Below are 57,671 nucleotides of genomic sequence, written 5' to 3'. Positions count from 1 at the left end.
GGGAATCGCGGAACAAAAAAGCGAGTAAAATTATCAGTAAAGAACAAAGCCGATCGCCAATAGCGTCAAAACATTAATCAAACTAAAAACCCAAAAAGCCCAAACCACCAACCGCAGCGAACTCCCATACCAAACTACCAATTAGCAACAGCCATGAATATAAACTTTTCTCGTTACGACACCTTAACCACCTTGCTAGCAGGAACCACCGCAGCCTTAACCATAGTCATCAGCCAACCGGCGATCGCCAAAACACCCCAAGAAGTCGCCAGCATCGCCGGGCCGCTGACAGTACAAATCAATAGTTCCCTAGGAGACGGTTCCGGGGTAATTATTGCCAAAAACGGCAAAACTTACACAGTTTTAACAGTCAATCACGTCGTAGAAAAAGCAGACGTGAAATACACCGTTCGCACGTCGGCTGGCAAAAACTATCAAGTAAGCAACGTCACCCGCTTGCAAACAGCCCCAACAGATCCGGATTTAGCAGTAGTCAAATTTGAAAGTCCCGAAGAATATCCAGTGGCGACGCTAGCCGATTCTGACAAAGCCGTCATCGGCACTCAAATCTTCGTTTACGGCTATCCCGCTACGGGGGGACTCTTTGGGGCCGAACGAGAACCAGAAATGTCTCCCGGACTCGTTACCAGCCGCCCGCGCGATCGCCGGGAAGGTTACACTTTGCGGTATCAAGCCGTCACTTGGAGTGGGATGAGTGGCGGGCCAGTTTTCGACTCCGAAGCCCGAGTCATCGGTTTGCACGGACAAGGGGAATTCGGTTTCGCCCAAATCAGTAACGGCGAAGTCGCCCCGATTAAAACAGGATTTAATGCAGCAGTTCCCATTAATACATTTATCGCCAAACTGGTGGCGGCGGGAATTAACAAATCCGAGTTGAAAGTAGACAATACTCCCACAACTATCGGCCCGGTATCCACCGCCAATCCGCAAGACGCCCAAGCCTATTATTTTCGAGGGCTTTCCCGCTTAGATGAAGGAGATGCTTGGGAGGCGATCGCCGATTTCAACAAAGCACTCACTTTCAATCCTAAATACAGCCCAGAATTGCATTTTAATATCGGCAATGCCCGCACTTTCATTACTGCCGGCTTGCCACAACCCGACCCCACCCGCGGTGGAACCGCTATTCAAGCATACACGCAGGCGATCGCAGCCAATCCCGGTTTTGCCGACGCCTACTACAACCGAGCTTTAGCTTACCTGACAGAAGACAAAGCCAAAGCAATTGCCGACTTTCAAAAAGCAGCGGAACTTTACAAGCAAGGCGGCAGAACAACTGCATATCAAGACGCCCTCAAGCGCATCCAACAATTGCAGTAGAATGATAAGTTAAGAATTAAGAATTAAAAATGAATTATCCCATTTTTAATTCTTAATCGAATTCATACAAACAGCAGGTAAATAATCATGACTGCTATTACATTAAATCTCAATTCCATTATCCAACTAACTTCCGAACAGTTTTATCAACTGTGTGAAGAACACCCAGAATTGAAACTAGAACGCAACGCCAACGGAGAATTAATCGTCATGCCACCAACCGGAGGAGAAACAGGGAAACGCAATTTAACAGCAGGCGCTCAACTCTGGATCTGGAACGATCGAACCGAACTCGGTGAAGCCTTTGATTCCTCCACAGGATTTACTCTGCCCAAGGGCGCCGATCGCTCTCCTGATGCGTCTTGGGTAGAAAAATCGCGTTGGCAAGCTTTGACACCGGAACAAAAAGACAAATTTATCCCCTTATGTCCTGATTTTGTCATCGAGTTTCTTTCTCCGAGTGACAGCTTGAAAAAGACTCAGGAAAAAATGCAAGAATATATGGATAATGGCTGCCGCTTGGGTTGGCTGATTAACCGCAAAAAACGAGAAGTAGAAATTTATCCCCCCGGCCAAGAAGTGGAAGTTTTACAATCTCCTCTCGCCCTTTCTGGGGAAGATGTTTTGCCGGGATTTGTTTTAAATTTGCAAAAAATTTGGAATTAGTAAGATTAAACTATAACTTCGCCTATCTTCGGTTCGTAGTGAGGACTTTAGTCCTCATCAAGGAAGGACTGAAGTCCGAACGATCGAACCAATTTGATATAAGTGTAAATATCTATAAAATTAAGGCTAGCGAATTATGGTTCAAACAATTCAAGCTAAAAATGTCACATTAGAAGAATTAAAAACCATTTTTAACCTGCAACTTGTCACCGACGACCAATTTTTCCCTGAATGGCAAGACGAGTTGCCCGAAATCACCGACTTTCAGAAACGACAGCTAGATCAGATTAAAGCGGGTTACTTCAACTTGCTTGAGTATCCGCCGATGCTGGAAAAAACCATCAGTTTGTCGATCGTCTCTCCGCTGTTATTTGCTGGCGAATTTTACCTGCACCCATTTTACATTAAACCGGAAAAGTCCGTCGAAATTTCCGAAGAAGATGAAGGCGTGATTATTAAAGGCAGCATCGACACTTTAGTTTTAAAAGACCAATTGTGGCTGATGGTAATCGAGTCTAAACGAGTTTCTTTTTCCATCGAAGCGGGGCTGGCACAAATCTTAGCTTATATGCTAGCAAACCCCAATCGCGATCGCCCGAGTTACGGCACGATCGCTACAGGCAGCAGTTTCATCTTTGTCAAATTAGTCAACGGAGAATCACCGCGATATGCCACATCTAAAGGATATCTCACTCGCAACCCTGGCAACGAACTTTATGATGTACTCCGCATCCTCAAACGCTTGAGTCAGATAGCAGCTAACAATTAGTCATCAGTCATACCAGATCGTATCCCGTCGATTAGCATAACAAAAAAGGTTCGTAGTACGGACTTCAGTCCGCTCTTTTCTCAGAAGTAAAGCCCAAACATTGCACCTTTTGATTGCGCGTAATTTAGAGAACTTAATCTCACCCGATCAGGCTCCTGTGCCAAGCATTGCAGGTAAATCGATTTCTTTGACGCAAGTTGCACGCGATAAGGACAACACGCAGTCGATAATACAAAGTAGGTCAGCGAGTGGAATTGCACGATCGCCCAGCAGTCCTTCCGCTTCCAGATCCGCAAGTACCTCCGGCGTTCCCACATTACCCGGATTAATGACAGTGACACCTATTTGTTGCGATCGCAATTCCTCCCGCAGCGCGTGAACCACTCCTCGCAATCCGAACTTGGATGCCGAGTTTGCAACCTCGCGGGCAGGGAAATTATCGCGCCCAGACAAAGCGCCCACAAACACAATTTTCGGATTGTGCGATCGTCTGAGTGCAGGTAAAAGCCCCTTAACGAGTCGAATTGGTGCCATCAAGTTCACAGCAATGACTCGTGCAATGTCTTCATCCGAACAGTTTTCAAAGGAATATTTGCGAGTAAAAGCGTTAGTTTCCCAAGTACCTCCCGTGTACAGCAAGGCATCGAGTACATCGCTGCCAATTGCCTGCACAGTTGTCTCCACACCAGTCAAATCTGACAAGTCAGCACTTATCCATTCTCCGTTGGGTGAAGGCGTGCGGGATACGGCTAGCAAACGGCGGGACTGCGACGCGAGGTGTTCGGCAACCGCCAGCCCAATTCCGCGACTTGCTCCTGCGACAAGAATAGTGTTGAACATTTTCCAAATTCCTAGCACATAGTTCTATCGGGTATACTAACGAATCAAGGGATTTTTGTTTTGTGCGATCGCAAATATCGTTTTCTCGATTCTACTCAATCTCGTCTCTGGGCGTTTAGCACTTTGAATCCAAGATAGAATATTTTTTTTAGTTGTTTTGTTGAATCCTGCAAAGTTTCTGTTTGCAGTATCGTCTGTTTCTAAAGCTTCTTTTAAGTCTGCTGGAATCACTAATGCTTCAATCAAATCTAAACTTGTCCATGAGCCATCTTGTTTAGCTGCTATAATTTTTTCTAACCCAGCTTCGGTCATCTTCCCTTCAGCAATTAATTCTTCGATATATTGCTTGTTCAATTTTGACCAGACACTTTTTGGTTTTCGAGGCGTGAAGATTTGTCGGTAACTTTCTGCATCCAATGATTTGACTTTGCTGTCAATCCAGCCAAAGCAAAGTGCTTCTTTGACTGCTTCGCTATACTGCACGCTAGGTTTGCCACTTTTGACTTTGTAATAAACCAGCCAAACTCCGATCGCATTTCCAGAGTTTTGCTGCAACCACTGCCGCCAGCAGGCTCGATCGCTAGCGTAAACTATATCGAGTTGGTCTTCAAATTTCGGCATAACAGGAAAGAGATTTAACCAAAACTATCTTACCAAGGCGAACCAATCATTGTAAAAGCGGCCCAATAATACGGATGCGACAAATTACGATCGCCCCTAGCCGTCAATTCCGCAGGCAAAGGCAGAGGTTGATTGTTGCCCGATCGCACCAAATAACCATCCTGCAACCGCACTTCCCCGCGCAACATCGTCAACTGCGCTTGCCGCAAAGCCTCAGCCTTAATCGGTGCCGTCCGCAACTGCTGGTAAAACTCGGTCATCAACCCCAAAGTTCCAGCATCTGACACATACCACAAACTCGCCAAAGCCGATTTTACCCCCGCGTGTACCGCCAATCCCGCAAAACCCAACTCAGCCTGTTCGTCTCCCACCGCCGTAGTACACGCACTCAAAACCAACAACTCCACCTGCGGGTTAGATAACTTCAACTCTTCCAACTGATTTAACCGCAACTTAGTATCCCAAAACTGAATGTAAGAATTTTGGGCACCACCAGGCTGAAAATCGCCGTGAGTAGCTAAGTGAATAATTTTGTATTGGGATTGATTGCGTTTTTCCTTCAAATTTGCCAGCGTAAAACGTTCGTTGAGAAAAGACGCACCATGCCAAATCTTGCCCACAATTGTTGATATTTCCAACGGCACCGCAGGTAAAGGATTTTGATCGTATTTTTCGGGAAATTTCGACGCACCCATCGCCAAAACTTCCGAACCCTTAACATCGGCATAGCGAGTATCAGTCAAACTCAAACTGGGAATCAGCCCCAAACTATACTTTTCTACCAAAAACTGTTTGCCGTCAAACAGAGCAGCTAAAGGTAAAGTTCGCAAACCGGCATCCATCGAAAACGCCAACGTGTCAATCTTGTTAGCATCCAATTCCGCTTGCAGCGGTGCAATTAACCACTGGTAAAGTTCCTTGGCAGGTTCCTTGTAATCAGAACCTGTCAATGTCTTGGGAGTTCTGATAGCATTAGTGAATTCCTTAGCAACTTGCAGCACTGTTTCGCGACTTGCAGGCACGCTTTTAAACACATTTTTGCCGTCTGGCAATAACAACACAAGTTCTAAATTCTTGTCTTTCACCCAGACGTAAACGATCGCCGGTTTAACTCCCGTCAAGCGATTGACGCTGCTGAGAGTATCTCGGATACTTTGCTGCGTGATTGACTTTCGATCGAGATTTCCACCAAAGTAACGTTCAAATTCCCGGCCCTGATCTCTATCCCTTTGCTGCACTGCGTCGATCGGACTTATTTGCGCGATCGAAGTCGATCGAGAAATCTCAGGCAGCCTCAAACTCGCGATACTGTCTGGATTGCCACTTCCAGGTTTTTGTGCAGTTGCTGCACTGCCGTTTTCTGTCGCACTAGACGCACCCACATTGTCTTTTAACACCGACTGCGACAGCAAAACAGAGCCGGCAGCAGTCTCGTTCGACCGTTCGTCAACAGGCACAGTAGCAGACCCTGAGGATACATTTGCTGTACCGCTCTTGGCCGGAGACGCTGCGGGAGTCTGAGTGACAATTTGTGGAGAATTGCCTGTATTTTTTAGTCCCACAGTGGTAGTTGGTGCTGGACTCGGCAGGCTCAACAGGGGCGCGGTAGCAGTAGTTGAGGAGGTAGCGTTCGACTTCGAGTTTCCTGTCCCAACAGTCGTGGTTGTGCAGTTTCCCGACGGGCAAGTGCTTTGCAACAGCGTCAGCGAACCCGATCGCACCTGTCCGTCTGTAGAAATGCTAACGCTGGTGCGATCGCTCGTCGTTTCGCTTCCAGCAGCCCGAAACAATCCCCCAGCCTGGATTGCCACATCGCCGCCCGTATTTCCATTAGCTTTGATGGAAACAACTTCAACATCTTTCTGCCCGGTAATCTTGCTCGAACCGGCACTTCCCGACTGCGAACTAGAATTGATCACCCCTGTCACGATCCGGCCCGGCGCCACGATCGAGATATCTCCACCGCTTTTGGCACCGAAAGCATTGACATTGCCAGCTTCTACCGAGCCCGCGCTGCGGATGTTGATATTGCCCGCCGTCCCATTTGCCGATCGAGTGGAAACCATACCAGCAGTCACATTACCTTGGCTGCTAGTGATGTTAATCCCCGCATTCGAGGTAACGTCTCCCACTGCCACACTACCGCCCATCAGAGCGATGGTGGCGTTATCTGTTCCCGCGATCGCACCCGTTCCCACGATCGCACCCGTTCCCAAGGGCGATCGAATCGTTGTCGGATCTTGAAATGTCACCGCCGGCGTTGAATTGGGCGTTGTGGTTGCCGGAGCAATCGCGATCGAGCCGCTGCCGTCAGCACGCCCGATCGCGATTGAAGCAAACCCGTTTCGCAGCGAGTTCAATTCCGCAGCAGTCAAGTTCAAAGCCTCAGTCTCAGCAGCACCAGCGATCGTCATATTTTGAGTTGGATCGACTGGTTGCAGCACCAGATTGCCGTTGCTGGCGATCGAATTGTTGCCGCCCGTCAAGTCAATTTCGTTGCCTGTCAGAGTAATATTTCCACCTGTTTCCGAGCCGCCAGCTTCGATCGCGCCAACAGTGACTCCGCCGCGGCCAGTCAGCGTCACATTCCCCGCGCGATCGCCCCTAGTGTCGATCGCGCCAGCAGTCACCGTACCCTCGGCGGTAACGCTCACATCTCCCCCCGACGTGCGCGGCACTTTGGCAGAATTGACAGAAGTGTTGATGCTGGGGGGACTTCCTGTGCGTAGCGCAGCCGTAGTCACATTGCCGGTTGTGCTATTGATGCGAATTTCCTGATTGTTGGTAGTGATATTTCCGATGCGGATATTGCCCTCAGCTTTCAGAGTAATTGAGGCATTGTCTGCCCCTGTCAGGGAACTTGTGCTCGTAATTGTTCCCAAACCCGCCGGCGATTGAATAATTAGCGGATCGTAAAATGTGAAATTATTAGCAATCAGAATCGAACCGCTACCGTTGCTGCGGCCGATCGTAATTCCAGCAAACCCATTTTGCAAATTTTCGAGTTCGTTTGCTGTCAGATTCAAATAAGTATTAGTCCCGACATCTCCAGAACCAGCGATCGCAATATTTTGACCGGAATTCCAAGGTTGGAGTACCAAAAATCCCGTCCCGCTGACCGAATTTTTGTCCCCTTTCAAATTAATTTCATTACCAGTTAAAGTAATGTTTCCCGAACCACCGGCGATCGAACTAACTCCCAGAATATTCCGAGCCGTCAAAGTTACATTTGCCGACGATTTAGAACCGCTAGCATCAAGTTTTTGGGCTGTGACGTTCAGGCCTTCGATCAAAATATTGCCGCTGTTGCCGCCGCTGGAATTCGATGCCGAAACATTGGCTGCAACGGTTGTTCCGGGACTTATCAAACTAATATTTCCGCCGTTGCTGGACAAATTACCCGCAGTAATTTGACTTCCCTCCAGGGAAAGCGCGCCTCCGCGAGTGCTAATTGTATCTCCAGCATTCATTGAAAAAACACCCGCACCGTTGCGATCGGCATCTGCTCTCAATGTTACCGATCCAGTAGTTGCGGCAAAGCTCAACTTATTATCCGCCAAATCAGCAATTTTAATATCATTCAGGGCTTCCAGAACCACATTGGTTGTCCCCGAGATACTTTCCAAAGCTCTTCTTGAAATAGTCAGCGAAGAATCGTCCTGGTTTTGCTGCCCTGGTGAACGCGTTTGTGTTGCCAAAATATTACTGTTAGCAATAACTGCCGCATCCCCCGCAGCTTCTGAGGAATCTGTAATTAAAATATTTTCTGGATCGAACAGCAAAGTCCCCAAACCGTTTGTCCCGGAAGTATCGACAGTGCCGTTAAACATCAATCTTTGCTTTCCCGAAATTTCCACAAACCCGCCAACACCGCTGCTAGAAGTTGCAGAAACGCCCGTTGCGCTGATGCGGCCCAAAAATGCTGTTGTGTTGTCCGCCCAGACAAAAACTCTGCCGCCGTTACCCGATTTAGTGGCGTTGGCTGCGATCGAACTTTTGCCATCCACGTAAGTCATTCTGGCATTCGGCACAGTTCCCTCGCCTCGGTAATCTCCCCCGATCCGCACCGTACCGCCGCCGTCGGGCCCCGAAGCCTCAATCTTCGCTCCCAACACCCCTACCTTGTCGCCCAACACGTTGACAGTACCTCCCGCGCCCCCCCTGGCAGACACGTCCGCAACACCCGATACCAAAGCAGTTCCAGCCCCTGCCGGTACTGTTTGCCCGCCCGTAAGTACGACTTCACCGCGATCGTTCGTAGTTATACCAGTAGCGCTAGCCGCGCCGGAACCCGAGAGTAACTTTGGCAAACTCAGAGGAGAAAACGGCAGAGCTTCCGAACCTGGCACTCCCGCAGCCGGAGTAACTTCTAAACTCAGCAAAAGTCCGTTTTGACTCAACCGCACCAGATTTTCGCCGGGGACAGCCGCCACCGTAATTTGACCCCCCGGCGCTGAAAGTCTTCCCGTACTGATGACAGTGCCGCCCAGCAAAGTCAAACTCTGCCCGTTTTCCACAGCCAAGTCACCAGCATTGACAATACTCCCCGGCTGTGCGCCAAAAGCAAAAGTATTCGGTGCTCCCACTAAGCCCGCATAGTTATTCGCCCCCGTACCGTTGAACCAGCCGCTGTCAAAACCGATACCGCTAGCGGTGGTAGCCAGAAAAGACCCTGGTACGTCTAGTCGCGCATTACTGCCAAAAATAATCCCTGCCGGGTTCACCAGGTACAAGTTAGAATTGCCACCAGTAACTCGAATTAGACCGTTAATTAAGGAAGCGTCGCCACCGACAACGCGGCCGAGGATATTTTTAATGTTTGGGTTGGAGAGGAAATTGGCAGTTTCGCCAGGATTTAAACCAAATCGAGTAAAACTGTGGAACAGATTTGCTCCGTCTCTGGAACTTGTGCCACCTGTAATATCGTAGCGAGAGGGCGACGCACCGGGCGTGGTGATGGTGGTTCCGGTGCCGTCTGGGGCTGCCATAATTGGCTGTGCCGCAGCAATTTGAGATTGGCGATAAATTGCCACAAGCACCCATCCGCTGCTATCTTCTTTGAAGAAAACCAGGTTGGGGAAAAAATCTAATATCAAAAATCCAGCCAGGGGAATTGCTGCCAGAATCGATCGCACAGCAGATTGAGCATTCATAAAATTTGCCTCGATCTAGACCTGAATTCGAGTTTTAAATGGAGATTTTAGGTAAAAAACAGTCGATCGCACCCTCATGCTGACCATTCCTAAGGCTAACTCTCGATCGCCAATTCCCAAGTTTTAGTCCGATTTTGATTGTGCCACCAACATAGCAAACACTGACACTAAGTGTCGAAACACCGTTGAGTTTAAACAGAGAAAATTATGAGCGATCGAATTGTCCGCACGATCGGTTTAACTGGGGGCATCGCCACCGGGAAAACCGCTATATCTAATTATCTGGCATATACCTATGGATTTCCGATTTTAGATGCCGATATTTACGCTCGCGAAGCTGTGCACCCAGGTTCGCCAATACTAGACTCTATTGTAGAACGATACGGTGCCGTTATTTTGCTCCCCGACGGCAATTTAAATCGGCCAGAGTTAGGAAATATTATTTTTTGTAACGCAGCGGAACGGCAGTGGTTGGAACAACAGATTCACCCTTATGTGCGCCGCCGGTTAGTGGAGGAAACTCAAAGCTACATTGCCGCCTTAAATCTGGTATCCCCAGACACAGATGAATTAGGTACAAAAACTCAAGAAAGCCGATTTGGGGAAGGCGATCGAGAACTAGAACCAAGTATGGTTGAAAAAAAACCAGGTTTCTGGGCCCAGACTGACAGGTTGACTTTGGTGTTGGTAGTGCCGCTGCTGTTTGAAGCTAACATGACTGACTTGTGTACCGAAATTTGGGTGGTGTACTGTTCGCCCGAAGTGCAGTTACAACGGCTGATGCACCGAGACGGCTTGAGTTGCGATCGAGCTAATGCACGCATTAACGCCCAGATGCCGCTAGCTAACAAGTGCCAACAAGCTGATGTTGTTTTGGATAACTCGTCAACCCTCGACTCTCTATTCCTACACATAGATTCGCAAATCAGATCGTAGCCTATGTTACGCGCGACATTCTGATGTGGCATTAGCTTGTCTTTGATCCGAAGCTGCATCTCGATATCAATAAATTATGAAGTTAATCTGAAGACTCGTAAATATCTACAATTTCAGGAATCTGATTCAACAACATATAAATATATAGAGTGCCCAAGCAGCGCCCAGGATACTGTGTTTTTGTGTCTTTAATCCGAGGCTGCATCTCCATATCAATAAATTATGAAGTTAATCTGAAGACTCGTAAATATTTATAACTTACGGTTTCGTTTCCTGGTTGCAAGAGTGTCGAAAAAAGATGGGAAGCCTTGACTGCTGGTGGTTTCCGGCAATTAGTAGGTAACTTGAACTTACAACTGAAACAGTGAGGGAAACGAGGGGTTTTACCCCGTTTGACTAAAATTCAAAAAAATGTATGGGTCATCAATTACCAATTGATGATTTCGCGGCAATTCAATTTTTTTTTTACCTGTTTTTGCCCTGATAGCAGAGTACAGGCTGCGTATCAAGAAATAGAAAATACGACACGGAACTCTATGATGCGCCTTTACTCTTCCATGCTGATGTCAACCCTGCTACTGAGTAGCACAGCAGTTAACGCTCAAAGCTTAGAAACCCGATCGACCTTTTTCTCTCAAGACAAACCTGCTCCCGAAATTACGAGAGTCCAAGCCAACGCTCAGATATTTTACGCAGATAACGATAAAGATACCTTGCCCGAACGAGGCAGCGGGAGATAAACCCAAACAATGGATGTTTTTGCTAAACAAAGCAAAATAAATCGGCCGATTACTTTGAGTATTTTTCCCTACTAGATCGAGGGAGATAAATAAGTAATGAGGGCATTCTTAAACGAAGAGTTAAACGCAATTACTTCCAGATTGGCTGAAGCGATGTTGGATCGGGGAGCAAAAATCTCTGAAAAAAAAACACAACACAATGAATACTACCATCAAGTTAATTTATTTGAGTACGCTATTAGTTAGCGCTCTTGTGATTCCTCAAAAACTAGCAAACTTTTCAATTGCAGAACATCAGTTCAATAAATCGCAACAACTGCTATTAGTGGCTAAAGATACCAAAAACGATGCACAAAGGTGTAGAACCTCGCCGTCTCCGGGATGTTCTCGCCGAGACTCCCACGCGATCGCAGAAACCAGACTTTTTGAGTCTTGAGACTTTCTCGACTGATGCTGATGCCGTCAGTCATCCCAATCAAAAATCAAAAATGGTACGATCGATTCATATCATGTCCGATCGATTGACCCCAATAAGCAAGGTTTGTAGTGCGGACTTCAGTCCGCTTTATGCTGCGGACACCAGGACGCACTACAATAAGCAAGGTTTGTAGTGCGGACTTCAGTCCGCTTTATGCTGCGGACACCAGGACGCACTACAATAAGTAAGGTTTGTAGTGCGGACTTCAGTCCGCTTTATGCTGCGGACACCAGGACGCACTACAATAAGTAAGGTTTGTAGTGCGGACTTCAGTCCGCTTTATGCTGCGGACACCAGGACGCACTACAAACGGTTTTTGTGATGGTAATCAACCAGACATGATATCACCCTAAAATTTCAGATTTGAGATCAAAAAAAAATAGGTAAAGCGCTAGTAGGAATCTGGCGCTTTACCTAGATATTCCACAGTTTAGAAGCTTTAGTCTTCCGCAGCTTCGCCACCAACCACGACATCCCGGATCCGCAAACTCGGGCCGCCGCAGCCCACGGGTAAACCGCTTTGTCCTCCCTTCCCGCAGCCGCCGGATTCATCCCAGTAGAAATCGTCGCCGATCGCCTCAATATCCGCTAAAGTGCTGAAAACATTACCCGAAAGAGTCACATCCCGCACCGGATTGTCCAGTTTGCCATCGCGAATCATCCAAGCTTCGCCGGCACTGAAAGTAAACATTTCGCCATTAGTCATGCCACCTTGCCAATTGCGTGCGTAAACACCCTCTTTGATACCAGAAAATAAATCCGCAACCGGCGTATCGCCCCGTTCGATCCAAGTATTCGTCATGCGGACGATCGGCGGATAGTGATAATTTAAACAGCGAGCATTGCCCGTAGGCGTTTCTCCCAACTTACCCGCAGTTTCCCGCGAGTGCAGCCGCCCAACTAAAGCCCCGTCTTTAATTAACTGAGTCGTAGTCGCCGGAGTCCCTTCATCGTCATAGAAATAGCTGCCGCGGTGTCCCTGGGGCGCAGCACCGTCGAAAATTTGCAAGTTTTTCGGGCCGAACTGGCGGCCGAGGGTCATAATTTCCAAAATGTCGGGATTTTCGTAGGCCATGTCAGCTTCTGAAAGATGTCCGAAGGCTTCGTGGACGAACAATCCGCTGAGTATTGGGTCAATGACGACGGTGTAGGTGTTGCCTTGGACGGGGGGCAAGGCTAGCGAGTCTACCGCGCGCTGGGCGGCGCTGCGAACTTGGGTTTCAAGTTCGGTTAAATCTTCGTAAGCTTTCCGCGAACCAGTGGTTTCGCGGCCGGTTTGTACGGTTTCCCCGCTGCGGGCTGTGGCGGCAAAGCGCATTTCCATGTCTGCCCAACCTTGTTCGAGCATGGTGCCTTCGGAGGTGGCGAGGATCGTGCGCTGGGTGCTGTCGCCGTAACGCACGGAGATGGTGGCGATGCGGGGGTCTATGCTCCGCAGGATGGCTGCGTAGCGATCGCACAATTGCTTTTTATCAATTAGCGGCACCAGACGGGGGTCTGTTCCTGTCAAAGGCAGGAAGCAAATGTCTTGTACTGGGGTGACAGGCGCGAGAATCGTTTCTTCTTCGCCGATCAGTTTGGCTGCGGCGATGGCTTCTTCGATTCTTTCGGCGAGGGTGGAAAGTCGGTTAAAACTGGCAAAGCCCCAGCCGCCTTTGTGACAAGCTCGGACTTGGCCTCCGATTGAGACTCCTTCGCTGAGGGTTTCAATTTTTTCGCCCCGCAGCAGGATGTCTGTGCCTTCGGCTTCTTCGAGTCGAATTGCTAGATAATCTACTTGGTTGCGGTAGCGTGCCATTAACTCTGACAACAGATTTTTCGAGTCGGCGATCGAGGTGGGCATAAGGAAAGCACGGTGTTTAACTGCTTTCATTTTGCACTTTTGCCAGGGCGATCGGGTGGGTTCGTCAAAAATATCGCCCGCAGCGCGGAGATTGCGACTTAATTTGTACGGTTCTGCCAATAACGATAGTTGACAAATGTGGATATCCTGTGAGTTAGGAGCAAAGCGCAAGAAATTATGCGGGATTTTTGGGTTCTGCTGGTGCTTGAATTTTTACTCCTGAACATTCCTATAAATAAATACTTCATCCTTCATACCTGGTGAAGGTGGGTTTATACCTACTGTGAATACTTACTTTTTACCGACAATCAGCGAGATTTTAGCCTCCGAGGCCTTAGAAAATGACCTCAGTCTGTTTGATGTGAAGTTGGCTGGAGAAAAAAACCGCCCGAAGTGTCCTGGGAGTCGTGCTGCTTCCCGGCCCAAAGCTGAACAGGAATGGTACGGCGCGATCGCAACTTTGAATCAAATGCTCGCGAAGCAAACACACTGTCTCTCCCCATCCCCCGTCCCCAATTCCTGTCAGGGATTGATTTTGTCGGGCCCATCTTCGGTTTTGACTGAGCCGGTTGTGGCTTCGGGCTTTGCTAATTGGATTTTTACCAGTATTCCTGACAACGATGCAGCTTTGTGGTCTTTTCGTGCTAGACAAACTTTAGCTTTGCTACCGGCCGCTGACAAGCAAAGATCCGTGCCTGCGACGGCCCCGACTTTGGCTTTGGCGATCGGCGATCCTTTGGCGAACGAACAATTTTGTGTGGTTTTAACGGCTAGTTTTAGTCTGGTGATGGTTTTGGGTGAAAATGCTGCGGGAATGCCAGCTTTTCTATTTTCCTTCGATCCGCAAGTCGTCGCCAAAGCTTGGGAAGTTTTGCGGCGCCGCGTCACTGAAAGTGAAAGTTTGCTTGCTAATTCTGACAGCGGATTGAATTTGCGATCGCACCAATTAACTCCTAATTCTACTCACGATTCTACTCAGAAATTAGATGCGCTATTCCAGCAATTTTTGCCTGTTGCTCCCAAATATCAAACAGTCACGCTGTTCGCCAGCTTGTTGTTAAATAATTTGCCTGTTGGGAAAGAGGAAGCAGGCAGGCTCAAGGATGAAAGAGTTGAGGATAGCCCCAAAGGTAGGCAAGATATCAAGTGCAAGTCTGCAATTCCTCACGCTACTAAAGAGGTGGAGTTGCTACAGGCGATCGCCCACGAAGTCCGCACTCCTTTGGCCACCATCCGCACCCTGACTCGGTTGCTGCTGAAACGCCCCAAACTCGATCCAGTGGTGGTGAAGCGTTTGGAAACCATCGATGCTGAGTGTACCGCTCAGATAGATCGCTTCGGTTTAATTTTCCGCGCCGTAGAAATGGAAATGTCGCAAGCTAAAAATTCCGCATTGCAGCTAACAGCCATGTCCCTCGGTGAAGTGCTCCAAAATAGTATTCCTCGCTGGCAAAAACAAGCGATTCAGCGCAACCACACTTTAGAAGTGATTGTGCCCCAAAAATTGCCGGCGGTAGTCAGCGATCCGACGATGTTGGATCAGGTGTTAACTAATTTGATTGAAAATTTTACTCGAACTTTGCGATCGGGGAGTCGCATTCAGGTAGAGGTGACGTTGGCAGGGAGTCAATTAAAATTGCAGTTAGAATCGGAACACTTACCTGAAGGTAACGGCGTATCGACTTTTGCAGGATCGGCGAATGCTCCCTTGCGATCGATCGGGCCTTTGCTCATGGTACAACCAGAAACAGGAAGTTTGAGCTTAAATTTGAGCGTCACTAAAAATCTATTTCGCGCTGCTGGCGGGAAGCTGGTAATTCGCCAGCGCCCCCAAAAAGGTGAGGTGATGACCGTATTTTTGCCGCTGCAATAGTTATAGCTACAGCGATCCTCGCATCATTTGTGAACTTCTTCTTACTCCTTCCCCTTAATAAGGGGAGGGTTGGGGTAGTTTTATTGTCGTCACACAAATTAGGTACGTAGTTGCGCTTCAGCGCTCTTTATAATATTAGGAAAGAGCGCTAAGACCGCAATTACGTACCTTGGCCCAAGCGCGATCCGATCTTTGAGCGATACTTTTGGTATTTTTATATATCCTATCCTGACAATAAAACCACCCTACTTAATAAGGGGAGGGTTGGGATGGGGTAAAAAATTTACGACTCCTGCAAGGATTGCTATAGAGCAATACGGTTTACTTAACACTATTTATGCGCCGGAGATCCCCCTAAATCCCCCTTAAAAAGGGGGACTTTGAGAGCATTCTTGTCCCACCCCCTACTCCCCTTTTTTAAGCAGGGTGGATTAATTGTCAGGATAGGAGATATAAAACTACCAAAAGTATCGCTCAAAGGTCGGCTCGCGCGATCGGCCAAGGTACGTAGTTGCGCTTCAGCGCTCTTTATAAGATTAAGAAAGAGCGCAAAGATCGCAACTACGTACCTAATTTGTCTGACGACAATAAAACCGCCCTGCCTACTCCCCTTTTTTAAGGGGGGTTAGGGGGGATCTGTCTTAAGTGAACAGTATTGTGCTATAGAGCACAAGGCATTTCAAACAAGCGGTAGCACGATCGCAAATTCTGTTCCTTCTGCCAATAACGAATGACAAGTCAAACTTCCCCCGTGCATTTCTTCCACAATTTGTCTGCTGATTGATAAACCTAAACCAGTTCCTTTCCCAACAGCTTTCGTTGTAAATAAATGCTCGAATATTTTTGACTTCACTGACTCTGACATTCCCTTGCCATTGTCTTTAATTGCGATCGTGACACAGCCAGTCTCCTCAGACAATTGAGTTTTAATAGCAATCATATTAGGATTTATTTTGATCTGAGCAAAACTCAAACCTTGATTAGTTTCTTCCAAGCTATCGATCGCATTTGCGAGCAGATTCATAAATACCTGATTTAATTGTCCCAAATGGCAAGTTACTGGTGGAATATTACCATAATCTTTAATAACTTGAATAGCCGGACGCTGACTGTTAGCTTTCAATCGATGCTGTAAAATAGTCAAAGTGCTGTCAATTCCGTCGTGAATATTGGTAGCAACTTTTGAGTTAGTATCGGCACGGGAAAAAGTTCTGAGAGATATACTGATGTTGTGGATGCGTTCGACTCCATTTTTCATAGATGAAAGCATTTGTGGCAAATCTTCTAAAATATAATCTAACTCAATTTGCTCTGCATCTTCCTCGATTTCTTGTCCAGGATTTGGCAACTTTTGCTGATAAAGTTTCAAGTGATTAATTAAATCTTGGGCGGCGATGATAGATTGGTCGAGATTCCCGCTAATAAACCCAACAGGATTGTTAATTTCATGGGCAACGCCTGCCACAAGATTGCCCAGAGCAGACATTTTTTCACTTTGAATCAGTTGCAGTTGAGCTGCTTGCAAGTCTTTCAAGTATTGTTCTAGCTGTTGGGATTTTTCTTGCTCTCGCAACAAGAGTTCAGCATTGTCTTGATTGGTTTTTTGCAAATTCATGAAAGCTGTTTGGAGTTGAGCAGCCATGCTATTGAACGTCCTTGCTAAAACTCCCAGCTCGTCTTTTCTGTTGGCAGCTAATGTTAATTCTAATTGACCATCTGCCAGAGCTGTAGCAGCATTTCCAATCTCAAGAATTGGTTGAGTAATCCAGCGAATTGTTAGGATACCAACAATTGTAGAGACTACTAAGGCTGACAGGCAGAGAATGATAGTAATGCGAGTATTAGCATATATTTTATCCATAAAACTTGATTGTGGAACTACGACAACAATCAGCCAATCTATACCTCGACTGTCAGAAAATGGAGTTACTTGCACAAATTGCCGATCGCCATTAATTTTAAAATCAAGTTGTTGGTTGCTTGAAATTCGATTAAACTCGTGAAAGCGTTCGCTCAAATGCTTGGCTGTCAAACTAATTATGGGTACTTTGCTGTCTCTTGCCTGAATTCGTTTAGAACTCTTGCCGTCAGCAGCGACGACAAAAGGTTGTTCAGTGGTGGAAGAAGCAATAATATATCCAGAGCGATCCACAATAAATGTTTGTCCCAATCGTCCAAATTTCACTTGTCTTAAAAACTCACTAATATCAGATAAAACTAAAGCAACTCCTAGAACTCCTACCAGTTTTCCTGACTTGTAAACTGGTAGACCGGCATCAATACTAATATTAGGAGTTGGAGCTACCCATACAGAAATTGGGCTCCAGATAGCTTTACCTTCCTTGGCCGCAACTTTGTACCAAGGTAGAGTCCGGGGATCGAAGTTAGGAGTAACTGACAGCAACTTGCCACGTTCGCCAGTATTATTGGTTTCATAATTATAAAATTTACCGCTAGCAGACTTTTCTACAATTCCCAGATTCAATGTGCGATCTGCCAATCTACCTGTCCCGATAAATTCTCCAAATTCATTACTATAATGAATGTAACTAACAGTATCAAATCTCTGCATTTGCTGCGAGAAGTAGCGTGGAAGTATTCCCCTGTCTTCTATATTTAAAATTCCGAGACTAATGGCATCTAAATTAATTTGATTGATTGTCTGAGGCTGTGCTAAAAAAGTGTTGAGATGCTGTTGAATGCGGGAAGTAACTTCGCTTCTTAGTTTGATTGCCACATCGTTAACGGCTTGTTGTCCGCTGTTAAAGGAGAGACAACCCACTATCGCTACTGTGCCGGCAATTTCTACAAGAAAAGGAACGAGCAGAGCGGTTCGGAGAGGAACTTGGCTGAAAATTCGGGAGAGAGGTAATACCATTTTAGATTTTAGATTTTAGATTTTAGATTTGGGAAAATGTTATCAATTTTTCATTCCCGCTCGATATTTTTCTAAATACTCATGTTAGCAATCTCCCGCCCGCTCAAACTCACTAGCCGATTTGATTTTTGTGGCAATATTTTTGTTCCAGTTTCAGAGGGTATTGTCGGAGACTTGCAGGATTTTACCAGCTTTTAGGCGGGGTGAAATAAGCTGTGGAGCATTTAAATCACTAACGGGGTAAGTAGGGTGCGTCAGCCATAATACTTACGCTTAAACGGGAAACTCTTTGGACTGACGCACCCTACAATCTGTTTTAAATGTTCAACAGCTTAGCGGGTCATTGTATTGATTTGGATGTTCTACGGCATTCTACTACTTTATTTAATGAATTTGATTGCTTTGAAGTTACAGTTCGCGATCGCAAAAGTAACGTATTTCTGTTATTGTTCGCGCTCGTCTCGAAATCTCAAAGCCTTGCCACACAGTCATCCTGCGTGCAGGACTGACTTATTATAATCTATGGCAACTGCCAATACATCCGTTAAATCTAAATTGCTCGTTGCCAAAGTTCATTTTTCCTTGTGCCATAAAAACGATCGCCCTTTTAGCAAATTCTATATTCACTGTCAACCAGCACGGTTGAGCTAGCCCGATCGGGTTAGCTCAAATGAGTGTCACTCAAAAAAGTGACTGGTAACTAACTTGTACCCCCGGTTATCAATAGATATAGCGAGGGAAAAGCAAAAAACAAAACTTTTGTGCTCGCACAACCTACTTAGATAGACACATGGAAATTTCAACTTTTGAACTCTTGGCAAAGCCCATTGCACCTCCAGTACCCACAGCACCAGAACTCACTCCAGTGCTTCGCCGAGTCGTTCAAGGATACTTTCTCACCATCTCTAATCTCGAAGCGATCGACTTGCGATATCGGATTGAGTTTGCCGTTAGTTTGCCCGTACCGCCAGATCCTAATAAAATCCCGATCGACGGCGTTAACGTTCGTTTAATTATTGACGTTGAAGGCGCTAACACCTCTTTATCTCTGACTCAGATCGGATCTAGTAACAGATATCGCGGGGTTTTCACAATACCTGCTGGCAAAACTGCATCTGTTGAATTGTTACCTCTTGTGCCAGCAGTGCTCACTCCGGGTAGCCTAGAAATACGGGGATATGTCTCGCTGTTTTTGCACGCCCGCCGCTTCTTTCCAGGCCCCGTACCTCCAACCAAACCAGCCAGAGTGTTGCTGAATCCAGAAATTCGGGGTACTTTTTTGCCGAATGATTTTCCAGGTGTGCTTGGGGATCTCGACTTCGATCAAATCAATTACACTCTGGCGATCGCTAGCGGAAAAGCATTGAATGTGCTTCCTCCGGCAATCTCTGGGCCAATTATTATCGATCCACCAATCATACTGCCGGTTTTGGAAGAGTTGCGCGATGGTAATTTGGATTTAGCTAGTTCAGACGCAGACAATTCAGAAAAAGCTCAAATGCTAGTACAACTTCTGGCTGAACTTGAACCAAATGAAGCCAATTTGAAGGCGCTAAATACCGTGATGAACAAGTTCGATATTCCCGTGAAAATGTCTCACTGTTAGAAAACAAGGGAAGTATCCACCAACTTTGTAGGGTGGGAAATACGGTTCAGTTAATGCTGATTTCCCCGGCTGCATCTGGTGCAAGGCAAATATATTTGTAGGGGCGAAGCATGACCGCAATCAATATCGGATTATAACTAATAACTTATATCCGGTCATGCTTCGCCCTCTTTAAAAACCAGATGCACCTGGTGCACGCTGTCCTCACTACAAACGCTGCGGACTGAAGTCCTCACTACAAACGCTGCGGACTGAAGTCCTCACTACAAACGCTGTTTTTCTGAGGACTGAAGTCCTCACTACAAACGTTAAAAATCTAAAATGGTATGAGGATTATTCGGATGCAACCAGTATTTAAGTTTCAGCCAATTTCTTTTAGTTGGGTAGCGCTTCACCCCCAGCCAAAAGGTGTCATTCAATTTATAGGAGGTACTTTTTTTGGCACTTTTCCTACTGTATTTTATCGAGATTTCTTAAAAAAGTTGTTTGCAGATGGGTATACAATTGTTGCTTTGCCGTTTAGGTTTAGTTTTCGCCACTGGCCGATCGCAATTAGTTTATTGCAAGAACAGGAGATACTTAGGAAAGAACTAACGGAAGTTGCGAAAAAATTGGGTTGGGAGTCGGATATTTATCAAGAGCGATCGAGCTATTTTTGGGTGGGTCACAGTTTGGGATGCAAGTACATCGCTCTTTTAGAGTTTTTAAGCGATGCCAATTGGCAAAATATTGCGAATCAATGTTATGGCCAAGATGAAAACCGACAGATTCAAAAGTTAATCTACAATAGCAGTATCGAGACACCTTCAATTAAAGGTCAACCCTCTTTATTAATTGCTCCCGATATCAGCAACACCGAGAGTGCAATTCCGATTCGAGCGCTCGCAGTGCTGTTAGACAAACTCGGTTTGGGAGTGCGGCCGACAAGAGCAGAAACTCAGTGTTTTATTGCTAGCAGTTCTTTGTTTAATTTAACTGCACTGATTTCGTTCGATCGAGATGACATAGCAGGCTCAGTTAGGGATATTGACAAAAGTTTGGAAGTACAAAAAAACAGCGATGTGCTGTGGTTGGTTGAACAGTTGAAAGCTAGAGATTTACCAGTTTTAACTCGGGAAATAGAAGGCACTCATTTATCCCCTATCGCTATCGAAACTGGCAATTATATTGTTGGTTTAAATCATTTTAATGCCTTCATCAAGCCGATTAAATACCGATTGCTTGAAGCTGAATGTGTTAAATTTTTAAGCGCTTTGAAGCTCAAGTCCGCACCCAAGGTCGATCGATAATATCACATCCGATCGCGCGATCGAGCGACTGGGCGCAATGTAATATTTTTTACACCGGAAGTTCGATCGCAAATTCTGTCCCTTCACCCACCGCAGAATGGCAGATTAACTTGCCGTTGTGGGTTTCTTCTACGATAGACTTAGCGATCGCCAATCCCAATCCCGTCCCCTTGCCAACCTCTTTCGTCGTAAACAGATGGTCGAATATCCGCGATTTTACTGAGTTTGGCATACCAGAGCCGTTATCTTTGATACTAATTTTTACGGTGGAAAGGTCGATCGAACTGGAAGTAGAAATCATAATTCGCCCAGGATCGGCTTCTAATTCCTCATAGGTTCGCCCAACGCACGCTGCATCCAAAGCATCGATCGCATTGGCGAGAATATTCATAAACACCTGATTTAATTGTCCGGGAAAACAATTAATCTCTGGCACATCGCCGTAGTTAGCAATCACTTCAATGGCTGGACGCAGATTATTTGCCTTGAGGCGATGGCGCAAGATCAGCACAGTGCTGTCAATACCTTCAGCCAGGTTGAATTTCTGCTTTTTATCGCTGTCGGCGCGGGAAAAAGTGCGGAGGCTTTGACTAATAGATACAATGCGATCGCCCCCATCCTTCATGGATTTAACCAGTTTGGGCAAATCTTCCCGCAGATATTCTAGATCGATCGTGTTTAGAGATGCCTCAATTGTCGGGCCGGGTTCGGGGAACCGTTGGCGATATAGATCGATCAAATCAAATAGATCGTTAATGCTATCTTCCACAGCACTAACATTACCTACGACACAAGCAATGGGATTGTTAATTTCATGAGCAACGCCCGCCACCAGTTGTCCCAGAGTGGAGAGTTTTTCTTGGTGCACCAATTGCAATTGGGCTTTCTCCAACTCATCAGTACGTTGTGCCACTCGTTGTTCTAAGGTGTCGGCGAGTTGCTTTAGACGCCAGTGAACTTTCACCCTTGCTAATACTTCCTGGGGTTCAAAAGGTTTGGTAATGTAGTCCACCGCCCCCAAGGATAAGCCTTGGATTTTATTCTCCGTATCTGCCAAAGCCGTCATGAAAATTATGGGGATACCTTGAGTAGCGGTGTCTGCTTGGAGGCGGCGGCAGGCTTCAAAACCGTCCATTTTGGGCATTTGCACGTCGAGTAAAATTAGGTCTGGGTGAGCATAGGCCACCATAGCTAGGGCTTCTTCGCCATCCACTGCCATGCGAATTTTGTAGTTGGCGGATTTCAAGGTTTTGGAGAGGATAGACAAGTTGGTTGGATTGTCATCCACAATCAAAACAAAGGAACTGCTTGAGTTAATCATAGTTTCTAATGCTACACATTAAGCGAGATACTGCTGAATAAATGCCCGTAGTTGTTTGATCTCGCACGCCTCGGCCATCTGGATAAGTTCTCGGACAAAAGCGGCATTATCCCCATCGGAAATTTGCTGGGCGACTTCCATCACTTCCTCTAAATCGCCCATTTTGGTTAGTTGAGCAAGTTGTGTCAAAATGGCGTCAGATGGTGGCTTAATTTCTTGAGCTACATCAGGATCCCAAAGTTGCTCGTCTTTGGGATCCTGATAAATCCACTCTAACTTTAAATACTTTTGCACTTGTTCTAGCAATATTTCAGCTTGAATGGGTTTGGGTAAAAAATCATTGCCGCCCGCTGTAATGCTATTGTGGCGATCGATCTCAAAGACACTAGCTGAAGAAACTAGCACGATGTGATGTTGTAGTTCTCTATGCGATCGCAATGAGTGCAAAAACTCAAACCCGTCCATGACTGGCATTGCCAAATCGGTAATAATCAAATCCGGTGCAGTCTGTAAAACTTGCTGGAGTCCTTCTTGTCCATCGCTAGCTTCAATAATTGTAAAACCAATTGGTTCCAAAAGATTCAGCAATACCGAACGATTTTCCCAGCGGTCATCGATCAATAAAATTTTGCGTCGTTCTCCAGCATAGCCTACGATCGCCCCTTGTGACACAACTCTCGAATCCGCAGCCCAATCCCTAACTTCCGGCAATTGTACTTCAAAGGAAAAGGTGCTGCCTTTCCCGGAAATGCTCTCGACTTTAATTTCACTATCCATTAAGAAGACTATTTTGTGACTAATTGCTAGTCCTAGTCCGGTACCTTCGGATTGTTTTTTGGTATCACCTACCTGTTCAAATGGCTGGAATATCTTCTCTACTTGTTTGGGGGTCATGCCTACTCCGGTATCTGCGATCGCAAATCGAATTCGTGTATTTTTTCCCTCATTTACTGTATCACTTTTCTCTACTCTGAATGTCACTTGACCGCGCTCGGTAAATTTAATGGCATTGCCCAACAAGTTAATCAATACCTGCCGCAAACGCTTTTCATCGGCAAGGACTCCGATAGGTAAGTTGGCATCGGGAAGGAAATCAAAGGTAATGTCTTTTTGTTGAGCGCGAATAAAGTTGATTTCGACAATTCCCTGGAGAAAAGAAGGAAAATGGAAGGAGCTGGGATTTATTTCTAGTTTCCCCGCTTCGATTTTAGAGAGGTCAAGGATATCGTTAATTAGGGTGAGCAGGTGGGAGCCGCACTGATAGATGATGTCAATGCCATTACGTCCTTTAGAGTTGATGGATTCGTTGCGTTGCAGAATCTGAGCGTAGCCGAGGATGCCGTTGAGCGGTGTGCGGAGTTCGTGGCTCATGTTGGCGAGAAATTCGCTTTTGGCGGCGTTGGCGTTGTCGGCTGATTCCTTTGCTTGTTGCAGTTCTACGGTACGTTCGGTAACGCGAGCTTCGAGGACTGTGAATGAGGTTTTGAGTTGCACTGCCATTTGGTTGAACGATCGCCCTAACCCTTCCAATTCCTTGATATCGTTAATTTCGACGGGGCGATCTAAGTCTCCTGCTGCGATCGCCTCGCTTGCTTTTTGGAGGCGGACAATCGGGCCAGTAATCCACCTAGATGTAAAAAATCCGATGATTGTTGCCACGACTAGGGCGCCACAGCATAGAAGAATGGTCGATCGGGTATTAGCATTAATTTGCCCCATAAAGTCTGACTCTGGTATCGTCACCACAATCAGCCAATTCAGTCCATACCGATCTTTCCAAGGAGTGACTTGGGTAAAATAGCGCTGGTTGTTGTATTTGAATCTCAATTCGCGATTTGTCTGAATGGATTGCAAGCTGCCCGACTCTTGTTGAATTTGAGTGGCGATTGTTTGAATCAACGGCTCGGGAATGGTGAAGACTGTAAACCTTTCTACGGGATCTTTTTGTTTGTTGAGAATCGGTTTTTTGCCAGAACTTGCCACCATTCTACCATCCGGTTCAACGATGAAAACCTTCCCAGAGTGGCTAATTTTGAGACTCTTTAAAAATCTATTGATGTCGTTAAGCTGCAAATCACAGATTAAAGAAGCTAAAAATTTTCCATTCCGATCGAGGATCGGATAAATTGCTGGAACACTTATATAATCTGAGTAGTCTCCTACATTTTCACTTGCACCTCCAGCCTGTGCTTCAGCACCTGTCTCAGACACTTGAATATTGTTAGTTGCAACTCCCGAGATATCTGCCCAGAAAGGTTTTTGGGCTCGGGTTGCCTTGATATACTTGTTGTTGTCATTGAGAATGTCCAATTCGTAGGTCTGAATCAGCTTGCCCCGGTTTCCTGAAACATCACTGGTGTAGTCTGATGCCTTGCCTCCGGGAAGGTTTTGATACAGGGTGATATCTTTGGGATTTAAATAGCGCCCCGCCCCAACCTCTCTGCCATCTGGCAGGGTATAACCGAAATAGCTAATCGCGGGGAAGGCTTTTGATTGTCGCCAAAAATAGAGTTCGCTGGCTTTGGGGTTATTTAGGTCAAGTTGCCCGGTAGCGATCGCATCGGCTGTCACTTGCGTTAGTTGTTGCGGCAGGGCTAGATAGCTGTCTAACTGGTTATCTACTCGCTGAGTTGCGCTATCTATCAACTGATTTGCTAGGTCATTGACTGCTTGTTCACCGTTTCTAAAGGAAAAATAACCTACTAACCCAACCGCTGCAAAGATTTGGACGACGAATGGGACAACCAGAACTGCTTGTAGCGGTAAACGACGGATGAAATGGCGATCGCCTGATTTGTTTTCCGAGGAATACATATGAAAAGTTTTGAAAAAGTCAAGTAATATGATTTTTTTTATATTAATATATTATACATTTTTTGACCGATGCAATGTAATCTCGATCACAAAATCACCAGTGCGATCGGATATTTCTCGACCGTCTACCAGAGTTTTTGCTCCTCGTCATTAAGCGAGATATTGCTGAATAAATGCCCGCAGTTGTTTGATCTCGCACGCCTCGGCTATCTGGATAAGTTCTCGGACAAAAGCGGCATTATCCCCATCAGAAATTTGCTGGGCGACTTCCATCACTCCCTCTAAATCGCCCATTTTGGCTAGTTGAGCAAGTTGGGTTAAAATGGCGTGAGATGGTGGCTTAATTTCTTGAGCTACATCCAACTCCCAAAGTTGCTCGTCTTTGGGATCCTGATAAATCCACTCTAACTTTAAATACTTTTGCACTTGTTCTAGCAATATTTCAGCTTGGATGGGTTTGGGTAAGAAATTATTGCCCCCCGCTTTAATGCTATTGAGGCGATCGATCTCAAAGACACTCGCTGAAGAAACCAGCACAATGTGATGTTGTAGTTCTCTATGCGATCGCAATGAGTGCAAAAACTCAAACCCGTCCATGACTGGCATTGCCAAATCGGTAATAATCAAATCCGGTGCAGTCTGTAAAACTTGCTGGAGTCCTTCTTGTCCATCGCTAGCTTCAATAATTGTAAAACCAATTGGTTCCAAAAGATTGAGCAATACCGAACGATTTTCCCAGCGGTCATCGATCAATAAAATTTTGCGTCGTTTCCCAGCATAGCCTAGGATAGTTCCCTGAGAAACAACTCTCGAATCCGCAGCCCAATCCTTCTCTTCGGGCAATTCTACTTCAAAGGAGAAGGTGCTACCTTCCCCGGAAATACTCTCGACTTTAATTTCACTACCCATCAAGGAGACAATTTTATGGCTAATTGCTAGTCCTAATCCAGTACCTTCGGATTGTTTTTTGATATCACCTACCTGTTCAAATGGCTGGAATATCTGCTCTAGTTGTTGCGGGGTAATTCCGACTCCGGTATCTTTTACTGAGAAACGGAGAGTGCAAAAATCCGGTCGATCCGTTTTTTCAACTCTCTCAACTAAGAAGGTCACGCTGCCTTGATTCGTGAATTTAATGGCATTACTCAACAGATTAATTAGTACCTGACGCAAACGCTTTTCATCCGCCAGGACTCCCATAGGTAAGTTATCATCTGGGAGAAAGTCGAAGGTAATTCCTTTTTGTTGCGCTCGAATACTGTTGATTTCTACAACGCTTTGGAGAAAGGAAGGAAAGTAGAAGGAGGCGGGATAGATTTCTAGTTTACCGGCTTCGATTTTAGAGAGGTCAAGGATATCGTTAATTAGGGTGAGAAGGTGCGAGCCGCACTGGTAGATGATGTTAACGCCGTTACTTCCTGTGGAGGTGAGGGGTTCGCTGCGTTGCAAGATTTGAGCGTAACCGAGGATGCCGTTAAGGGGTGTGCGGAGTTCGTGGCTCATATTGGCGAGAAATTCGCTTTTGGCGGCGTTGGCGTTGTCGGCTAATTCCTTTGCTTGTTGAAGCTCTACAGTACGTTCGGTAACGCGAGCTTCGAGGACTGTAAAGGATGTTTTGAGTTGCACTGCCATTTGGTTGAACGATCGCGCTAACCCTGCTAATTCTTTGATATCGTTAATTTCGACTGTGCGATCGAGTTCACCCGTGGCAATGGCTTCACTGGCTTGTTGCAATTTCATAATCGGATCGGCAATCCATTGGGAAGTATATATACCGAGAACGGTTGCCAAAACCAACGCACCCAAACAGAGGACAATTGTGGTGCGAGTGTTGGCATTGATTTGTGCCATGAAATCTGATTCTGGCACGACAATGACGCTGAGCCAATCGATACCTCGTTCGTCTTTAATGGTTGAAACTTGAACGAAATGACGGTGATTTTCCAGCATAAAATCAAGCTGTTGACCCTGTGCAATGGTGTTAAAAGTACCCAATCGATCGACTATTGCTTGGGCTGTCGCACGAATTACAGGACTTTCAGAGTTGAGGGCTGGAATTTGTTGCAAATCTTTTTTTTTGCGATCTATAATATAAGGCTCTTCGATCGTGGAACTTGCAATCAGGTTGCCCGATCGATCGATAATAAACGTTTGTCCTGTTTGACCAACCTTTAGCTGGCTGAGAAAGTTATGAATCTTGTCAATCCGAAAAATACTGTTTACAACTGCTAATAACGTACCATCGCTATTATAGATTGGCAGGGATATACCTATTGTGGCCGTCTTATTCAATGCACCGAGGAAAGGATGAGATGTCCAGGTTGGTTTTCCGGCTTTTTGTGCATTTTTATACCAAGGTCGCATTCGGGGGTCAAACTTTGCTTGAGTTTCTATCAGGGCAGTTCTTTGACCTTGATGATTAAGTTGATAGATTTTGCGCTGAGGTAAATCTGCTTTTTGGTTGACAGCAGCCAAGATGTCTCCATTCACTAACTCTTCTACTAAAATGCTCGTACCATCAGCCATAGCAAGCTGCATAAATTCGACCGTATCTTGGCTGACTAACTGCCAAAAAGTTCGTTCCAGTTTCGTGACATCTGTTAGATTTAGCTGATTTTCTTGAGCCGCAGCCACGATTGTTTGTCCGACAAGATAAGGTTTTTCTAAGTAGTTAAGAACTTGTAAATTGAGGCGATCGCTAATCTCTTGACGCAACTGACTGGAAACATCATTTACTGCTTGCTGTCCGTTACGCAGCGACAGATAACCAGTCAGTCCGACTGCGGCAAAGATTTGCAAGACAAACGGAACTACGAGTACAAGTCGTAAAGGTAGAGTTTTAGCGGGATGAGCCTTTGACTCGATCATGGTTAGTAGGTTTTAAATTTCAGATTGGAGATTTTGAGATTTTCCCAAAATTATGCAACAGTATTTGTCGGGCGCCCAGCTACGAACAATCTTTCAGATTTAATCTAGAATCTCATAGATTCGCACCTTACACGTTGGGCAGAATAAACTAAAACAACAATTATATTGTACCAAGCTTTTTTGTCAACTGTATTACTTGCAGCATGGAACCTGGATCTTGAACTTTAGTCTTCAAATGCTGCCTTCAGCAGAAAGAATTGGTTGAAAGCCCCAACCCCGAGCGGGATAAATTAAAATCAGACTATTCATTACTCCAACCCTCTTCCTTCTAAGTAGAGGTAGCTTTCAAACTGTCAACTGTCAACTGTCAACTGTCAACTGTTGAACGACATCGTACCCTGAGCTTTGCCACCAATGCTTCGATCGCTATCCCCTATTTTAAGTTTCGATCGCAAGCCATTTTATTAACTTTTATATATTGCCTTTAATTGGGATCGAGATTATAAACTCAGTACCTTCCCCTAGGGTGGAATTAACCTTGATACTACCTTGATGAGTTTCTTATACGATCTGTCGGGCGATCGCCAATCCCAATCTCGTCCCCTTGCCAACCTCTTTGGTAGTAAACAAGTGGTCTAATATCCGCAATTTCACTGACTCAGGTATACCAGGGTCGTTATCTTTGACCCGAATTACTACTGTTTGTAGGTCGATCGACCTGGAAGTACAAATCATAATTCGCGCAATTACTTTTTTTATTATTTTTGATCTAACTATTATAATCTAGTAATTATCCAATAATGCCAGTAAAAATACTTAAAAAAATCACAAAAATGATACCCAGTAAGCCGTTAATAGTTAACCAAATTTGGTTAACTATTAACACTAAGTGTAATGGGGTTAGTCGAATCAGTTCATTCTGGCTGTCAAGGCATCTCGTGCTTGTTCTCGATCGTCAAAATGGACTTTTTCGGTGCCTAAAATCTGATAATCTTCGTGTCCTTTGCCTGCAATCAGCACGCCATCTCCGGGTTTAGCGTCCATAATAGCAGTGCGAATTGCTGCGGCGCGATCGCACATCACGACCGGTTTTACCTCAGCGGGAATGCCTGCGAGCACATCTTCCAAAATGCGATCGGGATTTTCGGTACGCGGATTGTCGGAGGTAACAACCGCTAAGTCGGCTAACTCTGCCACGATTTTACCCATGATCGGGCGTTTCGTGCGATCGCGATCGCCACCGCAACCAAACACACAAATCATTTGACCGGGAATAAACGGCCGCGAAGCCTTCAACAAGTTCTCCAAACTATCTGGAGTGTGCGCGTAATCGACAATTACACTAATATCTTGATCGGAACTAATTTGCACCCGTTCCATCCGTCCCGGCACTCCCGAAAACAGAGCTAATTTCTCCACAATTGCGGACAAATCTAAACCCAATTCTAAAACCGCACCGACAGCAGCCAGCATATTCGATAAATTGAACTGACCGACTAAAGGCAAAACAAAAGCAGTTTCACCCTTGGGAGTGTGCAACATTCCCTTAACTCCATTGGGCTGATATTGCAAATCAAAAGCATACAAATCAGCAGTTTTGTCCGTAGTGCTGTAACTCCATACTTGCTCGGATTTGAGGCTTTCAACAATCCGCCGTCCGTAGGAGTCGTCAATATTAATTACAGCGCGATTTGTGAGATAATTTTGACTAAACAAAAGCGACTTTGCCTCAAAATAATCCTCCATATCGCGGTGATAATCGAGATGATCTTGAGTCAAGTTGGTAAACACAGCAACTTCAAAAGTACAGCCCAAGACTCGCTGCTGTGCTAAAGCATGGGAACTGACTTCCATCACCCCGTGTTTGCATCCAGCGGTTACAGCTTCTGCTAGCTGTTTTTGCAAGTCGATCGCAAAAGGTGTAGTGTAAAGTGCAGTTTGTTGAAAACCCGGCCAGCGAGTGTAAAGCGTGCCGAAAATTGCTGCCGGCAACTGCATTTGATTGAGCAAAAATTCGATTAAATGAGTTGTTGTAGTTTTGCCGTTAGTCCCAGTAACGCCGACAAGTTTTAATTTGCTAGCAGGATTGCCGTAAAATGCGGTGGCTATTTGACCGCAAATTTGAGCCATGTCCGTTGCCACAATCACGCAGGTATCCCCGTCTTGGGGGGGTGTTTTCTCGGCGGCTGAAGTGGAAATTATGGCCGCAATTGCACCGCTGGCGATCGCACTTTGCCAAAAATCTCCGCCGTCTACCCGCGTCCCCGGCATTCCCAAAAACAAATCCCCCGCCTGACAAGCATGGGAATTAGTAGATAAACCCTTGACTTCGGCATCGAGAGCCCGATGTTGGGTGTCAAAGGAAATGCCAGGAAGTGTTGCTAATAATTCTCTCAATTTCATCTGAAAAACTCCTCATAAAAATCAATACGGGATGCGGGAAACTCAGAGACTTCAGTCCTGAGAGGAAAGCGACGCGAGGGACTTTCAGTCCCCGTCAGTCTTAAAATGCGTAACTGTAGCCATCTTTTCTGTGAACTATTTTGCAGTATTTATGGCTAATCCCTTGCACCAATCCTGATGCTGAGATATTGAACGAACCCGTCGTTCTAACCGCAACCCGACCAACATATTCACCTATTTTCTTGCCACTGGTAACGACTGATTTTACAATGTCACCAGTTTGAAAACCTTTAACAAACTTGTTTTGAGGAACGTACCGAGATGGAAAGCCAAACCTGTCTGTGCGACACATTTGACGAGTTCCGTGTCCAGTTGCTTTGATTAGCAGTGGTTTGTTTGTTAACACCTCTAGCGATTCAATTTGACCGACGCAAGCAGCATCAAGCCAATGAGTTTTAGGTAATTGTAGTCTAGTACGATTGAACTTAGTCAGTCCCCCCGAACCAGTCACAACAGGCAACCCCGTTTCTCTCAGTCGAGAGAACAGCACCCATCGGGTCGAATTCACGGCAGCAGCGTCTTTAAGTGGACGTTTGGCTTGTGCAATAATCTGTTTCAAAATGTCAGGTTTCTTGGCTAAGAATTGCTCAATATTTTGAGTGCCTTTCTTGAGATTGCATTTCTCGCAAGCAAGGCAAAGATTAGAGATTCGATTGCTTCCACCTTTGGCTTTGGGATGAATGTGCTCAACCTGCAAAGGTACATTTTCAGTGCCACAGTAAGCGCATTTCCTGTTCCATTTGTCAAGCAAATATTGCCGAACTTCGTAGCCTTGTAGCTCGCCTTGCTGGTATTCAATGCCTGAAATTTCAGGATTTTCTAATTGTTGCAGGTCAAATCTGACCAGCTCTTGAACAATTAAGTCGATAGGTACCAGTCTGCGTAATTTGTTGACCCAAGTCAAGGTTGTTTCTACGCGATGCTGCAAAGATGGTGCTAACCAACCTTTTTTGCGGGTGCGGTTTAAAAACCTTGCTTGGCGGTAGCGAGTATGACGGTTTCGCCTTCCTCGACGCAGTGAACGACGAGAATCAAGACTTGCTTTGATAGCTTGACCGCGATGGGTTAGTTCAGCTCCAAAAATAACTTTTTCGCCTTGCAGTAAAGCGATGCCAGTAGTCTTAGAACCTGGATCTAACTTGAGACTAATTGATTCAACAGTTCCTGTTACCGCTTTTTTGAGAATAATGGTACACGGGAATCTTCTGAAAACAGCCGCTTTACCAGCGATTAATAACTTACGAGCCATTGATGGCTTGCAAGGTGTGAGTGGTTTCTTGTTTGCATCAAGTACGAAAATAAAATTGGACATTTTTGTGTCCTTCCACTTGCGTGTAATGTTAGCTTCGCCAATGTTATAAGAGCTTGTTAGACCTGCAATACTGCCTCAGTGACTTTAAGACTGTTTAATTGCAGATGACAGAGCAAGGAACTAGCTTCGCATTCGCTTGGTGTCGTGACTCAAATAACGTAGCCTGTTAAGACCTAGGCTGGTCAGCACAGCTTGCAATTTCTTACAAGCTCAGTCTATGAGAGAGCTGAGTTACTGACATTATTCTGATCGATCGATTTGCAAATATTTCTGTAACATTTGCTCCAATTGTGGAACTGTACAGCGGGGAGAAGGACGAGGTAATTGTTCTGCGGGGGAAAATGCAGCATCGCCACCAGAACTTTTTTCTTGGGACTCCACTTTAAACAAAACTGGCACTTCGTACTGGTAAGCTTGAAACCAGTCATCACGTTCGGTAATGTCTCGTACTTCCAATTGAAACTTGAGGCTTTCAATCTGTTCGAGTTTTTCTTGCAACCCTTCGCACAAGTGGCATCCGGGTTTGCTGTACAAAATCAATCGCATCATCAGAGTACAATTAAACTTGATGTTAAATTCTCGAAAGTGCAAAAAGTGCGATCGGAAGTTGGCGAACCAGACTTCGCAAAAAGCCAGCCCCGGCATGATTGACCTCAACGCACGATCGAGGCTATCTTAGCATTGGTGGCGAACCGATTACTACAATTTGCCATCTCAATACAAATGCCAGCCGATCGAACCCTACACTTTTTCTGTAAAAAATGCAAATTACGCCGGAAATATCTTGCCGAATTAAATTATTGCGTCTGCCTCTAATCGTTGGGATTGTTACTATTCACTCGTCCATCAATTCTGTGGGATATGCTGACAAATTTTTCCAGACGTTGGTTGCCGGGACTTGGGGCGGTTCTTGCGTGGCTTTTTTGTTCATGCTTTCAGGCTTCCTGTTTTTCAGGAATTTTAATTTATCGCTGAATTCTTACAAGGAAAAGCTCCAATCTCGGTTTTGGACTCTCCTGGTTCCCTATTTGTTTTGGAACTTGGCTTTATTGACACTCGTGTTAATTGTGATCAACGTACCGGCAACGAGTGGAATTATCCAAGGGCATTACAAAAAATATATTGGAGACTACAGTTTTGCCAACTTTATAGATTGTTTGACCGGATATAAAAGCCTTTATCCGATCGCATTTCATTTCTGGTACGTCCGGGATTTGATGGCGATGGTGATTCTATCTCCGGTATTTTTGCTGATTGCTAGAAAGATACCTTATCTAGGTATAGCTTTGTTTGCCACGCCTTGGTTGCTGGATTTTCAAATTGGTTTTAGCATCCAGTGGTTGGGGCCGTTGTTCTTTTATTTGGGATGTCTGATTGCTGTTCAAAAATTGGATCTAACTTGGCTCGACCGACGAAAAAGTGCGATTATCGGTATATACTTAGGGATGGCTCTTGTGCTGGCAATGACGCAAACAGCCGATATTAAAACTTTCCAGCACCAGTTAGAATGCAGCACGAGAGTAATGGGTACGGCGGCGATTTGGTGCGCTTCAGATTTGGTGTCGGGAAAGCTAGAAAAAGCCTGTTTTAAATTTTCGGGTTTGGCATTTTTTGTTTATGCTATTCACGAACCGACCGTAACAGTTTTTAAGGAAGTTTTTAACAAGTTGTCAAAGCCTTCCAATTCGATAACTGTGATTGTATACTATTTATTGACAATCATTCTGGCAACTTTGATAACGCTGGCGGTGGGGAGTTTTTTACAAAAGTATACGCCTAAGTTCTTTCAAACGATCACAGGTGCAAGGGGTTAATCAATTGATAGTTGACGGTTGACAGTTGATAGTTGACAGCGAACTCTCCTTTGTAGGGAGAAATGATATCAAATCCGGAACATCCTCCTGTATTCAGATCTCTCTTCTCTCTCTGTGTCCTCTGTGTTCTCTGTGGTTAAATCATTCCCTTGACTAATGAATCAAGCTTCAGTATAGTGTACAAATAGCCCTACGAAAAGACCGAGGCATTATGGACTTTACCGAATACGCAGAAGCTAAGAGAAAATCAGCCAAAAAAATTAGCGCCGATATTCGAGAACGCTGGAACAATCGCATTGTCACGCGGGGATTGCACTTAATGGGTGAAGCGGGGGCAGTCCAGTATTTAGCTGATTACGGGCGCGGAATTGGTACGGCAAAAGTTATTAGTTTTGCACTGTGTGCGGAGTCGGAAGGATATCCGGAAATTGCGATCGGCTTTTGGAAAAGAGCGTTTGAATTGGAAACCGGAGAAAAGCCGACTAAAAACACTCCAAACAACTCTACCACCAATCCTGCTCCTGCGGCAAAATCAAAGGCCGCGGCCAAAGTTGAGAAAGTTGAGACTGTCAACAATCCGATTGTCCCGGAATTACCTCCGCACTTGCAGCCGGGAAGGATTGTGACGATGCAGCCGGTTGACGCGCCCAGCGAACGTTCTTATTACATCGAAAATGCCGATTATTGGGGACAGCCAAAACGGGATGGCAATCGAGTGGTGGTGGTGGCGACGCCAGATAAAGTATACTACCAATCGCGATCGACAAACCTGCGGCAACAAGCGTCAATTGCGATCGATCGCACTTTAGCCGACACAGCAGCTAAAATTGGCATCTTTGTTTTAGACGGCGAACTGTATTACAAAAGCTGTACGGGCAGCGAACACCGCACGGGCGCCCAAGCTGCTACAGTTAATATTGAAAGGGGTTTTCCGACAACTCAGCCAACGGCAGTTTATGCCATTTTTAAAGCTTTGTTTTTCAAGGGAAATGACCTGACCAAAACCGCCGAATCTGAAAGAATTGCCGCCGGAGTTGAAGTTGGCGAAATGCTAGTGAGTTTATCTACGGAATTTGAAATTGTACCGACATCTCGCACCGCAGGCGAAAAACTTTTACTGGCGCAGCAGCAGGAAGCTGAAAACAGAGAAGGCGAAGTTTGGGTTTTGCACAACAGCCTCTATGTCGGCGGCAAAGATGTTAAGAAATTTCCGATGGTGAGGACTAAATACTGTCAGGAATATGATTTATTTATTGTCGGGTTGACTCCGACAAAAGTGGCGGGGCGGCCGTTTAGTGCGATCGAAGTTGCACAAGAAATCAATGGCAAGTTAGTACCGATCGGAACAGTGGGAACGGGCTTTAGCAGCGGGGAAATGCTAGAAATTGCCCGACTGTACGAGGCGAACCCTCGCGGAATCAAAATCAAAGTGCGATCGCAAGGATTGACAGAAAGTGGCAAACTGTGGCACGCCCGATTTTTGGAAATTTGTTAAATTTGTAGGGAAACTGCACTGCCATTTCCCATCCGGGTATGCGATTATAAACCAATAGTATCAAATAGAATCTAGGAAAAAAAATCAATGTTTGTCAGCAAAAATAATTTCCACATCTCCCCAGAAGAGTATCTAGAAGGCGAACGAGTCAGCCCCATCAAACACGAATATAGACGCGGACACGTTTATGCAATGACTGGTGCAAAAAAGCCCCATATCGTTATTTCTAGCAACTTAGTAAGGCGGCTAGGAAATCATCTTGATGGTACTGACTGCATCGTTCTCACGTCAGATATAAAAGTCCGATTGGAAGAGGCAAATTGTTATTATTACCCCGATATAGCAGTTACTTGCGACGAAAGAGAGATAAATTCCACTGAGGATTTTATCCTGTATCCGTCTTTGATTGTGGAAGTCTTGTCGCCGTCAACAGCAAACTTTGATAGGGGCGATAAATTTGCAGATTACCAAACTGCATCGAGTTTGCAAGAATACGTACTCATCACTCAATCGGAAATCCAAATTGAATGTTTTCGACTCAATCCTGAGGGGAATTGGGTTTCTCAGATTTACCGACAAGGAGATGAGTTAGAATTAACGAGTATAAATTTTCGCTGCCCGATTGCCCAAATTTATCAAAAAGTTCCAGGTATTATATGATGAAATATGAAAGCAGATCCTCTGTACTTTACAAAAATCTTAAACCTGGTTCGATCGTTCGGACTTTAGTCCTTCTTCAGAATCCAAAGAAGGACTGAAGTCCGAACGATCGAACCTAAATTAAGTCCTCACCTTGAAAAGTATAAATTTTCGCTGCCCGATTGCCCAAATTTATCAAAAAGTTCCAGGTATTATATGATGAAATATGAAAGCAGATCCTCTGTACTTTACAAAAATCTTAAACCTGGTTCGATCGTTCGGACTTTAGTCCTTCTTCAGAATCCAAAGAAGGACTGAAGTCCGAACGATCGAACCTAAATTAAGTCCTCACCTTGAAAAGTATAAATTTTCGCTGCCCGATTGCCCAAATTTATCAAAAAGTTCCAGGTATTATATGATGAAATATGAAAGCAGATCCTCTGTACTTTACAAAAATCTTAAACCTGGTTCGATCGTTCGGACTTTAGTCCTTCTTCAGAATCCAAAGAAGGACTGAAGTCCTCACTACGAACCTAAATTAAGCCCTCACGTTTCCCCAAATTTATCAAAAAGTTCCAGGTATTATATGATGAAATATGAAAGATTTTTTTCAACCCCGAAATCCTTTGGTTCGTACCTTCGGACAAACCTTAAAACGCTGCTGTCCAGAGGCACTTAACTTGCTAAATTCCGGTGCCATCGAAACAGAAATCGACTTATTTAAAAAACGTTATCAACAATCGCTGCCCGAAACATTTTATGATTTTTATCGCTGGTATAACGGTTCGGCTTACGAGAGTTCAGAAAATCAGTGGCTGTTGCCTTTTGAACACGGCAGGAGTATTTTATCTTTGGCATCAATTACCAAGGAGAAAAAATTTTGGGACGCCCAGAGTCAAGTTAATTTTCAAGAATGGCAGCCCGGAGAATATTGGAACAAAGCATGGATTCCGTTTATGAAAGTAGATAATTTGTGGCTGCGGGTTGTGGATACACAGGGCTGTTTCGGCGGGATTCCGGGACAAATTATCAGTTTCGAGTGTAAAGGCGAGCCTTTCAGAAGTATTGAATGCGATTCTTTTGATAAGTGGCTGGAAACTGCGATCGCCAAAATTGAGTTAGAATATTTGTTTGCAGAGTTTCACGAAATCGGCTTTGAGGAAGAAAAGGCAGTATTTGCGATCGAAAAACGCATCAATCCGCACCGGCGCAGCGTCAAATTAGTACCTAGAAACACATAAAATATCTGGCAAAGAGAGGACTGAAGTCCTTACGGCAAACCAGGTTCGTAGTGAGGACTTTAGTCCTTCCTCGGAAGTGAAAGAAGGACTGAAGTCCTCACTACAAACCTAAATGACAACTCACACACTAAAAAATAATGATTAAAACTTTATACCTTTCAGACATAAAATACCTGGTAAATAGAGGACTGAAGTCCTCACTACAAACCAGGTTCGTAGTGAGGACTTTAGTCCTTCCTCGGAAGTGAAAGAAGGACTGAAGTCCTCACTACAAACCTAAATGACAACTCACAAAGAAAACAATGATTAAAATTTTACACCTTTCAGACATTCACATGGGCAGCGGCTTTTCCCACGGCCGCGTCAATCCAGAAACCGGGTTAAATACGCGGCTGGAAGACTTCGCGGCGACGCTAAGCAAATGTATGGATAGAGCAATTTCTGAACCCGTAGATTTAGTCATATTCGGCGGGGATGCTTTCCCGGATTCGACGCCGCCACCGTTTGTTAAGGAGGCTTTTGCGAGCCAATTCAGCCGCTTGGTAGAAGCGCAAATTCCGACGGTTTTGCTAGTAGGAAATCACGACCAACATTCCCAGGGACAGGGCGGCGCGAGTTTGGGAATTTATCGGACTTTGGGAATACCTAAGTTTATTGTAGGCGATCGCCTCGACACGCACCTCATACAAACCCGCAGCGGGCCCGTACAGGTGGTTACGCTGCCTTGGTTGACGCGATCGACCTTAATGACGCGATCGGAGACTGAAAGCCTTTCTGTGGGCGACGTTAACCAATTATTAACCGAAAAACTGACGATCGCCATGGAAGGCGAAATCCGCCGTCTCGATCCAAATATCCCCACCGTACTATTAGCGCACTTAATGGCAGATAAAGCAAGCCTGGGTGCAGAGCGTTTTTTAGCAGTCGGTAAAGGATTCAACATACCCGTTGCCATGCTAACACGCCCTTGTTTCGACTACGTTGCCCTCGGTCACGTCCACAAACACCAAAATCTCAACGCCAACAACAATCCGCCCGTAATTTATCCCGGAAGTATAGAACGAGTTGACTTTAGCGAAGAGAAAGAAGACAAAGGTTTTGTGTTAATTAATTTGGAAAGGGGGAAAGCTGAGTGGGAATTTTGCACTTTGCCGGTGCGGGTGTTTCAGACGATTAAGGTGAACGTATCTGAATCGGAAAACCCGCAAACCGAGTTGGTGAAAGCCATTGGGAAGAAGGAAATCCAAGATGCAGTCGTCAGATTGATCTACCAATTGCGATCGGAACAATTAGACTTAATTGATAACGCCGAATTGCACGCACTTCTCGGCGCCGCCCACAGCTACACAATTCAGCCGGAATTAGTCAGTCAGCTAGCAAGGCCGCGGTTGCCAGAATTAAATGCTAATAATAGTATAGAACCTTTAGATGCTTTGAAAACTTATTTGGCAAGTCGCGAAGATTTGAAAGATATTACTGACAGTATGCTAGAAGCCGCACGGGATTTGTTGGGAGTGGAAGAAGAAGCTTTAGTCGAATTCTAGTAAATTATATCAATTCTCACGATGAGGTACGTTGTTGGGCTTGGGCCCTATACGTCTAAGCGGTTATAATAAGCCGTCAGTCATACCTCATCTTTTTGAGAAAGGCTATATATGCGGATCTCTACATAAAAATATTACGTGGCAGTTGGTAGGTGCTAATAGAGGATCGTCTTCCACATAGTCTAGGTGAAAATGTTCACCTTTTTGACTATTTTCATGGAAATAGCTTAGTAATGACATACCCAGCTTATGAAAAACAGATTTAGAACCTTCAAAGACCAAATTTTTATTGTTTAGGTAAATTTTGATTAAATCTAATCTTTCTGGATTTTTTATCGGAGACAACTTCATTGAAATAGCTTCCAGGTTTTCAGCATAAAACTCTGACTTTATTTTTTCCGCAGGAAGCTTCAAATCTTCACTGATGCTTTCCCAAAGTTCTCCCTGTTCGATAATACCTCGTGGTGAATCAGATATTTCTATTTCTGGTCTGTCCCAGTTGCCATCACATAAAATATACACAGTTTGCCTCCAGATCAAGTAATCTGTTGTTGTAATTCACGAATCAACTTTCCCAAAAACCTCACCCGCAACCAACCGAGTTCCATTAGCAAAATCCACGCCAGACTGAACTTTTTTACCAGCCAACTGCACCTCCCGCAATAATAGCAAACCATCGCCAGTTTGGACGATCGCCCCCAAGCCCTTCACAACCCTGACAACCTCGCCATTTGCACCCGACAACCGATCCAAAACAGGCCATTCCCGTTCCAAAACCCTCAACTCCGCTGGTAATTGCAGCCAATATTCCGGCCCCACCGGCACAGTTGCGATTACTTTCAGGGAATTACCGCGAAAAGTCGTAGTGCAATCCGGGAAAAAACCCCTAACTTGATTGTGAAGGGCGATCGCACTTTTCGACCAATCCAGCACAAAATCAGTACCCTTAATCATCGGCGCATAAGTCGCCTCATCCTCATGCTGAACAACCGGTTTAATTTCCCCATCCCTCAATTTTATCAAAGTTTCCACCAACAAATCCGCTCCCAGTTCCGCCAACCTGTCGCCCAAAGAATCAGCATTATCCAACAGCGTAATTCCCGCAAAAGCCTTCAAAAGCATCGCCCCAGTATCCATGCCAGCATCCATCAGCATAGTAGTAATTCCAGTAGCCTTTTCCCCATCAAAAAGACACCGCTGAATTGGCGCCGCCCCGCGATACTTCGGCAAAATTGAACCGTGAACATTAACGCAAGCCAAACTAGGAATATCCAGAATTTCCTGAGAAAGAATCTGGCCGTAAGCCACCACCACAAACACATCAGCCTCCGCTTCCCGCAACTTAGCAAGCGTTTGGGCATCCTTCTTAATTCGGCGCGGCTGCCAAACCGGAAGACTGTGATTTAAAGCCACATCTTTTACAGGTGAAGGCATCAATTTATTCCCCCTTCCCCGGCGCTTATCCGGCTGAGTTACCACACCCACAACCTCAAATTCTGGATGACTCAGCAAACTGGATAAAGTAGCAACAGCAAATTCAGGAGTGCCAAAAAAAACAATTTTCATAGATTTTTAGTTAGTTTTTATAATCATAACAGCAAAACTACGCCATTAACTCATCAACAGCCACGCTAAAACCGGGCAACACAAGCTGAGTCTTCGCCACATCACCAGGCTTAAATAAAACTGCCTCACTTTGAGTAATTACTAACACCCAACTACTCTTCGGAAATAGCAGCCAAACTTCCAAACAACCAGACTCTAAATACTCCTGGGCTTTTGCAAAAACATCATCAGCAAAATCGTTAGGCGAAACAATCTCAGCTAGCAGCGGAAAACTCTGCGGCAAAACTGAAAACTCTCCAACTTGCGCCAACAGTTCAGGAGTAATGTAAGATACATCAGGTATCCGGCCCTTTTTCAGAGTTTGACAAGTGACTTCCACATAAACCTCGCCCCCTTGAGCGCTTGAGATCATGTAACTTCTCCAGTAATAATCGAGCTTTGATTGAATGCGGCGAGTCTTTGCAGTCATTCCCGGTTTCCCTACTACTTCTCCATTGACAAATTCTACAGGATGTTTGACTATCACTTTACCGTCTGCCCACTCCGTCCCGTCAGGAGGATTTTGCATCCATTCTTCCCAAGTTAAATCTAACTGTTCTACACTAAAAGTTGTCATCTGACTCACCAATTTTACTGGCCATGTCGATTTTATCATATAGCGCTTCTCAGAAAGACGAGGTACGTTGTTGGGCTTTAGCCCTCTTAGTTGAACTGGTTATGTAAGGTATCAGTCATACCTCATCTTTTTGAGAAAGGCTATATCTGCCAAAACATGAAAAAATCCTTGAATATGCGGCAGCTAGTCAGTCGCAGCTTGTTGGCAGATATCGCACAACCACAGTTGACAGTTGACAGTTGACAGTTGACAGTTGACAGTTAACCTAGAACGAAGAGGATTGGAGTAATGAATAGTCCGATCTTAATTTATCCCTCAAAGGCGGGCGGGCTTTCAACCAATTCTTTCTGGTAATATATTCATCACGAACAAGTCAGCCAATGGCTATTAACCGAATTCCCGGATTCGAGCGCGTCGAAAAGCCTGACTTAGCAAAATATCGATCGCACCTGACAGCAATTCCTTGCGATCGGATCTGCCCGCAAGATACACTATAGCCTTTCTCAAAAAGATGAGGTACTCATGGGCATAGGGCATAGGGCATAGGGCATAGGGCATAGGGCATAGGGCATAGGGCATAGGGCATAGGGCATAGGGCATAGGGCATAGGGCATAGGGCATACATCACTTTTTTGACAACCACTATAGGAGGCGGATCTTTCACAATTTTGTTTCAAAATACCTCCAAAGGAGAGACAAATCAACTCCCCCAGACTTCTTCGATTTAACCAGTTTCACCCACCTCTCACGCCCGAAGATTGAGTCTGAAGCCTCCCCCTAAACTGGGGAAATCAAACAAAATGATTCATGGCTTCAATCCTCTTCTATCGACGGAAAAAGATAAGGTACGTTGTTGGGCTTCAGCCCTATACGTTTAAGTGGTTATATTAGCTGTTAGTTATACCTCATCTTTTTGAGAAAAGCTATAGCTGTCAACTATCAACTATCAACTATCAACTATCAACTATCAACTATCAACTATCAACCGTCAACTATCAACTGTCAACTATCAACTGTCAACTATCAACTATCAACTGTCAACTGTCAACTGATGAACGCGTCCATCTGCGCTTGCCCAAAAAAATTCTTCCCTCTAAGTACAACTAAAAAATGATTTTATCAAAACTTCTCAAAGCACTTAAAATGCAAGTCAAACGAGTTGCCTGCATTTTACTTGCCTTAAATCTACTGCTGTTAAGCGGCTGTCAAAATATTCCGAAAAATAGCGATAAAATTAAGCTCACACTGTGGCACGGCATCAATCCCCCGCCCAATCGCGACTTATTTAAAACCCTCACCGACAAATTCAACCAAACGCATCCACACATCCAAGTAGAACAAATTTACATCGGCCAGCCCGACCAACAACTGCCAAAAATCCTCACCTCAATAGTAGGAAATGCACCGCCAGATTTGCTGTGGAATGCTGCCACAATGGCAGGCAAACTAGCAGAACTGCAAGCAATTAAACCGCTAGAAAACTGGCTCGAAAAATCCCCCATCAAAGGCGAAATCGACCCCTCACTGTTCGAGTCAATGGAACTCGGCGGACACACTTGGTCAATTCCCCTCGCCACCAACAATACCGGAATATTTTACCGTCCCAGCTTGTTTGCAGCAGCAGGAATTAAACAAGTGCCGCAGAATTGGCAAGAATTAAAGCAAACAGCCCGATCGCTCACAAGAGACACCAACGGAGACGGACGCACAGATAGACACGGCATAGTGCTCCCCCTAGGCAAAGGAGAATGGACAGTATTCACCTGGCTGCCATTCATGTTCAGCGCAGGCGGCGAACTCGTGAGAGAGACATCTCAAACTCCCGTACCCCAAATAGACAATCCGGGTTCTCTCGCGGCCTTGGAATTGTGGAATGACTTGCTAACAGAAGGTTCAGGAATACTGTCAGCACCCGAGCGCGGTTATGAACTAGAGAACTTCATCGCCGGTAAAGTCGCAATGCAAATCACCGGGCCGTGGACTCTAGCACAATTGCAGCAAAGTGCGATCGACTACGCAGTGATGCCTATACCCGCCCTCAAACGCTCCGCCACTGTTGTTGGGGGTGAAAACCTATTTTTAATGAAAACCTCGCCAGAACGCGAAAAAGCAGCCCTTGAATTCCTAGAATACGTTCTTGGCGAAGAATTCCAAACAGCCTGGGCCTTGGGTACAGGTTACTTACCAATTAACTTAAAATCGAGAGAGAGCCGAACTTATCAAAGTTTTGTGAAAAAAAATCCTGTTTTGGGAGTATTTTTAGAACAAATGAACTCAGCCCGATCGCGCCCAATTATCTCTGGTTACTCTCGCCTGTCAGAAAATCTTGGCCGTGCCATAGAAGCAACTCTTCTCGGCCGCAACCCCCAAGACGCTCTTAAAGAAGCTCAAGACCGTTTGACATTAACTTTAGATATTGCCAGGTAGAGATTGGGCATGGGCCATGGGGCATGGGGCATTGGTCATTGGTCATGGGTGATTAGTCATTAGTCATTAGTCATTAGTCATTGGTGATTGGTCATTAGTCATTAGTAATCGGTAATCTGTAATCGGTAATTGACTTTCAACTGTCAACTGTCAACTGTCAAGCGAATTATCATTAGTCATTGGTCATTGGTCATGAATAAGACAAATGGCAATTAATTCACGACATTCGACGATCGCTCTCTGGCAACAATCCCTGAAAAAGAGAAAATGTTTTTTGATGTAAATTATCCGCTTTCACTGTATGCAATGACAGCCTTGAAGGCTCGATCAACTAGATTAATTGGTTGAAAATTTTGTGAAAATCATTCCAACCTGCACTTACAATCAGAAACCGAGTTGCTTGCCCCGCACTTACCTGAAAGCTCAGATGTTGCGCGGGAGTTATCGGTTCGTTAGATATTATTGATGGCGGTGCAAGATGTTAGAGTTAATAGAGTTGCGATCGCCCGACACGAACAGACACCCGCAGTCGCTCGGTATAAATATATTTACCAAAAACCAAAAAATAACAAACCGAATGCTTAGCCATCACAGATATATTGGCAAACAAGGGATGCTCCCGAAATTTATGCCCAGATCCTATCCGTCGCACAGCCCAAAAAACCGCAACCTCAAAGGCGCCACAAAAGTTATCTCAACAAGTTCTTCGCTTAGCTACCACCCATGACCTACGATCGCCTAACAGACAGATTTTTCCTACCCCGTGCCTGTCCCGTGCTACCTACTGATACCAAAACCAGCATCCACCTTTTCCCTAAACGACAATGCAGAAAAAGTTCTTTAACGCAATCAAAGGACATTCCTGGCGGTACTTCTTCGCAGTAGGGGCGATCGCCCTGATCTACTATTTGGCATCGCAATTCGCCATTGCCACCCTCACCCTGAGTTCAGAAATTTACCCCATGTGGCCAGCAGCAGGAATTGCTCAAGTCGCTCTGCTGCTGTTTGGGCGGCAACTGTGGCCGGGAATTGCGATCGGCGCCTTCCTGTTCATCATGAGCGCACCGGCGGCCAGCATCGGCACTGCTTTGATCTCAGCGGGCGCCAGAGCCCTGCAAGCGTGGACGGGAACTTATCTGTTACAGCGCATTAACTTTAGCGCCGGACTCGATCGACTCAAAGACGTTTTAGGAATAGTCGGACTAGCAGCCTTAGCATCTACCCTAATCAACTCCACCATCGGCAGTATCATCGTGTGCGTGAGCGGTTTCTCTAGCTGGAACAATTTTGGGACGATTTGGGGGACTTGGTGGGTAGGAGACGCGATGGGAATTTTGCTCGTCGCCCCGCTGCTGCTGACATGGCACAAATTACCGAAAATCCCAACCCATCGCAAACAGATAGTTGAACGAATTATTTGGCTGCTGCTGCTGCTAGCAATCGGCTGGCTCGTCTTCTGTTCCCGCACCCGCGCGGCCTACGCTCGCTATCCCCTAGAATACTTACCATTTCCCCTAGTAGTTTGGGCTGCCTTTCGATTCGGCCAGCGCTACACAGCCCTCGCCAACTTCATCCTCTGCGGCTTTGCCATCTGGGGCATAGCCAGGGGCAGTGGCCCCTTTCTCAAACACGCCAGCAGCATCCCCCAAGCACTGTTATCCCTGCAAGCCTTCATCGCCGTCATCGCCGTTACCGGCCTAGTCTTAGCCGCCACCGTCGCCGAACGCCACCAAGCAGAAGTCTCCCTGCGCGCCAGCGAAGCCAGCCTCGCCAACGCCCAGCGCATCGCCCAGCTAGGTAACTGGGACTTAGATCGCAACACGGAGCAATTGCGTTGGTCAGAAGAAATTTATCGCATCCTGGGAGAACGCCCGGGAACTTTCGATCCCAGCCTCGAAGCCTTCTTGAAATACGTGCATCCCGAAGATAGAGAATTGGTCAAAAGGTCGATCGAAGCTGCTATATTTCAGCAACAGCCTTACAGCATCGACTACAGGCTGCTACTACCCGACGGGAGGAGCCGCACAGTCTGCGAACAAGCCGCCATCAACTCCCTCTACATCACCAGCACCGTCCAAGACATCACAGATAGAAAGCGGGCCGAAGCCGCCCTGCATTCTTCAGAAGAAAGATTTTCCAAGGCTTTTCACGCTTCTCCTGTTGGGATCGGCATCTGCACCCTCACAGACGCCCGCTTCCTCGATGCCAACGACAGCTTTTTGCGATCCTTAGGCTGGTTGCGGGAGGAATGTATCGGCCGCACCCCCACCGATTTAGGAATGTGGGTCAATTCAGAAGACGAGCGACGGCTAGCCAACGTGTTGCGGGAAGAAAATTCGATCGGCAACCAAGAAATCAAAATTCGCACCAAAGCCGGCGAAGTGCGCGACTGGCTGCTGTCAGGGGAACTCATCGACCTCGGCAGCACTCAGTGCGTTTTAATCATGACCAGCGACATCACCGAACGGTTGCGTTCCGAAGAATTCCGTCGCGCCGCATTAGCAGCCGAAACTGCCAATCGATCTAAAACCATCTTTCTCGCCAACATGAGTCACGAACTCAGAACCCCCCTCAATGCGATCATCGGCTACAGCGAACTCCTGCAAGAAGATGCCCGAGACCTCGATGCCGAAGAGTTCATCGACGACCTCCAAAAAATTAACACTGCCGGCCAGCACTTGCTAGGGCTGATTAAAGATATTCTCGACTTCACTAAAATTGAAGCAGGTCACATCGACTTGCACATCGAAACCTTCACCATTTTAAATCTGGTGCAGCAAGTTGTCGGCACGATCGCGCCGATGGCAAACAAAAATAGCAATATCTTAGAAATACAATGCCCTGAGGATATTGGCTCGATGCAGAGCGACTTAACTAAACTCCGCCAGTCCTTGCTCAACCTCCTCAGCAATGCCTCGAAGTTTACTTTCTCCGGCGCGATTAGTCTCACCGTTACCCGCTGCCCCGAAACCCCCGCCGAGGCTGCCCAGAGACGCAAAAAACAAGGAGCCTATAGAGGACTTAACCCCTTAGAAAATAGCTCGTATTCCTGGTCTGCCTCTCAAGATTGGATTGTTTTTACAGTCAAAGATACTGGTATTGGCATGAGTTCCGAACAGTTAGTCAAAATCTTCGAGCCTTTCACCCAAGCCGATTCCTCAACTACTAAGAAGTTCGGCGGCACTGGTTTGGGGCTGACGATTACTAAGAAGTTCTGCGAAATGATGGGCGGAGATATTACCGCTTCCAGCGAGTTGGAAAAAGGTTCTACTTTTACAATTCGGCTGCCAGCTATCATCAACTAAATTTTATTTTTCCCGGAAAAGTATGATCGATAAGAAATTTTGTGAGTTGTTGTTGGCTGCTGCCAATTTTATTAATGACACGCTCTCGCTCCCGAAACCCGGTTGCTTCACCTGAGTCGAGCAGTCAGTCGATTTGAGACTTGAAATTTGAGATTTACTGTACAGATGAATCTGGGAGCAGGAACAGGAGTATAAAATTTTGATCTCTCCACGACAGGAGTACCTCGGACTTTATCAGTTTTTGGTGGCTCAAAAAACCTAGTTCTGGCAGAAACCGAGGTTGTCAGCGTCAGTTCACTGTGATAATATGATACAATTTTTAAGTAGGTGGCAGACATTTAGAGCATGGGTTTGTTGACGATGTAATTTTTTTAGACTAAATATAACTTAGGGCGATTTAAAAGATTTTGGATAACGCAGATGACAGCTATGGTTCTCGATAGAACCTGTGATAGAGTTAGATTGCGTATTCTTCCAGTCACTAGATAGCTGCACATATATACTATTAATTAAAAATATATACTGTAAAAAGTTGCCTACAAAGCGCCAGAAATTATGCATCCCTACCTCCAGCGCCAACTCGAACAGCTCGGTTTAGCCGGCGAGTCTCCCCCTCCCACTGCCGAGCAGTGGCAGCTATTCTTAGAGCAGGTAAGTTGTAGCTACGACGGCGCTCCCAGTCAGGAGCAACCCTCGGTACTAAAGGATTTTGCCTCTTCGTCACCATCCCCTCAAGACTCTCCAACCGCTTCAGAATTCGATCGACTGCGATCGACCGTCAACAGTTTGGGGGTGGGATTGTGTATCCTTGACGGCAAGGGGTCGATCATCTCGGTGAATCCAGCAGCCGAACGGTTGTTGGGGTGGCGAGAGTCGGAACTTGCAGGCATTTCGCTGCTAAAGCGCATTGACCCCCAGCAAAAGCAAGGCGAAAAATCCCCAGTTTTGCAGGATCGGAAACAAAAAAACCACAAAAATGAAGATGGGGCGATCGCACATACACTATCTTTACAAGAGGCGATCGCCAACCGTCAACCTTGTAGCAATTGGGACGAGGAGTTTCTATGTAGCGACGGGAAAATTTTACCAGTTTCCTATTTTTTCAATCCTGTAATTGAGGGTGGCGAAATATCAGTCTTGGTATTTTTTGAGCAGGGAGAACACCAGCAGATCTCGATGCTGCAAGCCGTTCTAGACTCAACAGATGCGGGAATTATCGCGGTTGACACCAAAGGCAATGTATGCAATTACAATCAGAAATTTGTCGAGATGTGGGGTTTGTCTCAAGTAGCAGGAAAGTTGAGCCGATCGCCCGCAGGCAATAGTGAAAAAAACATCGCCACAGAATTCCCCTTCGCTAGGGAACAATTAAAAGACCCCCAAAGATTTCTCGATCGCGCGATGCAAGTGTCGGCCCAACCAGATGCGAAAATCAGCGACTTATTAGAATTTAAAGACGGAAGAGTTATCGAATTAAATTCACTGCCATCAAAAGTTGGAGCAAACACAGTTGGCAGAATATGGAGCTTTCGAGACGTTACCGATCGCCAAAAAATAGCAGAATCTTTCGGCGAGCGAGTAGAATTTGAGGCGTTGATTGCTACTTTGTCAACCTATGCGATCGCTGTGCCCGGAGCGGACATAGATGAAGGGTTCGATCGCACTCTCCAAGCAATCGCCCAGTTCAGCCGCTGCGACCGCAGTTACATATACTTGTTATCGGCAGACAAAACTCGCGCTCACAAAACCTACGAATGGTGCGCCGAGGGTGTTCCGACCCAAATTAAAGACCGCGCCCCCCAACAAATAGACATCGCCCAAATCCCTTGGATTGCCGAAAAGCTCGATCGCGCCGAATGCCTGCACATCAGAGAAATCCGCGAACTCCCGCCCCCAAATCAAGCCGAAATAGCTTGGTTGACAGGCCAAAATTCAGCAACATTCCTGACAAACTCCTCGGAAACAGCAACCGCTTCCGCAGGTGCGATCGCACATTCGGACGAAACCAAATTAAACAAACCTCAAAAAAATCTGCGATCGCTAATCGTGATTCCCCTAATTTGCAGTGAAAACCTACTAGGATTTCTCGGATGCGACAGTTACAAACCTGCTGCGAGTCGATCGACCGAAATATCAACTCCTCTAAAAATCGTAGGAGAAATGCTCGCCCATGCCCTAGAAAGGCAGCGGGCCCAAACAGCTTTGAGAGCAGCCGAAACCAAATACCGCAGCATCTTTGAAAACGCAGTCGAAGGCATCTTCCAGACCACCCCAGACGGACGTTACCTCACCGCCAACCCAGCACTAGCGGGGATTTACGGCTACGAAACAGTCACCCAAATGGTCGGCGAACTAGCAAACATCAGCAGCCAACTTTACGTTGACTCCAACCGGCGCGCTGAGTTTATAGCCCAATTGGCCGCGCGCCACCAAGTATCAAAATTTGAATCCCAAATATACCGCCGGGACGGCAGCACGATCTGGATTTCCGAAAACGCCCGCAGCGTCTGCGACGAAAGCGGCAGCATTTTGTACTTTGAAGGCACTGTCACCGACATCACCCATCGCAAACTTGCAGAATCCGCCATGCAGTCGGCCCTAGAAGCAGCAGAATCCGCCAACAGGGCAAAAAGTACATTTCTCGCCAACATGAGCCACGAACTGCGGACGCCCCTGAATGCCATCATCGGCTACAGCGAAATGCTCCAAGAAGAAGCCGAAGACTCCGGCGATGAAACCTTCGTCCCAGATCTCGAAAAAATTCGCGGCGCAGGCAAACACCTGTTATCGATGATCGATGACATCCTAGATATCTCTAAAATTGAAGCAGGTCGAATGGATCTCTACTTAGAAAACTTCGACATTCATGCCTTGATTGAAAGTGCTGTGGAGACAGCGAAGCCGCTGGTGGAAAAAAACGGCAACACGGTAGAAGTCTACTGTCCAGAAAATCTAGATACGATGCACGCCGATATGACCAAAGTCCGGCAAGTGCTGCTGAACCTACTCAGCAACGCTGCGAAGTTCACCAAAAACGGGAAAATTGCGATCGGAGTTGAAAGAATTACCAATGAACAATTAAGAATGAAAAATCAAGAGGAATCTGCCCAAATTTTAATTTCTAACTCAGAATTTTTAAGTTTTCGCGTCACCGACACCGGCATCGGCATGACAAAAGATCAATTGCAGCGAGTTTTCCAACCTTTTACCCAAGCTGACGCCTCGACTACCAAGCAGTATGGCGGCACCGGTTTGGGACTAGCTATCAGCCAGCGCTTCTGCCAGATGATGGGCGGCAGCATTGAGGCAAGCAGCACGTTGGGCACAGGGACTACTTTCACCGTACTCTTGCCCAGCGCCATCAAAGAACCGGAAATCCCCAACAAAGTCGGCGACAGCACTAGGACTGGGGACGCACCTGCTGTCGGCACGGTGCTGGTAGTTGACGATGACCCCATCTCCCAGGATTTGATCGAGCGCGCCCTCGCTCGCCAAGGACTGCACATAGAAGTCGCAGGTAACGGCGAGGAAGCCCTCAGGCTGGCGAAGCAACTGCGGCCAGACGCCATTACCCTCGACGTGATCATGCCCGGAATGGACGGCTGGGCGGTGCTTTCCGCCCTGAAGGCAGATCCTGACCTTGCCGAAATTCCCGTAATCCTGCTATCCTTTGTTGGCAACAAAAGCCTCGGCTTTGCATTGGGCGCTTCGGACTACCTCACCAAACCAGTGGACGGCAAACGGCTGGTTGCTTTGTTGAACAAGTACCGACGCGACCAAGAAGGCGTTGCGGCTCACAGTTTGCCCTGTCAGATATTAGTTGTGGAAGATGACGATGCCACCCGCAAAATACTGCGGCGGATATTAGAAAAACAAGGCTGGGCTGTGGCGGAAGCTGACAGCGGACGCACTGCTCTCGAACAGCTAGAAGTCGATCGCCCGCAATTGATTTTGCTGGATTTGATGCTGCCAGAAATGGATGGTTTTGAGTTAATCGCCGAACTTCGCAAGTCGCATTCTGAAGATCCTATACCGATCGTCGTAATTACCGCCAAAGACCTGACGACCGCAGAAAGTCAGCAACTCAACGGCTATGTCGATCGGGTTCTGCAAAAGGGAGTCTACAGTTGCGATACTTTGCTGCGCGATGTTCGTTCTATAGTGAATGACAGGCTCGATCGCAGGTATGACTCGAAAGGCAAGGAGAACACCAATGGCTAAAATCCTGTTGGTCGAAGATAACGAAATGAACAGGGATATGCTGTCGAGGCGTCTGGCCCGCAAGGGACACGAGGTCTTTATTGCTGTGGACGGTGCTGAGGGAGTGTCGATGGCCCTCGACAAAGTGCCGGATTTAATTCTGATGGATATGAGTCTACCAGTGCTCGACGGCTGGCAAGCAACCCAGCAAATTAAGGCAGCTCCTCAAACTAAAACGATCCCGGTGATTGCGCTAACGGCTCACGCAATGGCGGGCGATCGTGAAAAGTGTATCGCAGCAGGCTGCGACGACTACGACACCAAACCGGTCGAATTTCCCCGACTGTTGGGTAAGATTGAATTGCTTCTGAAAGAGGCTATGACTTGAGAGTCCCCGCCGTAAAACCGATCGGGATTCTTCAGACATTAAAGCCTTGGTAGACTTTGAGTTATAAAGGCTGTGCTTTCGCAGCCTCGCTTAGAGTCCAGTAAAACCATTTTGCTTACCAAAAAGAATAGGTTTAAAACCGCAACCCTTGTAGGGAAAAATTAAAATCAGACGATTCATTACTCCAATCGTCTTCCTTTAAGCTAGAGGTCACTCTGAAGCGGTCAACTGTCAACCAGTAATATCACGTCCGGTCGATTACCATCACAAAAACCGTTCGTAGTGTGGACTTTAGTCCGCAACATACTGCGGACTAAAGTCCACACTACGAACCTTAGTTATTGCAGTCAATCGATCGGACACGATATAAAAGGGTGGGCACTCAAGGCAGGGCCCCTACCAACCGTCAACCGTCAACCATCAACCGTCAACCGTCAACTGAATTTCGCGTCCGATATTCGCCGCGCCTTGTGCGTCAGCATTAATCAAATGTCCCTCTTTACTCCGATACCATCCATGCTTAAGTCGCCTACCATAAAACTGGTAAGTAGCTGGCTTATTGGCATTGCAGACAGGCAACTCATCGCCATCCCAAAAACTGGATTTAGACCTACAAGATTCTTCCTGCTCCTTTTTGCAGAAGTTCACCAAGGAACAGACAAAATCCGAGTATTTTCTGGGAAAGGAGGCAAGCAATGGCTAAAATCCTGTTGGTAGAAGATAACGAAATGAACAGGGATATGCTTTCGAGGCGCCTCGCCCGCAAAGGGTATGAGGTATCGATTGCTGTTGATGGCGCTGAGGGGGTATCGATGGCGAAGACAAAAGTACCGGATTTGATTTTGATGGATATGAGCCTGCCGGTGCTCGACGGATGGCGAGCAACGCAGCAAATTAAAGCGGATCCCGAAACTAAAATGATTCCGGTGATTGCGCTGACGGCTAACGCTATGGCGGGCGATCGTGAAAAGTGTTTGGCGGCGGGCTGCGACGATTACGACACCAAACCTGTGGAATTTCCGCGACTTTTGAGTAAAATCGAAATGCTTCTGAAAGAGGCCATGCAATGAAAACTGACGACGGCAGCGTCCTGGTTGTTGACGATAATGAGGTAAACCGCGATTTGCTGGCCCGCCGACTTCAGCGTCAAGGCCACGCGGTGACTGTTGCTGAAGATGGTCTCCAAGCTATGGCACTGATGCGTAGTGAGCCTTTTGATTTGGTACTCCTGGACATTATGATGCCACAAATGAACGGCTATCAAGTTCTGGAACATCTGAAAGCAGACGAGCAGTTGCGCCACATCCCAGTGATTATGATTTCGGCGGTGGACGATATCGACAGTATTGTCCGCTGTATTGAATTGGGGGCGGAGGATTATCTTTCTAAACCTTTCAATCCCGTATTGCTCAAGGCTCGGATTAGTGCCTGTCTGGAAAAGAAGCGGCTGCGGGATAAGGAACAAACTTATCTGCGGGAGTTGGCCGAGGAAAAGGAAAAGTCCGAGCGTTTGCTACTGAATATTTTGCCAGGCCCGATCGCGCAGCGCCTCAAAGAAGGAGAAAATACGATCGCCGACAGTTTCGCGGAAGTTACTGTCATGTTTGCCGATTTGGTTGGTTTTACCAAGCTTTCGGCTCATTTGTCGCCAGCGGAGTTGGTGGAATTGCTCAACGAGATTTTTTCAGCTTTTGACGAGTTAGCCGAGCGCTACGGACTTGAGAAAATTAAGACGATCGGCGATGCTTATATGGTGGTTGGCGGTTTGCCAAAAGTAAGCGACAACCACGCCGAAAGCATTGCAGAAATGGCGATCGACATCCTAGGAGCAATGGCGACAATCCGCACCAAGGGAGGACAGCCGCTCAGCATCCGCATCGGCATCCACACAGGCCCCGTAGAAGCCGGAGTCATCGGCACTAAAAAATTTACTTACGATTTGTGGGGAGACACAGTAAATACAGCTTCCCGGATGGAATCTCAAGGCATTCCCGGCGGCATTCAGGTGACAGTTGCCACCTACGAGCGCCTGCGGAATAAATATGTTTTTGAGGAGCGCGGCGTGATTTCTGTGAAAGGAAAAGGTGATATGATGACCTATCTGCTTTTGAGCAGAAAGAGTTAGTTGTTATTTGTCATTGGGCATTGGGCATTGGGCATTGGGCATTAGCATTGGGCATTGGGCATTGGCATTGGTTATTTGTTATTTGTTTGTTGTTATTTGTCCCATTTTAGTTGTTAGGAATGAAAATTTAATAAATTAAGCAACGTCGATCTCTCAATTATTGCCCGGAAAGTCGGCGGCTCTGAAGATGCCGAACTTATTTAAATTTCATTCCTTAGTTGTTAGTTGCTACGAATAACCAATGCTAACAGTCAACAGTCAACAGTCAACAGTCAACAGTCAACAGTCAACAGTCAACAGTCAACAGTCAACAGTCAACAGTCAACAATTACTAAATTGACAAATGAACGTAAATTCTAACCTTTTAATGTACGCTCAATGGGCGGGAATTCTAACAGCAGCTTTGTTTGTTTTAACAATCGTAGCATTTATTTTCAAATGGGGTTTTCGCTTCCGATTAGTAGGAGTGAGCAGCTTTATGGCCGTCATTGCTCTAAGTATATTCGGTCTCGGTTTAGGACTGTTTTCGCGCACAGAAATTCCCGGTGCAGTACGCTATTCTTTAGTTTACGATACTGGCGGCGCCCAAACTGTAGTTACCGTGCCACCTTCAATTACCGACTCCGAGTTAGAAGCCACAATGCGACAAGTGGCTGCGGATTTGTACTCTCCAGGGCGATCGGGAAGCGGAAGAGATTACATGACAATCCGGGTTCGGACGGTGGTACATCCCGAGCCTGGTCTGTCTCAGCCGCTGTTTTTGGGCGAGGTGAGGCGATCGCTGGCTACTAAATTTGATGACAAAATGGCGATCGACATCTTCCCCGAAAAAGTCGCCATTCTGAAAAAATACCAAGCCTAAAAGTAGGGTAAAATATCATTCCCCACATCTCGTAGGGGCGGGTTCACCAACAATAATTGCCACTCAACTAGCAATCTCAAAAACCCGCCCCCACCCAACGATAAACTGAACTAGCGACTCTGCGGACTAAGATCAGTTCAGAAACCGGGTTTTTACGAAAAGACTTCATTGTAGTCGGTAGATTCGGTAAAAACCCGGTTTCTTTGATCGAAGTGGGTAATTCTAGATCGCATACTAGATCGTTATCAAAAAAGGATATAACTATGAGTCAAGAATCCGAAAAACTACTAACAAAACTCTACAATGCCTTTGATCCCTTCTATCCTTTACCCGCCGGAGATCCGCAGTATGTTGACTGTCAGGAAGCGCGAGGAGATGGGAATATCATAGAAGATTTGGGCATAAAAATTCAGCGGCGATCGGAACGGATGACTTGTCAGTTATATACTGGACATCGCGGTGCGGGAAAGTCAACGGAATTGCTGCGACTTCAACAATATTTACAAACAAAAGGCTGTTTTGTAGTGTATTTTGCCGCCGAAGAAGAAGATATCGATCCAGAAGATACTGAATATACTGATATTCTCCTCGCTTGTACCAAGCATTTATTAAAAAAACTTAGCTCAAACTCTAAATCTCAAGCTCTATTAAATTGGGTAAAAAGTCGAGGGAATGAATTAAAAGATTTGGCACAAATGGAGGTAAACCTTGACTCTATCAGTCTAGAATCTCAAATCACTTTGTTTACCAAACTCACGGCAAATATTAAAGCTGTACCAAGTTTGCGCCAAGAAATTCGCCGTAAAATTAACCCTCACACAACAACTTTAATTAGTGCACTAAATGAATATATTGCTGGCGCTAAAGAAAACTTGCCTCAAGGCTATACTCAACTAGCAGTTATTGTGGATAATTTAGACAGAATCGTGCTATTGACCGGATCTGGAGAAAGCAACAATCATGACGATATTTTTATCAACCGCTGCGGACAGCTTAAAGGATTAGATTGTCATGTTATCTATACTTTACCAATTTCCATGATGTATTCCGATAGTGCCAATGAGTTAGCCTCCAATTACGATAACACTGAAATTTTGCCGATGATTATGGTGCGAACTCGTGATGGCAATATCTACGAACCAGGATTGAATAAAATGAAAGAGTTGATTTGGAAACGAGTCAGCCCTTTTTCTCCCAACTTGTCTCTGGAAACTGGACTGTTTGAAAACCGAGAAATACTCAATCAAATTTGCTTGATGAGTGGCGGTCATGTCCGAAATATGTTACAGTTAATGGAAGAAGCAATTCAGCGTACTGAAGAATTGCCGATTTCTCCAAAAGCCGTGCAAAGAGCTATTACAAAAGCACGAGATCCTTTTCGCAGAAATGTCAACGATAAAGAATGGAAAATTTTAGCTGAGGTTTCACGCTCAAAAGAAATCAAAAATGAGGATGAATGCCGCAAGTTATTGTTTAACCGCTGTATTTTGGAATACCGTTACTTTGATGAAGCAGGAGAAATCCAGTATTGGCACGATGTTCACCCGCTGATTAAAGGAATTAAGCAATTTCAAGATAGTCTTGCACAACTTCCAGAAATTGAGCCATGACTCCAGAAATAATTGATTGGGATGCCGATTTACCGCCAGCAACAGCAGAGGAAGAATATGAATCTCTGCTACGCACTCTCAAACGGACGAATGGCTTCCGGTTGTTGTTTGTGGAGTGTGTGCCGGCGGAAGGCGAACGGTTGATTGCAAAAGTTCGAGAAGATTTATCCCAGAAAAAGATTGAGGTTTTAAAGCTGGATGAGTCAGCTTATAATTTTTACAATATAATTGAAAATTTGCCAGGACGAGATGACATTAATATCTTGTTTGTGACAGGCTTAGAATATTCATTTTATGAATACGAACAAGAAAAAAGAGAACTTGGATGGAATAGTGAGGAAATTTATTCCTATAGTTGGCGGGGTGTGCCGCCTGTTTTGATCAATCTCAACCAGCAGCGGGAAAGGTTTAGAGATAATTTTGATATTTGTTTTGTGTTTATCTTACCTCGTTTTGCAGTCAACTATTTGATTGAACGAGCACCGGATTTCTTTGATTGGCGATCGAGCTTAATTAAGTTTTCGATGGATAAAGACTTGCTGCAACTGGAATCAATGCAAGCTTGTTCAGAAAGATGGAAGTTAGAAGATTATTTAGCTTTGACTCCAGAAGCACGGAAACGGGAATTAGTGAGGATTCAAACTTTAATTGATGAGGATGGGCAAACACCAGAACAAAAAGCTGAATTGTTTTTTGAACAAGCTTTATTGTATCAGTATGCTGAAGATTACGCAAGGGCGATCGCCTCCTACGACAAAGCCTTAGAAATCAAACCAGATAAACACGAAGCCTGGTACAATCGGGGCACTGCACTGGTTAATTTAGGCAGGCTAGAAGAAGCGATCTCCTCCTACGACAAAGCCTTAGAATTCAAACCAGATGACCACGAAGCCTGGAACAATCGGGGCTATGCACTGGGTAATTTAGGATTGCTTGAAGAAGCGGTAGCCTCCTACGATAAAGCCTTAGAATTTAAACCAAATTTACACGAAACCTGGAACAATCGGGGCGTTGCACTGCGTAATTTAGGATTGCTTGAAGAAGCGGTAGCCTCCTACGACAAAGCCTTAGAATGCAAACCAGATAAACACGATGCCTGGAACAATCGGGGCGTTGCACTGCGTAATTTAGGATTGCTTGAAGAAGCGGTAGCCTCCTACGACAAAGCCTTAGAATGCAAACCAGATAAACACGATGCCTGGAACAATCGGGGCGTTGCACTGCGTAATTTAGGATTGCTTGAAGAAGCGGTAGCCTCCTACGACAAAGCCTTAGAATTTAGACCTAATGATGACGATGCCTGGAACAATCGGGGCGTTGCACTGCGTAAATTAGGCAGGCTTGAAGAAGCGATATTGTCCTACGACAAAGCCTTAGAATTTAGACCTAATGATGACGATGCCTGGTACAATCGGGGCTATGCACTGCGTAAATTAGGCAGGCTTGAAGAAGCGATATTGTCCTACGACAAAGCCTTAGAAATCAAACCAGATGACCACGATTCCTGGAACAATCGGGGCAATGCACTAGGTAATTTAGGATTGCTTGAAGAAGCGATCGCCTCCTACGACAAAGCCTTAGAATTCAAACCAGATGATCACGAAGTCTGGTACAATCGGGGCAATGCACTGGGTAATTTAGGATTGCTTGAAGAAGCGATCGCCTCCTACGACAAAGCCTTAGAAATCAAACCAGATGACCCAAACTCATTCTATAATAAAGCTTGCTGCTATGCGTTACACAGTCAGATTGACGAAGCGATTCAGAATTTGCAGCAAGCCATTAATCTGAATCCTGATAAATACCGAGAAATGGCAAAAACTGACTCGGATTTTGATAGTATGCGATCGCACCAAAAATTTCAATCCTTGATTCAAGGATAGATAGTTTGATAAAATAATTACTGTAGTTTAGACTAACCAAAGATGAGAACGGTGGCAAAAGAAGAACTAAAGCCACCGTCCCAGGAGAGAATGAGGGTGAAAAAGAAAACCTATCCACTCCCTAAATGAACAGTGAACGATTAAA

General features: G+C 45.8%; 38 protein-coding genes. 23 read left to right on the top strand and 15 right to left on the bottom strand.

Annotation, left to right across the window (positions count from 1 at the left end):
- Nucleotides 1-153 precede the first annotated feature (153 nt).
- From QZW82_RS20185 to QZW82_RS20175, 3 genes are all read left to right on the top strand, one after another.
- The gene (locus QZW82_RS20185) at nt 154-1,341 is read left to right on the top strand and encodes a tetratricopeptide repeat-containing serine protease family protein (RefSeq protein ID WP_293151773.1); all 1,188 of its coding nucleotides are present in this window, start codon (nt 154-156) and stop codon (nt 1,339-1,341) included.
- An 87-nt stretch (nt 1,342-1,428) separates the two neighbouring features.
- Nucleotides 1,429-2,007: a Uma2 family endonuclease gene (locus tag QZW82_RS20180; protein WP_293151770.1), complete on the top strand. Its 579-nt coding sequence runs from the start codon at nt 1,429-1,431 to the stop codon at nt 2,005-2,007.
- Between the two features lie 136 nt (nt 2,008-2,143).
- Nucleotides 2,144-2,776, top strand: coding sequence for a restriction endonuclease subunit R (locus QZW82_RS20175; protein WP_293151768.1), 633 nt, complete (start codon nt 2,144-2,146; stop codon nt 2,774-2,776).
- A gap of 147 nt (nt 2,777-2,923) precedes the next feature.
- Here QZW82_RS20175 and QZW82_RS20170 read toward each other — a convergent pair whose 3' ends face one another.
- Genes QZW82_RS20170 through QZW82_RS20160 form a run of 3 tightly spaced genes read right to left on the bottom strand, consistent with a single transcriptional unit; the run spans nt 2,924 to nt 9,390 of the window.
- Complete coding sequence (locus QZW82_RS20170; protein ID WP_293151766.1) at nt 2,924-3,616, bottom strand: SDR family oxidoreductase; 693 nt, start codon at nt 3,614-3,616, stop codon at nt 2,924-2,926.
- A gap of 36 nt (nt 3,617-3,652) precedes the next feature.
- Nucleotides 3,653-4,237 (bottom strand): YdeI/OmpD-associated family protein, encoded by a 585-nt coding sequence (locus tag QZW82_RS20165; RefSeq protein ID WP_293151763.1) that lies wholly within the window; start codon nt 4,235-4,237, stop codon nt 3,653-3,655.
- Nucleotides 4,238-4,266: 29 nt separating this feature from the next.
- A complete protein-coding gene (locus QZW82_RS20160; RefSeq protein WP_293151760.1) occupies nt 4,267-9,390 on the bottom strand; it encodes a CHAT domain-containing protein in 5,124 nt (1,707 codons plus the stop codon).
- A 207-nt stretch (nt 9,391-9,597) separates the two neighbouring features.
- Between QZW82_RS20160 and coaE the strand changes: the two genes are divergently transcribed.
- The 3 genes from coaE (at nt 9,598) to QZW82_RS20145 (ending at nt 11,677) form a co-directional block, all read left to right on the top strand.
- Entirely contained in the window at nt 9,598-10,326 is a 729-nt protein-coding gene (gene coaE / locus QZW82_RS20155; protein WP_293151757.1) for a dephospho-CoA kinase, read from the top strand.
- Nucleotides 10,327-10,862: 536 nt separating this feature from the next.
- Nucleotides 10,863-11,066 (top strand): hypothetical protein, encoded by a 204-nt coding sequence (locus QZW82_RS20150; RefSeq protein ID WP_293151754.1) that lies wholly within the window; start codon nt 10,863-10,865, stop codon nt 11,064-11,066.
- A gap of 347 nt (nt 11,067-11,413) precedes the next feature.
- Nucleotides 11,414-11,677, top strand: coding sequence for a hypothetical protein (locus tag QZW82_RS20145; RefSeq protein WP_293151752.1), 264 nt, complete (start codon nt 11,414-11,416; stop codon nt 11,675-11,677).
- Between the two features lie 306 nt (nt 11,678-11,983).
- Here the strand turns inward: QZW82_RS20145 and QZW82_RS20140 are convergent, their stop codons facing one another.
- On the bottom strand, nt 11,984-13,387 hold the full coding sequence (locus QZW82_RS20140) for a TldD/PmbA family protein (protein WP_293151813.1): 1,404 nt from the start codon (nt 13,385-13,387) through the stop codon (nt 11,984-11,986).
- Nucleotides 13,388-13,670: 283 nt separating this feature from the next.
- On the opposite strand from QZW82_RS20140, the gene QZW82_RS20135 reads away from it, so the two are divergent.
- Nucleotides 13,671-15,260 carry a HAMP domain-containing sensor histidine kinase gene (locus QZW82_RS20135; protein WP_293151750.1) on the top strand — a complete coding sequence of 530 codons (1,590 nt, stop codon included), beginning with the start codon at nt 13,671-13,673 and terminating at the stop codon, nt 15,258-15,260.
- Between the two features lie 679 nt (nt 15,261-15,939).
- Here QZW82_RS20135 and QZW82_RS20130 read toward each other — a convergent pair.
- On the bottom strand, nt 15,940-18,138 hold the full coding sequence (locus QZW82_RS20130; RefSeq protein ID WP_293151747.1) for an ATP-binding protein: 2,199 nt from the start codon (nt 18,136-18,138) through the stop codon (nt 15,940-15,942).
- A gap of 790 nt (nt 18,139-18,928) precedes the next feature.
- Between QZW82_RS20130 and QZW82_RS20125 the strand changes: the two genes are divergently transcribed.
- Together QZW82_RS20125 and QZW82_RS20120 are read left to right on the top strand one after the other, a co-directional pair.
- Nucleotides 18,929-19,744 carry a hypothetical protein gene (locus tag QZW82_RS20125; RefSeq protein WP_293151744.1) on the top strand — a complete coding sequence of 272 codons (816 nt, stop codon included), beginning with the start codon at nt 18,929-18,931 and terminating at the stop codon, nt 19,742-19,744.
- 341 nt (nt 19,745-20,085) lie between these two features.
- A complete protein-coding gene (locus QZW82_RS20120; RefSeq protein WP_293151741.1) occupies nt 20,086-21,033 on the top strand; it encodes a DUF1350 family protein in 948 nt (315 codons plus the stop codon).
- Between the two features lie 49 nt (nt 21,034-21,082).
- Here the strand turns inward: QZW82_RS20120 and QZW82_RS20115 are convergent, their stop codons facing one another.
- The 7 genes from QZW82_RS20115 to QZW82_RS20085 all read right to left on the bottom strand — a co-directional run bounded on the left by QZW82_RS20115 (nt 21,083) and on the right by QZW82_RS20085 (nt 32,357).
- Nucleotides 21,083-22,354: a response regulator gene (locus tag QZW82_RS20115; RefSeq protein ID WP_293151738.1), complete on the bottom strand. Its 1,272-nt coding sequence runs from the start codon at nt 22,352-22,354 to the stop codon at nt 21,083-21,085.
- 18 nt (nt 22,355-22,372) lie between these two features.
- Nucleotides 22,373-25,168: a hybrid sensor histidine kinase/response regulator gene (locus tag QZW82_RS20110; protein ID WP_293151735.1), complete on the bottom strand. Its 2,796-nt coding sequence runs from the start codon at nt 25,166-25,168 to the stop codon at nt 22,373-22,375.
- A 150-nt stretch (nt 25,169-25,318) separates the two neighbouring features.
- A complete protein-coding gene (locus QZW82_RS20105) occupies nt 25,319-28,036 on the bottom strand; it encodes a hybrid sensor histidine kinase/response regulator (protein ID WP_293151732.1) in 2,718 nt (905 codons plus the stop codon).
- Between the two features lie 561 nt (nt 28,037-28,597).
- Nucleotides 28,598-28,771: an ATP-binding protein gene (locus QZW82_RS20100; RefSeq protein WP_293151729.1), complete on the bottom strand. Its 174-nt coding sequence runs from the start codon at nt 28,769-28,771 to the stop codon at nt 28,598-28,600.
- Between the two features lie 174 nt (nt 28,772-28,945).
- Entirely contained in the window at nt 28,946-30,439 is a 1,494-nt protein-coding gene (locus QZW82_RS20095) for a UDP-N-acetylmuramoyl-L-alanyl-D-glutamate--2,6-diaminopimelate ligase (RefSeq protein WP_293151726.1), read from the bottom strand.
- A gap of 100 nt (nt 30,440-30,539) precedes the next feature.
- Nucleotides 30,540-31,811 (bottom strand): RNA-guided endonuclease IscB, encoded by a 1,272-nt coding sequence (gene iscB / locus QZW82_RS20090; RefSeq protein WP_293151723.1) that lies wholly within the window; start codon nt 31,809-31,811, stop codon nt 30,540-30,542.
- A 240-nt stretch (nt 31,812-32,051) separates the two neighbouring features.
- Nucleotides 32,052-32,357 (bottom strand): glutaredoxin family protein, encoded by a 306-nt coding sequence (locus QZW82_RS20085; RefSeq protein ID WP_293151810.1) that lies wholly within the window; start codon nt 32,355-32,357, stop codon nt 32,052-32,054.
- A gap of 215 nt (nt 32,358-32,572) precedes the next feature.
- On the opposite strand from QZW82_RS20085, the gene QZW82_RS20080 reads away from it, so the two are divergent.
- From QZW82_RS20080 to QZW82_RS20060, 5 genes are all read left to right on the top strand, one after another.
- Entirely contained in the window at nt 32,573-33,625 is a 1,053-nt protein-coding gene (locus tag QZW82_RS20080; protein ID WP_293151720.1) for an acyltransferase, read from the top strand.
- A 211-nt stretch (nt 33,626-33,836) separates the two neighbouring features.
- A complete protein-coding gene (locus QZW82_RS20075) occupies nt 33,837-35,120 on the top strand; it encodes an ATP-dependent DNA ligase (RefSeq protein WP_293151718.1) in 1,284 nt (427 codons plus the stop codon).
- An 87-nt stretch (nt 35,121-35,207) separates the two neighbouring features.
- On the top strand, nt 35,208-35,780 hold the full coding sequence (locus QZW82_RS20070) for a Uma2 family endonuclease (protein WP_293151715.1): 573 nt from the start codon (nt 35,208-35,210) through the stop codon (nt 35,778-35,780).
- A gap of 575 nt (nt 35,781-36,355) precedes the next feature.
- Nucleotides 36,356-37,000, top strand: a complete 645-nt coding sequence (locus QZW82_RS20065) for an SMI1/KNR4 family protein (RefSeq protein WP_293151712.1) — start codon at nt 36,356-36,358, stop codon at nt 36,998-37,000.
- A gap of 302 nt (nt 37,001-37,302) precedes the next feature.
- Nucleotides 37,303-38,544, top strand: coding sequence for an exonuclease SbcCD subunit D (locus QZW82_RS20060; RefSeq protein WP_293151709.1), 1,242 nt, complete (start codon nt 37,303-37,305; stop codon nt 38,542-38,544).
- 105 nt (nt 38,545-38,649) lie between these two features.
- On the opposite strand, the gene QZW82_RS20055 is transcribed toward QZW82_RS20060, so the two are convergent.
- Genes QZW82_RS20055 through QZW82_RS20045 form a run of 3 tightly spaced genes read right to left on the bottom strand, consistent with a single transcriptional unit; the run spans nt 38,650 to nt 40,765 of the window.
- Nucleotides 38,650-39,066: a hypothetical protein gene (locus QZW82_RS20055; RefSeq protein ID WP_293151706.1), complete on the bottom strand. Its 417-nt coding sequence runs from the start codon at nt 39,064-39,066 to the stop codon at nt 38,650-38,652.
- A gap of 36 nt (nt 39,067-39,102) precedes the next feature.
- Nucleotides 39,103-40,110, bottom strand: a complete 1,008-nt coding sequence (gene fmt, locus QZW82_RS20050) for a methionyl-tRNA formyltransferase (RefSeq protein WP_293151703.1) — start codon at nt 40,108-40,110, stop codon at nt 39,103-39,105.
- A 37-nt stretch (nt 40,111-40,147) separates the two neighbouring features.
- Nucleotides 40,148-40,765: a Uma2 family endonuclease gene (locus QZW82_RS20045; RefSeq protein WP_366665057.1), complete on the bottom strand. Its 618-nt coding sequence runs from the start codon at nt 40,763-40,765 to the stop codon at nt 40,148-40,150.
- A gap of 1,071 nt (nt 40,766-41,836) precedes the next feature.
- Here QZW82_RS20045 and QZW82_RS20040 point away from each other — a divergent pair.
- The 9 genes from QZW82_RS20040 (at nt 41,837) to QZW82_RS20000 (ending at nt 57,526) form a co-directional block, all read left to right on the top strand.
- Entirely contained in the window at nt 41,837-43,153 is a 1,317-nt protein-coding gene (locus QZW82_RS20040) for an ABC transporter substrate-binding protein (protein WP_293151700.1), read from the top strand.
- An 824-nt stretch (nt 43,154-43,977) separates the two neighbouring features.
- Complete coding sequence (locus QZW82_RS20035) at nt 43,978-46,458, top strand: MASE1 domain-containing protein (protein ID WP_293151697.1); 2,481 nt, start codon at nt 43,978-43,980, stop codon at nt 46,456-46,458.
- Nucleotides 46,459-47,013: 555 nt separating this feature from the next.
- Nucleotides 47,014-50,679 (top strand): response regulator, encoded by a 3,666-nt coding sequence (locus tag QZW82_RS20030; RefSeq protein WP_293151694.1) that lies wholly within the window; start codon nt 47,014-47,016, stop codon nt 50,677-50,679.
- Nucleotides 50,672-51,046, top strand: coding sequence for a response regulator (locus QZW82_RS20025; protein WP_293151805.1), 375 nt, complete (start codon nt 50,672-50,674; stop codon nt 51,044-51,046). Before QZW82_RS20030 ends, QZW82_RS20025 begins: the two co-directional genes overlap by 8 nt.
- A gap of 695 nt (nt 51,047-51,741) precedes the next feature.
- The gene (locus QZW82_RS20020; protein WP_293151691.1) at nt 51,742-52,116 is read left to right on the top strand and encodes a response regulator; all 375 of its coding nucleotides are present in this window, start codon (nt 51,742-51,744) and stop codon (nt 52,114-52,116) included.
- Nucleotides 52,113-53,171, top strand: a complete 1,059-nt coding sequence (locus tag QZW82_RS20015) for an adenylate/guanylate cyclase domain-containing protein (protein ID WP_293151688.1) — start codon at nt 52,113-52,115, stop codon at nt 53,169-53,171. Before QZW82_RS20020 ends, QZW82_RS20015 begins: the two co-directional genes overlap by 4 nt.
- Before the next feature lie 343 nt (nt 53,172-53,514).
- Nucleotides 53,515-54,033, top strand: a complete 519-nt coding sequence (locus tag QZW82_RS20010; protein ID WP_293151685.1) for a Ycf51 family protein — start codon at nt 53,515-53,517, stop codon at nt 54,031-54,033.
- 263 nt (nt 54,034-54,296) lie between these two features.
- The gene (locus QZW82_RS20005; protein ID WP_293151682.1) at nt 54,297-55,643 is read left to right on the top strand and encodes an AAA family ATPase; all 1,347 of its coding nucleotides are present in this window, start codon (nt 54,297-54,299) and stop codon (nt 55,641-55,643) included.
- Complete coding sequence (locus QZW82_RS20000) at nt 55,640-57,526, top strand: tetratricopeptide repeat protein (RefSeq protein WP_293151679.1); 1,887 nt, start codon at nt 55,640-55,642, stop codon at nt 57,524-57,526. Before QZW82_RS20005 ends, QZW82_RS20000 begins: the two co-directional genes overlap by 4 nt.
- The last annotated feature ends 145 nt before the right edge of the window (nt 57,527-57,671 follow it).

It is taken from the genome of Microcoleus sp. bin48.metabat.b7b8b9.023 (genome assembly GCF_013299185.1).
Classification (GTDB): Bacteria; Cyanobacteriota; Cyanobacteriia; order Cyanobacteriales; family Microcoleaceae; genus Microcoleus.
The sequence above is the reverse complement of the archived record's forward strand: the minus strand, read 5'-3'. Positions and strand labels throughout refer to the sequence as shown.

Coding starts and splice junctions, on each gene's coding strand:
- QZW82_RS20185 (WP_293151773.1), top strand. CDS start 154: ATGAATATAAACTTTTCTCGTTACGACACCTTAACCACCTTGCTAGCA.
- QZW82_RS20180 (WP_293151770.1), top strand. CDS start 1,429: ATGACTGCTATTACATTAAATCTCAATTCCATTATCCAACTAACTTCC.
- QZW82_RS20175 (WP_293151768.1), top strand. CDS start 2,144: ATGGTTCAAACAATTCAAGCTAAAAATGTCACATTAGAAGAATTAAAA.
- QZW82_RS20170 (WP_293151766.1), bottom strand. CDS start 3,616: ATGTTCAACACTATTCTTGTCGCAGGAGCAAGTCGCGGAATTGGGCTG.
- QZW82_RS20165 (WP_293151763.1), bottom strand. CDS start 4,237: ATGCCGAAATTTGAAGACCAACTCGATATAGTTTACGCTAGCGATCGA.
- QZW82_RS20160 (WP_293151760.1), bottom strand. CDS start 9,390: ATGAATGCTCAATCTGCTGTGCGATCGATTCTGGCAGCAATTCCCCTG.
- coaE (WP_293151757.1), top strand. CDS start 9,598: ATGAGCGATCGAATTGTCCGCACGATCGGTTTAACTGGGGGCATCGCC.
- QZW82_RS20150 (WP_293151754.1), top strand. CDS start 10,863: ATGATGCGCCTTTACTCTTCCATGCTGATGTCAACCCTGCTACTGAGT.
- QZW82_RS20145 (WP_293151752.1), top strand. CDS start 11,414: ATGCACAAAGGTGTAGAACCTCGCCGTCTCCGGGATGTTCTCGCCGAG.
- QZW82_RS20140 (WP_293151813.1), bottom strand. CDS start 13,387: ATGCCCACCTCGATCGCCGACTCGAAAAATCTGTTGTCAGAGTTAATG.
- QZW82_RS20130 (WP_293151747.1), bottom strand. CDS start 18,138: ATGGTATTACCTCTCTCCCGAATTTTCAGCCAAGTTCCTCTCCGAACC.
- QZW82_RS20125 (WP_293151744.1), top strand. CDS start 18,929: ATGGAAATTTCAACTTTTGAACTCTTGGCAAAGCCCATTGCACCTCCA.
- QZW82_RS20120 (WP_293151741.1), top strand. CDS start 20,086: ATGCAACCAGTATTTAAGTTTCAGCCAATTTCTTTTAGTTGGGTAGCG.
- QZW82_RS20115 (WP_293151738.1), bottom strand. CDS start 22,354: ATGATTAACTCAAGCAGTTCCTTTGTTTTGATTGTGGATGACAATCCA.
- QZW82_RS20110 (WP_293151735.1), bottom strand. CDS start 25,168: ATGTATTCCTCGGAAAACAAATCAGGCGATCGCCATTTCATCCGTCGT.
- QZW82_RS20105 (WP_293151732.1), bottom strand. CDS start 28,036: ATGATCGAGTCAAAGGCTCATCCCGCTAAAACTCTACCTTTACGACTT.
- QZW82_RS20100 (WP_293151729.1), bottom strand. CDS start 28,771: ATGATTTGTACTTCCAGGTCGATCGACCTACAAACAGTAGTAATTCGG.
- QZW82_RS20095 (WP_293151726.1), bottom strand. CDS start 30,439: ATGAAATTGAGAGAATTATTAGCAACACTTCCTGGCATTTCCTTTGAC.
- iscB (WP_293151723.1), bottom strand. CDS start 31,811: ATGTCCAATTTTATTTTCGTACTTGATGCAAACAAGAAACCACTCACA.
- QZW82_RS20085 (WP_293151810.1), bottom strand. CDS start 32,357: ATGCGATTGATTTTGTACAGCAAACCCGGATGCCACTTGTGCGAAGGG.
- QZW82_RS20080 (WP_293151720.1), top strand. CDS start 32,573: ATGCAAATTACGCCGGAAATATCTTGCCGAATTAAATTATTGCGTCTG.
- QZW82_RS20075 (WP_293151718.1), top strand. CDS start 33,837: ATGGACTTTACCGAATACGCAGAAGCTAAGAGAAAATCAGCCAAAAAA.
- QZW82_RS20070 (WP_293151715.1), top strand. CDS start 35,208: ATGTTTGTCAGCAAAAATAATTTCCACATCTCCCCAGAAGAGTATCTA.
- QZW82_RS20065 (WP_293151712.1), top strand. CDS start 36,356: ATGAAAGATTTTTTTCAACCCCGAAATCCTTTGGTTCGTACCTTCGGA.
- QZW82_RS20060 (WP_293151709.1), top strand. CDS start 37,303: ATGATTAAAATTTTACACCTTTCAGACATTCACATGGGCAGCGGCTTT.
- fmt (WP_293151703.1), bottom strand. CDS start 40,110: ATGAAAATTGTTTTTTTTGGCACTCCTGAATTTGCTGTTGCTACTTTA.
- QZW82_RS20045 (WP_366665057.1), bottom strand. CDS start 40,765: ATGATAAAATCGACATGGCCAGTAAAATTGGTGAGTCAGATGACAACT.
- QZW82_RS20040 (WP_293151700.1), top strand. CDS start 41,837: ATGATTTTATCAAAACTTCTCAAAGCACTTAAAATGCAAGTCAAACGA.
- QZW82_RS20035 (WP_293151697.1), top strand. CDS start 43,978: ATGCAGAAAAAGTTCTTTAACGCAATCAAAGGACATTCCTGGCGGTAC.
- QZW82_RS20030 (WP_293151694.1), top strand. CDS start 47,014: ATGCATCCCTACCTCCAGCGCCAACTCGAACAGCTCGGTTTAGCCGGC.
- QZW82_RS20025 (WP_293151805.1), top strand. CDS start 50,672: ATGGCTAAAATCCTGTTGGTCGAAGATAACGAAATGAACAGGGATATG.
- QZW82_RS20020 (WP_293151691.1), top strand. CDS start 51,742: ATGGCTAAAATCCTGTTGGTAGAAGATAACGAAATGAACAGGGATATG.
- QZW82_RS20015 (WP_293151688.1), top strand. CDS start 52,113: ATGAAAACTGACGACGGCAGCGTCCTGGTTGTTGACGATAATGAGGTA.
- QZW82_RS20010 (WP_293151685.1), top strand. CDS start 53,515: ATGAACGTAAATTCTAACCTTTTAATGTACGCTCAATGGGCGGGAATT.
- QZW82_RS20005 (WP_293151682.1), top strand. CDS start 54,297: ATGAGTCAAGAATCCGAAAAACTACTAACAAAACTCTACAATGCCTTT.
- QZW82_RS20000 (WP_293151679.1), top strand. CDS start 55,640: ATGACTCCAGAAATAATTGATTGGGATGCCGATTTACCGCCAGCAACA.